This is a genomic window from Citrobacter sp. Awk 4 (assembly GCF_028069725.1).
Lineage (GTDB): Bacteria > Pseudomonadota > Gammaproteobacteria > Enterobacterales > Enterobacteriaceae > Citrobacter_D.
Genome location: NZ_JANEWG010000030.1, coordinates 1 through 57,671, shown reverse-complemented (window position 1 = coordinate 57,671; position 57,671 = coordinate 1). Strand labels below are relative to the sequence as shown.

Genomic DNA, 57,671 nt, shown 5'->3' with positions numbered 1-57,671 from the left:
GCCAGAAAGCGTTCAAACGTCACCCCATCGTGCAGATCTTCACCGGGGTGCAGCTCATAACAAACGTCAACACCCTGCTCATCAAACGTATCCAGAATAGGTCGCCAACGGCGTGCCAGCTCGGCAAAGGCTTCATCAACAAGCCCTGCCGGTCGCTGGGGCCAGGGGTAAAGGTAAGGCCAGGCGAAGGCACCGCTAAAGGTCGCATGTGCTGTTAGCCCCAGACGTTGAGAAGCCTTCGCCGCCGCCATCAGTTGATTAACCGCCCACTCGATACGTGCGGTCGGATTCCCCCGCACCTCTGGTGCCGCGAACTGATCAAACAGAGAATCATAGGCTGGATGCACCGCCACCAGTTGTCCCTGCAAATGAGTCGAAAGCTCTGTGATGACGAGCCCATGTTCTGCCAGCTGTCCGGCGATCTCGTCACAATAGGTTTGACTGTGTGCTGCCTGGTTCAAATCGAACAGATGAGGATGATTCGTGGGAAGCTGCACCCCGTTGAACCCCAGACCTGCGGCCCAGCCAGCCAGCCCCTGCAACGTATCGAAGGGAGGGTGGTCACCGATAAATTGAGCAAGAAAGACAGCCGGTCCTTTGATGGTTTTCATGCGCAACTCCTTCATCATGCGGTGAAAGTGGGTATGGCGGGGTGATCTATACACCCCGCGTGTACACAAACTCAGAACGGTGAATCAGGGAAGTAGAAATCTTTGGCATTCTCTTTGGTGATCAACACCGAAGGAATAATGGTTTTGGCAGGCAGTTCCTTGCCCTGCAGGCGCGCCTCTGCGGTCAGTTTGATCGCATCGTAGATAAACTTGGGTGAATAGGAGACGTTAGCCTGGATGCGCGGATCGCTTCCCTCCATTAACGTTTTGACCGCCCCTTTGGCCCCCGCGCCACCAAAGACGATTTTGATGTCATCTCGTTTGGCCTGATCAATGGCCTTGAGCACGCCTACCGCCATATCATCATCGGCAGCCCAGACGGCATCAATATGCTTATAGCGTGTAAGGAAGTCTTGCATCACTTTGAAGGCGTCATCCCGGTTCCAGTTGCCGTATTTGGCATCAAGAATTTTCATTTCAGGGTGTTGTTTAATAACGGCAGTGAAGGCGTCAAAACGCTCGTTATCCAGTGTGGTCGGAATACCGCGCAAGGCGACCAGTTCACCTTTTCCGTCCATAACCTTCGCCAGATATTCGGCAGGCAGTTTGCCAAATGCGGTGTTGTCACCGGCAACGTAAGCATCCTGGGCTTTGGTGTCGGTCAACCCTCTGTCAACGACCGTCACGTACACGCCTTTCTCTTTCACCTGCGCCACGGGTTTGGTCAGCGTTGCGGATTCAAAGGGGAAAATCACCAGGGTGTTCATTTTGTTAACCGTTAACAGATCCTGCAGTTGATTCGCCTGTTCAGGGGCGTTAGCGGCCGTTTTCACGATGACCTTGAGATCGGGATGTTCCTTCTCTAAATCTGCTTTGGCCTTGTTGGCCCACCAGACGATGCCGGAGGTGAAACTGTGAGTGGCCGTGGGAATAGAGACACCCAGCGTTACACTCTCTGCCGCCCAGCTGGTGTTGAGCGAGCAGGCAAGGACACTGGCACCAATAATGCGAAGCGCGTTATTCATCGAGTTATCTCCAGTAAATCAAACGGTTTGCCCGCGTGCCCGCGGATTTCCTTTGTTACCACTACCTCAGCGCCCGCGTTGCAGAAAAGCGACGATGATAATGACCACCCCCTGAACGGCGGCGTTGAGATAAACGCTGATGATGCTGGTGAGATTAAGAATGTTACTGATCACGGAGAGCAGGATGGCGCCGATCACCGTACCGACAATACGGCCTTCCCCTCCTTTGAGGGTCGTCCCGCCCACCACCACGGCAGCGATTGCTTCCAGCTCCCACAACAGGCCGGTGCTCGGCGTGGCGGAACCCAGTCGTGGAACATACAGCAATGTCGCGATCCCCACGCAGAAACCGAGCAGCGCGTAGGTCAGGATCTTGATGCGATCGACGCGGATCGCGGCATAACGAGCGACCTGCTCGTTAGATCCGATGGCCTGTGCATAGCGGCCAAAAGCGGTACGATTGAGTAACAGCCCGCCCGCCAGCGCCACGATGGCAAACACCCACACCGGAATGGGGACACCGAGCAAACTGCCATAATAGACAGGGCTGTAGATATCCGCCTGAGTGTCAGCGAGCGTGAGCGCTCCCCCATCCGCCAGCCAGGTGAGGCAAGCCCGAAAAATACCCAGGGTACCCAGGGTAACGACAAAGGCTTCGATCTGCCCTTTGGTAATCAGCAAGCCATGTAAGGTACCAAACAGTGCGCCCAGCACCAGAGCAAACAGCGCTCCGAACACCACGCCGGCCAGGGGATTGCCGGTGAAGTGATTCATAAACAAGATCACACAACCTGCGATCAGCGCAGCCATGGAACCCACCGAAAGATCGATGCCGCCGGACATGATGACAAAGGTCATGCCCACCGCGATGATGCCGATAAACGCAGTACGGGTCAGCACATTCATCAGGTTATCGAAGGTGGCAAAATCCGGGTTAAGCAGGGTGCCAGCGACGCACAACAGAATCAGCCCAATTAGCGGGCCCAAACCCGAAAGGTGCGACCAGGTGCGACGGAAGACAACGAAAAGATCAGCGGGTACCGGTAGCATAGGTGATCAGCTCCTCTTCGTTCAGATTTCCGGCGCTAAGTTCTGCCTGCAACCGCCCCGCACGTAACACCAGTACGCGATGGCACAAACCGATCAGTTCTATCAACTCGCTGGAGATGACGATCACGGCGCGGCCTTCTGTGGCAAGCCGTTGGATCAAAAAATAGATGTCTCTTTTGGCCCCCACGTCGACGCCACGGGTGGGTTCATCAAGCACGATAACGCGTGGGTCCGGGTGCAGATATTTGGCCAGCACCAGCTTTTGTTGATTTCCCCCGGAAAGCATGCGCGCCCTGGCGCTGAGATCACCCACTTTAAGTCCAAAGGTCGTAACCGCCTGCTCAAGTGCTTCCCGCTCGGCGTGCTGATTGAGCAAAGGCGTGGCGTAGCGTTCCAGGGTCATCAGCGTCAGGTTTTCGCTCAGCCCCAGGTTGATATGCAAACCCTTGCCTTTGCGATCTTCCGGCATATAGGTGAGACCATGACGCATGGCATCGCGTGGGTTGTCGGGCTGAACTGTTTTTCCCCCCAGCGTCAGTGTGCCGGCACTGCGTGGCCGCAGCCCCATGATGGCTTCAAAAGCCTCAGTGCGTCCGGCACCCACCAGACCGGCGAAGCCGAGGATCTCCCCCGCGTGCACCTTAAAGCTAAGTTCGTCGATCCAGCCGGGTACTGACAGCCCCTCAACGGTCAGTGCAATGGGGGCCTCTCTGGCTGGTGAACACTTCGGGGGAAACATGTCGGACATGTCACGTCCAACCATCAGGTTCGCCATTTGCTGGCGGGTGAGATCGGCGGTGGAGGCACGGGAAACGAAGCGGCCATCGCGCATCACGATGACTTCATCGGTGATGCTTTTGACCTCATCAAGTTTGTGAGAGATATAGATGATGGTGACCCCATCTTCCTTTAGCTTGCCTATCAGCGCGAATAATCGCTCTGTTTCCGCCGGGGTCAGCGTGGCGGTGGGCTCGTCCATGATTAACAAACGCGCCTGACGTGATAACGCTTTGGCTATCTCGACCAATTGTTTCTCTGCGACGATCAGCTGCCGTACCAGCGTATTCGGCGAGATCCCGAGACCGACGTCGGCCAGACAGCGCGCGCTTGCCTTTTCCATGGCGCGCTCATCCAGCAGCCAGCCCCGTTTGTATTCATGACCGAGGAAAATATTCTGGGCAATCGTGAGGTGCTCGGCAAGATTGAATTCCTGATGGATCAATACCACACCTGCTTGCTCGGCCTCACGAGAAGAACGGAAGTGACGGGCCACGCCGTCAATGCGCACTTCGCCTTCACTGGCCTGCTCGTAACCGGCGAGAATTTTCATCAGGGTCGATTTACCGGCCCCGTTTTCCCCCAACAGGCCATATATTTTTCCCGGCGCCAACGTAAAACTCACCCCATGCAACACGCGCACCGGGCCAAATGCTTTGCAGATACCGACAAATTCAATGGCAAGGCTCACAAGGACATTCCTGATTTATTCAGGTACATGCCATGACAACGGGGGCCATCGATGGCACCCGGAACCCGATACGTTCCCCCCCACGCTGTGTCGCTGCTCACCATCATTCTCACCCGGCGCTGTCGATTATTTCCTGAATTTGAGTGCAGTGCACAAGGTATAAAAACGCAAGTCAGGACAATGATTTCTGCCGGGCGGCGCAAGATTTGGCTTTTTACGCTCGTCATCAGTGGCGTAACGCAGTTTCTGAATGCTGTTGAAGTACGCCAGATATGCATCAGAGAGTCCCGGCGTTGGCTAAAATAAAAGGATGCGCCATGCGGAGTTTCTCGCCATGAATGCCTTCTCGTTGTACCGATTTCTCATCGCCCTTATTACCGCACTGCTGTTCGTCGCCCCTGTGTATGTTGTTTCTGCTGAGCAAAATCGGCCGCCTGCGGTGACTGCGGAACAAGAAAGGTCTCATGCTGATTCTGCTGAGCAAGAAAGGCCTCAGCAGGAGGAACGAGAGGTGCTCGAAGTCAACATGGATGAACTGCTGCAACCCTGGGTGGGGGATCTGCCAGGGATGCTCGACCGCCGGGTGATCCGGGTGTTGACGACCTACAGTAAGACGTTCTTCTTCATCACCAAGGGAACTCAGCGCGGAGTCACCCATGACGTGTTTATGGCGTTTGAACGTGAACTCAACGCCAGGTTACTGAAGGAGGACAAACTCAAACAACGTCATCTCAAAGTACGCATTATCTTCGTGCCGGTGGCGCGTGATCAGCTGTTCATGGCTCTCAACGAGGGGAGGGGAGATATTGCCGCCGCCAATCTGACCATCACTCCGGATCGTCAGAAACTCGTGGATTTCACCCTCCCTCTGTATCCCAATGTCAAAGAACTGCTGCTCTCTGGCCCCAACTCCCCGAAGGTAGAAACCCTGGAGCAACTTTCGGGCAAGACGGTGTTTGTGCGTCCCTCATCAAGCTATTACGAGAGCCTGAAGGCGCTTAATGCACGCTTTGCTAAAGCTTCTCTTCCCCCCGTTGTTCTCGAGGAAGCCCCTGAATCGCTTGAGGATGAAGATCTGATAGAGATGCTGAATGCCGGGCTCATCCCGCTGATCGTCGTCGATCGCCATAAAGCTGAGTTCTGGAAACAAGTGTTTCCAAAAATCCAGATACACGAAGATATTGTGTTGCGCGACGATGCCAATATCGCGTGGGCTGTACGCAAAAATAGCCCGGAACTTCTCGCGTTGCTGAATGACTTCGTGAAGGAAAATGGCCAGGGCAGCAAACTGGGTAACATCCTTTTGTTCCGCTACCTGAAGAACGCAGAATACGTTAAAAGTGCAGCTGCTGAGAAAGAGCGTCGCAAGCTACTGAAAATGGTTTATTTATTCAGAAAGTATGGAATGCGCTACGACGTGGACTGGCTGCTGATGGCTGCGCAGGGGTATCAGGAGTCGCGGCTCAATCAGTCCGCCCGCAGCCATGTGGGAGCCATTGGCGTAATGCAGGTGATGCCGCGCACTGGCAAGGAAATGAAAGTGGGCGATATCCGTAAGCTGGATCCTAACATTCATGCTGGGGTGAAATACATGCGATGGATGATAGACAATTACTACGGTGACGAGCCGATGACCCAGCTTGATAAGGCGCTCTTCTCGTTCGCCTCATACAACGCGGGTGCGGCCCGTATTGCCCGGCTACGTGCCGAAACAAAAATGCGCGGCTTTGACCCTGATGTCTGGTTTGGCAACGTGGAATATATGGCCGCTGAGCAGATCGGGGCAGAGACCGTCACCTATGTGAGTAACATCTACAAGTACTACATCGCCTATCGGCTCATCATGGACGAAGTTGCGCGTAAAGAGAAAGACGCCGAGGAATCAATGAGTGAAATCGCCCCGGAACAAGCCACTGATAAGGCAAAAAAAGAAACCCCATAAATACCGTGAGGACCGTGTGTTGCTAAGGGAAAGTGTGCGGGTGTAGTTCTGAGGGGAAGCAGTAGAGCCTGTGCCCATAATGGCCAGAAATCTACCGGAACGCTAAAAAGCAAAAACCCGCCTTGTGGGCGGGTTCTTTAGAATAGTGGTGCCCGGACTCGGAATCGAACCAAGGACACGGGGATTTTCAATCCCCTGCTCTACCGACTGAGCTATCCGGGCAACGGGGCGCATTAAACCGTAATCTGCATTCCCCGTCAATCATATTTCTCGTTTTGTTGTCTGATTGCTTATCTTTGCGGCGATTCTGTCTCAGATAGCATCATTTTGCTTAAAATCACCGCGCTTTTTTCTGTTCACTGACTTTTTGCGCTGCCTCAACCTGGCTAACAAAGGTCGGTAACATCCAGGTGCCGCCGGGAGCGATTTCCCGGCAGTCGCCTGTGGTGTATTTCAGGCTATGCACAAATGTGTTGCCGTCCCATACCCACTCTTCTCCGCTGACGCAGTCGGCGATACCGCGACCTTTATTGAAGGACGTAATCACGCCATCGGTGTAGCTGGTGGCATCGGTAGTGATGAGTTGCGGGTCGCTGGTCAGTGCGTTGTCCACTACCCACATGGCGTATCCTTCGTTATACGCGGCGCGCCAACAGAGCCCCTGGATCAGGGTGTGTGATTTATCAATTGCGGTGAGCGTTAACTGGCGGTCCCCGGCAGGGATATTCTCGTTATCCCAGTCATCGCAGTCGTTGGTGAGTTTTGTTTCTACTCTCTTGCGTTGACTTGCGGTTAATGGCGTTGCTGGCGCTGAAGGCGTCACGGGGGCGGCAATAATGACAGGCGCCGGGACTGCCGCCAGTACGTTTTCGTCGCTGGCCTTGCCTTTACGCAGCAGGGCGCTCTGGGTTCCTATGCGCTTCTGGTATTCATCCATTTTAAGGAACACGGCATTGGCACCTGCGCTGGAGAGCGTTTTACGCTGTCCATTAAGCGCAATCTCAATTTTTTTGTCCTGAATCAGCGCCTGAAGCAGGGCGGTGATTTGCGAGCTGTTGAAACGGAAATGCTCGCTGTCTTTGGCCGTAAGTGTTCCCTGAGGTTGGTCATCAATGAACATACTGACACTGGCATCGGTGGGGATGTCGTTTTGGGTTTGTGCGAAGGTCACTAGTCCGCTGACCTGCTGCCCTGGACCTGCCTGACGGGTCAGCAAGACGCTAACCTCTCCCGTATTGACGCCGTAACCTGCGGCACGGCAGGTGCCGGTATTGTCGCAGGAAAGTTCCCAGTCTTTGTGGTCAAACGAAAAACCCGTTAACGGCGCAGCAAAGAGCGGGATTGAAAATAATCCAGCTGCCGCAATGAGGAGGAGACGGCGCATATAATTCCTTTTACGTATCAGTGTCGCTGAAATTATATGCGCATCATCAGGGGAGTGATAGGCGGATCAGGTCAGCGCGCCCGCCTTACGGCACTGCGCAAAGCGCAGGATATCTTCTGCCAGGCGGTGCGCGGTATCGATATCGGCCTGGCTGCGATTCACCAGCATACGGCTGAGACAACCCTCCAGCACCAGTTCCATCTGCCGGGCGACCATTGCCGGGTCGTCAATTTCGAGCGTGGTCAGTAACTCGTGGGTAAAATCGTGCGCGGCCCGTTTTTGCTGATCCGCCAGTTGGTGAATCGGATGGGAGGGATCAGGATAAAACGTGCAGGCGGCGATAAACAGGCAACCAGGATAGCGGTGATTAGTCATACATTCTGACAACGCGCTATAGCGTGCCAGGAGCTTTTGCTCTGCACTCAGTGTGTCATCCAGCATTAGCTGACGGCGCCAGGTCTCTATCTGATGACTCAGATGACGCAACGCATCATAGAGAATCGCCTCTTTATCCGGCCAAAAACGTTGCAGTTCGTCGAGCGGATAATCAACGCTATCGGCGACCATCTCAAGTGTGGTCGTTGCTATCCCTTGCGTCTCAAGTAACTTTAGGGCTTCTCCCAGGACATCTTCACGTTGCACGGTATTCTCCTCCGTTTTTCCTTTTGCAAGTGTCGCTCACGGTTGCCGATCGCGCAAATGTGCGCTAAAGGTCGCCGCATCCATAAAGCCCGTTACCCGCGCTTGTGGGTGTTCATGCCCCTGCGCGTCAAAGAACAAAATGGTGGGTAATCCCAGCACGTGTAAGTGTTTCAGTAATGCCACATCCTGCGCGTTGTTGGCAGTGACATTGGCCTGTAAAAGTACCGTATCGCCCAATGCCTGCTGTACCTGCGGATCGCTGAAGGTATATTTTTCAAACTCTTTACAGGCGACGCACCAGTCGGCATACAGATCCAGCATCACGGGTTTGCCTTTGGCGCGTGCCAGCGCCTGTGTTAACTCCTCGACGGAGGCGACAGGCGTAAAGTTCAGATGCGCCTGCGTTTGCGCCGTTGCATTACCGAACGCCCAGTCCTGCAACGGACGCACGCTGACCAGCGCGGCGGCCAGCAGGACAATCTGCACTATGCGCATCCAGCGCCGTTTTGACTGCAGACTGGTGATAAATGCCCAGCCAGAGAAGGCAACGCCCAGTAGCGCCCACAGACGCAGCCCCCATTCGTCACCAATGATACGCTCCAGCAAAAAGACAGGGAGCGCGAGGATGACAAACCCAAAGGCCGTTTTGACATGCTCCATCCACGGACCGCTTTTCGGCAGCAGGCGGTTGCCAAAAACGGTGACCAGGATCAGCGGCAATCCCATTCCCAGCGCGTAGAGATAGAGCGTCCCGCCGCCGAGCCACATGTCTCCGCTCTGGGCGATATACAGCAAAATAGCGCTTAACGGCGCGGTGGTGCATGGCGAACAGATCAGCCCGGCAATTGCCCCCATCGCAAATACGCCGCCTGGCGAACCGCCCTGCTGACGATTACTCATCAACGTGAGACGTGTTTGCAGCGAAGAGGGGAGCTGGAGTGTGAACAGGCCAAACATCGACAGCGCCAGCAGGGTAAACACCACCGCCAGGCCAATCAGCACATAAGGATGCTGTAACGCCGCCTGAAACTGTAGTCCGGCAGCGGCGACGACCAGGCCAAGCGCGGTATAGGTCAGCGCCATCCCCTGCACGTAGATAAAGGTTAGCAGCAGAGCGCGTCCGGTAGAGAGGCGTTGTTTGCCGCCCAGCACGATCCCGGAAATGAGCGGGTACATCGGCAGAACGCATGGCGTAAATGCAATGCCAATCCCTATCAGCAACGCCCACAATGCGGAAAAGGGCAACTGGCTGGCTGGTTGCGGCGCGTTTTCTGGCAGCGTTGTTGAAGAGGGGGCGGCTGGTTGCACATTCGTGCTGGCAATCACCTGGCTCAGCGGCACGGTTTTGGTCTCTGGCGGGTAGCAGAAACCGGCGTCAGCACATCCCTGATAGACGACAGTTAATGTCGCGCCTGACGCTGCCTTGTTGACCGTCACCGGAATCGTCAACCGTTGGCGATAGATTTCACTTTTGCCATAAAACTCATCTTCGTGCCAGACACCTGGCGGGAGCTGTACGTCAGCAATTTCTGCCTGAGACGGCGTGATGCTGATTTGCTTACGATAGAGGTAATAGCCTTCTTTCACCTGCCAGGAAAGATTCAGCTCATGTTGGTTCTGCTGAAAATCAAAGGTGAATGCCTGGTCGGCAGGTACAAACTGCGAGCGGCCAGGGGCGTCAAATAATCCGGCAAAAACGGATGTGCTGCACAGCAGCAGGATCAGCGTAAGGATGCGTTGAGCCATGAGAGGTAATCATTGTCTCCGTGTGTGACGGGTAAAACCAGAAGTTCGGGGGTTTGGTAGGGATGGTGAGACTTCAGGCAGTCCAGAAGCGCTTGCTGGTGCGATACTGTGGTTTTAAAAATCATCTGTACTTCATATTCCTGCTCCAGTTTACCTTCCCAGTAATACAGGGAAGTGGCTCCGGGGATCAGCGTGGCGCAGGCAGCCAGCTTTTCTGCCAGCACTTTGGCTGCCAGATCCTGAGCTGTGGCTTCATCCGGCGCAGTACAGAGCACCACAACGGCATCGGGGATGGACATATCCTGACTGTTAACATCAAGCATAAACACCTCGAAAGTACAGAAAGACCAGCAAGAGATTGGTCACTATACAACGGAGAGGGGCGAAATGTTAGTCGAAGCGGGGAAAGGAGTGCGGGGCGTATAACACGCCCCGCGGGTAATACTTACAGCATGAAGCTGCCCAGCAGGAAGCCGAAGCAAACAGCAAGCAGAACACCCAGAGTACCCGGGATGAAGAACGGATGGTTGAAGACGAATTTACCGATACGGGTAGTACCGGTGTCATCCATCTGAACCGCCGCAACCAGCGTTGGGTAGGTCGGCAGAATGAACAGACCAGAAACGGCTGCGAAAGACGCCACAGCAGTCAGCGGAGAAACGTTCAGTGCCAGCGCCATCGGCATCAGTGCCTTAGCGGTTGCAGCCTGAGAGTACAGCAGCGCAGAAGCGAAGAAGAAGATCACCGCCAGCAACCACGGATGACCCTGAATCACGCTACCAGCAGTCTCTTTGATCCAATCAATGTTGGCAGAAACGAAAGTGTCGCCCAGCCATGCCACACCCAGGATACAAATACAGGCGCTCATCCCTGCTTTGAAGGTGCTGGAGTTCAGAATGGAGTCAGTCTCAACGCGGCAGGTGATGGTAGTCAGCGTCGCGACGCTCAGCATGATGATCAGAATGGCGTTGGTGGTGTTCATCAGCGGTTTAGCGACCAGGCCGAGGCTCGGGCTGTTGATGATGGCATAAGCCACAACACAGACTACGCCCAACAGGAACAACCAAACGGATTTTTGCGCACCGGCTTTGATTTCAACTTGCTTCTCGCCGCGCAGTTCAACCAAACCTTCTTCCAGACGCTTGCGGTATACCGGATCGTCAGAAAGTTTAGAGTTAAACAGCATGGTGATCAGGAAGGACATTACCAGTACCGCCAGCAGGGTGGACGGAATGACCACGGACAGCAGGTGAATGTAGCTGATGCCATGACCTTCCATGACGGAAGACATGTATACCACCGCCGCAGAAATTGGCGACGCGGTAATGGCTATTTGCGCAGAAACCACCGCAGTGGAGAGCGGACGGCAAGGCTTGATCCCTTGTTCCTTCGCCACTTCAGCGATAACTGGCAGAGTTGCCAGAGAGATGTTGCCTGTACCTGCAAAGATGGTCAGGAAATAGGTCACAATCGGAGCGAGGATCGTGATGTATTTCGGGTTTTTACGCAGCAGTTTTTCTGTCTGGTGAACCAGATAGTCCAGACCACCGGCGACCTGCATGGCAGAAATAGCAGCAATAACCGCCATGATAATGGAAATTACATCGAACGGGATATTACCGGGCTTCACGCCTATGGCTGCAAGAACCAAAACGCCAAGCCCACCAGCAAATCCTATACCAATGCCCCCAAGTCTGGCACCCAAAAAGATTGCCAGCAAAACGATGATAAGTTCTACAACTATCATATTAGCCTTCCTAGTTGTTTAACGAGTTGATATTAAATTGTTGTTTTTAAGTAACTTCTAATAAGAAAAAAGGCACGTCATCTGACGTGCCTTTTGTGGTACTACCCTGTACGATTACTGTTCGCTTTCATCAGTATAACGTTTTGCTTTGTAGGCAGGGTGCATCAGGTTCTGTGCAGAGAAAATATCGTCCAGCTCAGCTTCAGTCAACAGACCGCGCTCCAGTACGACTTCACGTACACTCTTACCGGTTTCAGCACAGATCTTACCAACGATGTCGCCGTTGTGGTGGCCGATGAACGGGTTGAGGTAAGTGACGATACCGATTGAGTTGTAAACGAATGCTTCACAGACTTCTTTATTAGCAGTGATACCGTTAATGCATTTTTCGAGCAGGTTGTAGCAAGCGTTGCTCAGGATATGAATGGATTCAAACATTGCCTGACCAATAACCGGCTCCATTACGTTCAGCTGCAGCTGACCTGCTTCAGACGCCATGGTAACGGTGATGTCGTTACCGATGACTTTAAAGCAGACCTGGTTTACGACTTCTGGAATAACCGGGTTCACTTTCGCTGGCATGATGGAAGAACCCGCCTGCAGTTCCGGCAGGTTGATCTCGTTCAGACCGGCACGTGGGCCAGAGGAGAGCAAACGCAGGTCGTTACAGATTTTGGACATCTTCACAGCCAGACGTTTCAGCGCGCCGTGCACCATAACGTAAGCGCCGCAGTCAGAGGTCGCTTCAATCAGGTCTTCTGCTGGTACACAGGCAAAGCCGGTGACTTCAGCCAGTTTCTGTACCGCTAAAGGAGAGTACTCTTTAGGGGTGTTCAGACCTGTACCGATTGCTGTTGCGCCGAGGTTAACTTCCAGCAGCAGTTCTGCAGTACGTCCAATGTTCTTCACTTCTTCTTTCAGCAGTACGCTGAAAGCACGGAATTCCTGACCCAGAGTCATCGGCACAGCATCTTGCAGCTGGGTACGACCCATTTTCAGGATATCCTGGAATTCGTCCGCTTTACGCTCAAAGCCTTCGCGCAGCTGGCTGATAGCATCAATCAGTTTAATGAGAGAAGCATATACCGCGATGCGGAAACCGGTCGGGTAAGCGTCGTTGGTGGACTGACATTTGTTAACGTGGTCGTTCGGGTTCAGGTACTGATATTCACCTTTCTGGTGACCCATCAGTTCCAGCCCAATGTTGGCCAGCACTTCGTTGGTATTCATGTTGACGGAGGTGCCTGCACCGCCCTGGTATACGTCTACCGGGAACTGGTCCATGCATTTGCCGTTGTTCAGGACTTCATCACAGGCGGCGATGATGGCATTTGCCACACTCTTAGGAATAGTTTGCAGCTCTTTGTTAGCCAGTGCTGCTGCCTTTTTCACCATTACCATACCGCGAACAAATTCAGGAATATCACTGATTTTGTTATTGCTAATGTAGAAGTTTTCAATCGCTCTCAGAGTGTGAACACCGTAATAGGCTTCCGCTGGAACTTCCCTGGTACCCAACAAATCTTCTTCGATACGAATGTTGTTTAACATGTGAACCTTCTTTTTCAAGCTGCCAAAAAATTACATTAAACACACAGAATATATGTGGTTTCGAATGTTTCCTGACCGACGATTATCCCCTGCATCGGTCTGATGTCCGAGATGATATGCTGCTTCAGGATTTCTACCGTAATCTGGATCACTTAAAATGTGGGTTATTACTCCTTATTTATTATTTTGTGAGATAGATCACCCCTTTTGGATTACTCCCATAAATATATCCATAAATGGCTTGAAATTTTGCTGAGTACCTCAATATAAGTCGAATGCAAATTGCACAATTATTCAAACCGACGTGCTGAAACGGCGGTTATCTACAGGAGATCCCTTTGCGCTGGATACCACTTATTGCCATCTTTCTCTATGTTTACATTGAGATTTCTATTTTTATCCAGGTCTCCCAGGTGTTGGGCGTACTGATGACGCTGATTCTGGTGATCTTCTCTTCGATCGTCGGTATGTCGCTAGTACGCAATCAAGGATTTAAAAACTTTTTGCTGATGCAGCAGAAAATGGCGGCGGGTGAAAGCCCGGCAGCCGAGATGATCAAGAGTGTGTCGCTGATCATTGCCGGTCTGTTGTTAGTCCTGCCTGGGTTCTTCACCGATTTCCTCGGTCTTCTTCTTTTATTACCGCCGGTACAGAAGCATCTGACGATGAAACTGTTACCGCATTTGCGTTTCTCCCGGATGCCTGGCGGCGGTTTTTGCGCCGGAACCGGTGGTGGCGAGACGTTTGACGGCGAGTTTCAGCGCAAGGACGAAGAGCGCGACCGCATCGATCATAAAGACGATCGCCGGGATTAAATTCTTGTATCAGGCCGGATCAGGCGTTCACATTGCCATCCGGCACTTTCCGCTTGGGCAAGAATAGCCATAGCGCCGCCAGCATAATAATGGCGTACAGACTTTTCCAGCCGACCATCGCCAGTAAAAGCAGACACAGCAAACCGCCAATAATCGCCAGTGCGCGAAAGCGCCCCTTCAGCAAACGGCATCCCGCCAGCATGCACAGCAGATAGATCATAATAAAGATGCCATTAGCGTAGACAATCAGTGCATCGAGGTTGATTTCGAGTGCATAAATGCACAACGTACTGATAACGCAGCATACCAGTACGGCATTCAGCGCATTATGTGGGATCTGGCGGGAGGAGAGGCGCGCCAGATAATGGTCAGGTTTGTATCGCGCTTGCGACCAGACCAGACGGGCAAAACTTTGAATATAAATATTCAGACTGGCAAAACAGGCCAGATAACCAATGATGCAGGCAACCCACAACGCCTTGACGCCAAACAGCTGCACGACAATTTCAGGCAGTGAAGCCGCCGCCGCCATCTGCTCGCCGTAAGCGCCAAAATGCAGAACTACGACGGTACATGTCCAGTAAACGGAACCCGCCAGCAACAGGCCAATCATCAGAGCGCGCGGAAAATCTCGCTCAGGATTTTTGAATTCGGATGCCAGGTGCGCAAAGGCTTCGAGGCCGACGAAGCACCAGAACATCACCGACAGCGCAGAGAACAGTCCCGATATTTCGATATCGCCTGGCGCCGGGAAGGGGATTTCCGCGAGTTGCAGCTCGCCAGCCCACCAGATGGCGACAATCAGCGCCACAATCAGGCCGGCGATGAGTGTTTGCAGGTTAGCGCTGGAGCTGGCGCCGCGAGAACCGATGTACCACACCAGGGTCAGCGTTCCCAGTTCCGCCAGCAGCAACTGCTCGCCGTGCCAGCCGAACATTGCCTGGCTGAATCCGGCGGCAATATGGAGCGCGGCAGGTAAACCGACGGGAATGACCGACAAAAATAACCAGCCGGTAACCCGCTCCAGATGATTTCCAAACGCCATTCCAACAAAATGTGCCACGCCTCCGGCACTGGGGTAATGGCGACCCAGTACCGCAAACACGATGGCCACCGGAAAAACTAATACGATGAGTATCGGCCACGCCCACAGGCTGTTATCTCCCGCGACAAGTGCGGCCAGTGCCGGAACGGCAAAGACACCGGTGCCTAACAATGATGTCGATAACAAGCCAATCCCCTGGGCCAGCCCCAGCTCTTGTTTTAGTCCGCTCATGAATCGTTATCCGGTTACGCCTAAAATTCAGGCAACTGCGTAGATTTTCGATGGTATCACAATCAGATTTGCTGATGACGACGCCCCTGAAATTGGTGCGAAATGTGAGGTGGGTTGGTGTTTTGACCGGATTTTCTCCTGAGAGGAATTTTTTTTTGGTTGCCCCCTTGAAGGGGTATAACCCCATCCCCATCTCTCTGGTCACTAGCCGGGAAATCCGTTTACGGGCCGGCGTCACCCATAACTGATAAAGACTTTCTCAAAGGAGAGCTATCAATGAGTATTCGTCCGTTACATGATCGTGTGATCGTCAAACGTAAAGAAGTTGAATCCAAATCAGCTGGCGGCATCGTTCTGACCGGTTCTGCAGCAGGTAAATCAACTCGTGGCGAAATCATCGCTGTCGGTAAGGGCCGCATCCTGGAAAACGGTAGTGTGCAGCCGCTGGACGTGAAAGTCGGCGATATCGTTATTTTCAACGATGGCTACGGCGTGAAGTCCGAGAAGATCGACAACGAAGAAGTGCTGATCATGTCCGAAAGCGACATCCTGGCAATTGTTGAAGCCTAATCCGCGAACGACACTGAACATACGAATTTAAGGAAAAGAGATAATGGCAGCTAAAGACGTAAAATTCGGTAACGACGCTCGTGTGAAAATGCTGCGCGGCGTAAACGTACTGGCAGATGCAGTTAAAGTAACTCTGGGCCCGAAAGGCCGTAACGTGGTGCTGGATAAATCCTTCGGCGCTCCGACCATCACCAAAGATGGTGTTTCCGTAGCACGTGAAATCGAACTGGAAGACAAGTTCGAAAACATGGGTGCGCAGATGGTGAAAGAAGTGGCCTCTAAAGCGAACGACGCTGCAGGCGACGGTACCACCACCGCGACCGTACTGGCTCAGTCCATCATCACTGAAGGTCTGAAAGCTGTTGCTGCGGGCATGAACCCAATGGATCTGAAACGTGGTATCGACAAAGCTGTCGCTGCTGCAGTTGAAGAGCTGAAAGCACTGTCTGTACCGTGCTCTGACTCTAAAGCTATCGCTCAGGTTGGTACTATCTCCGCTAACTCCGACGAAACCGTAGGTAAACTGATCGCAGAAGCGATGGACAAAGTCGGTAAAGAAGGTGTGATCACCGTTGAAGACGGTACCGGTCTGCAGGACGAACTGGACGTGGTTGAAGGTATGCAGTTCGACCGTGGCTACCTGTCCCCTTACTTCATCAACAAGCCGGAAACTGGCGCAGTAGAACTGGAAAGCCCGTTCATTCTGCTGGCTGACAAGAAAATCTCTAACATCCGCGAAATGCTGCCGGTTCTGGAAGCCGTTGCGAAAGCAGGCAAACCGCTGCTGATTATCGCTGAAGATGTTGAAGGCGAAGCGCTGGCAACGCTTGTGGTTAACACCATGCGCGGCATCGTGAAAGTGGCTGCTGTTAAAGCACCTGGCTTCGGCGACCGTCGTAAAGCAATGCTGCAGGACATCGCAACTCTGACCGGTGGTACCGTTATCTCTGAAGAGATCGGTATGGAACTGGAAAAAGCGACCCTGGAAGATCTGGGTCAGGCTAAACGCGTTGTGATCAACAAAGACACCACCACCATCATTGATGGCGTGGGTGACGAAGAAGCAATCCAGGGTCGTGTGACTCAGATTCGCCAGCAGATCGAAGAAGCAACCTCTGACTACGACCGTGAAAAACTGCAGGAGCGCGTAGCGAAACTGGCAGGCGGCGTTGCAGTTATCAAAGTAGGTGCTGCGACCGAAGTTGAAATGAAAGAGAAGAAAGCACGTGTTGAAGATGCCCTGCACGCGACCCGTGCTGCGGTAGAAGAAGGCGTGGTTGCTGGTGGTGGTGTTGCGCTGATTCGCGTAGCAAGCAAAATTGCTGACCTGAAAGGTCAGAACGAAGACCAGAACGTGGGTATCAAAGTTGCACTGCGCGCGATGGAATCCCCACTGCGTCAGATCGTACTGAACTGCGGTGAAGAACCGTCTGTTGTGGCTAACACCGTGAAAGCGGGCGACGGTAACTACGGTTACAACGCTGCAACTGAAGAGTACGGCAACATGATCGACATGGGTATCCTGGATCCAACCAAAGTGACCCGTTCTGCTCTGCAGTACGCAGCTTCTGTTGCTGGCCTGATGATCACCACCGAGTGCATGGTCACCGATCTGCCGAAAGGCGATGCGGCTGACTTAGGCGCTGCTGGTGGTATGGGCGGCATGGGTGGCATGGGCGGCATGATGTAGTGCGACGAGAGTCGCATTCCTCTGCGTAACTAACTGAATAAGCAGAGAAATTCCCTCTCTAACAGTTAACTTACGCGCCCCAGGAGAGCGGGGCCAGTCCCCGCTCCCGAAAGCCGTTTAGCGTAGCAGAAGGTGAGCCGTTTCGACGGTGGAATACGCCCCCGAAGTTTGGGTAACCTTTCAGTGATGAGCAGTAACGCGCCCATTACTTTCACTCAGTTATCTGCAGCGGTTAATTCTGCGCGGAGTGCCCGTCAGGGCAGACGTCGGTGAATCCCAAATCGACGTTACATCTCAACGATTGTGACACCTCGTGTCATACATCTTCATTTCATCCTTTCATGGATTCATGAACAGGGCGGGATCGTTTTGCTCGCGATCTTCACAAGAGGAATGCAGCGCAAGCTGTACGGGTGATTGTTCTGTCGCTATTTCCTGAGCAGAAACAGCGAAGAAGAACCCGTTGTTCAGCCAACGGTAGCCTAAGGATAGTGCGTCACTGGTAACGGTGAGGTGCGAAGCTTCCTGACAACGTACTCCCGCGCAAGCGGCGGCTGGTATCCGCGAGGACGCCATCTGGATTGGTCTAACGACATGACCATGAGAGGCCAGGCTGTATCGTAAGGTTAACGTACGTGAACTGCTGTTAAACACCGTCAGCCGCATTGAGCGTAAGTCGTTGATACGCTTTGACCAAAAGGTGGGTGAACAGGTTATCTCTTTTACATCTGGGGATACGCTGATGTTGTTTCACCGGTGGATAGGCAGAACCTAACCGATACGTGTCATCTGTATGGAACTCGGTAAGCCCGTATATCCGCCTCATCGAGGCAGGGGAGCCGTAAGGCAAACTGTTGGGTATGCGGGTAGAGGAGGCCGGAGAAAGCAAATGCCGCGCTGTAATGGCGCGGACAGAAGCATGAAACAGGGCTTCACCGGAAACGGGGCAGACTTCCGGCTGGTCTTAAATCGCAGTAAGGCTTGTAAAGCTTATTGAATGTACCCCGAGGGGCGAAACGTGATTTCTCCCTCGGGGGAATCCACGTCCGTCCTCAGGGTGCTCTGCAAGAGCATTCAGGAGGATAGCAAGGTGAATACCGAAATGCGAGTTGAATCGCAGGCGGTATCTGCATCTTCCCGCCCGGAAAGGTGGCACGCCATTAACTGGCGCAAAACCTCAGAAGCGGTGAGAAAGCTACAGGTACGCATTGCGAAGGCGGCGCAACAGCAGGAGTGGCGACGGGTAAAAGCGTTGCAACGAATGCTGACCCGTTCGCTGGCGGCTAAGGCATTAGCCGTCAGGCGAGTCACGGAAAACCGGGGCAGGGATACCCCCGGAGTGGATGGAAAGTTATGGAATACCCCGAAAACCAAATGGGAGGCTATCTTCGATATGAAGAGAACCGGATATCACCCTAAACCGCTGCGGCGTGTGTATATCCCGAAGTCGAACGGCAAGTTGCGTCCGCTCGGGATTCCGACCATGAGAGACAGAGCTATGCAGGCGTTGTATCTGCTGGCGCTGGAACCCGTGTCGGAAACAACAGCCGACCGCAACAGTTATGGTTTTCGTCCGATGCGTTCAACGGCGGATGCTATTGAACAATGCTTTGTAGCGCTCAGCCGGGGCAACTCGGCGCAATGGGTGCTGGAGGGCGATATCAAAGGGTGTTTCGATAACATCAGTCATGACTGGCTACTGGCGCATATCCCGATGGATAAGCAGGTGCTGGGTAAATGGCTGAAGGCAGGTTACATGGAGTCTGGTCATTACCATGCAACCGGTGCGGGAACGCCTCAGGGCGGCATCATCTCGCCGGTACTGGCCAATATGGCGCTTGATGGACTGGAAGCGGTACTTGAATCCCGATTTGGGGTGAAGAATACCAAAGCCAGCTACAAGACCAAGGTCAACTATGTGCGTTATGCAGACGACTTTATCATCACCGGTATCTCGCAAGAGTTGCTGGAGAATGAAGTTAAACCTCTCGTTGAGGCCTTTATGGCGGAACGGGGGCTGCAATTGTCGCCGGAAAAAACGGTGATAACGCATATTGAGCAGGGTTTTGACTTCCTCGGTCAGAACGTGCGCAAGTATCGCGGGAAAATGCTGATAAAGCCTTCCCGTAAGAACCTGCGAACGTTTCTGGCGAAAGTGAGGGACATAGTGAAGCGTCACCCGACGCAAACGCAAGACTGGCTGATACGCCAGCTCAATCCGGCATTACGGGGTTGGGCGAACTATCACCGGCATGTGGTGGCGAAGGAAACGTTCAGCTATGTCGATTACCGTGTCTGAAAGCTGCTCTGGCGCTGGTGTTGCAGGCGGCATAAAAACCGCAATAAACGCTGGGTGAAAAATAAATACTTTCATACGGTAAATAACCGGCACTGGACGTTTCAATGGCGGGAGGATAAGGATAATCCGGTGACTTTAGTCTATGCAAAAGACACCGTCATTAAACGACATACCAAGATAAAGGCGGAGGCTAACCCTTATCTGCCTGAATGGGAACCGTACTTTGAGCAACGCCTTGAGCGTCGCTGGAAGGAAACCATGCAGGGCAGGAAGAAGTTGCTGGCGCTCTGGCTCAGGCAGGAGAAACGCTGCCCGCTCTGTAACCAGTTAATTACTCTGGAAACAGGCTGGCACGTTCACCATAAGCACCAGAAACATCTGGGCGGCGGTGACGAGCTTGAGAATTTGGAAATGTTGCATCCGGGCTGTCACATCCAGTGGCATGTTGAAAATACCGATTAAGCAGGGGTTGAAATTGATATGTAACGTCACAATTTCATCAGAGAATTCATATAGGTTTAGCCGTACGTTATGGATGATAAATCACCTATATCCCTGTTCACTCTCTGGGGATGCAGGTAATCCTTTAGTCGGAGAATGGAGTTTTATCCATGGGTAAAAATCAACATGTAGTGAAACGGGATGATGGTTGGGCTGTTTTGGGAGAAGGTAATTCTCGCGACACGTCGCACCACCGCACTCAGCAAGAAGCAATTGATGCTGCTCGTGGTATTGCGATAAATCAACAGAGTGAGCTTCTTATTCACGGAGAAAATGGGCAAATTCGTGAGAGAAATTCTTACGGAAATGATCCATATCCTCCAAAAGGCTAACCATTGCTGCTGGTTCAACCCATCGGTTGAACTTATTAAGGCTTGAGCCGTATGCGGGGAAACTCGCACGTACGGTTCTTAGGGGGCGGCGGCGCAGTAATGCGCTGCTGCTACCCGACATCATGTTGTTCTGCACCTCGCAGAAATAGAGAAACCCCTGGGCAGAAATGCCCGGGGGTTTTTCTTTTGATCAGCTTTTTAGTATAAGATTCACACACGGACGATCTACGTCCAGCTCATTGATTATGGGGAATAGCATGCACGTGAAATATTTAGCAGGGATCGTTGGTGCCGCGCTACTGATGGCGGGTTGTAGCTCCAGCAACGAACTGAGCGCTGCCGGTCAAAGCGTACGCTTCGTAGAAGACAAGCCTGGCGCTGAGTGTCAGTTGATTGGCACTGCTACCGGTAAGCAAAGTAACTGGCTGTCTGGTCAGCATGGCGAAGAGGGCGGCTCCATGCGCGGAGCTGCGAACGACCTGCGTAATCAGGCGGCAGCAATGGGCGGCAACGTGATTTATGGTGTGAGTAGCCCATCTCAGGGCATGTTATCCAGTTTTGTTCCGACCGCCAGTGAAATGAACGGTCAGGTTTATAAGTGCCCGAACTGATTTATTCAGTGTCGAATAGAGTTGAAAACGCCCTCCGAACCTGAGGGCGTTTTGTTATTCTGCCGTTGCGGACAATGTGGTCTGATAAAGCTGATACAGTGATTTCAGGCAACGTTCTCGAGGAAACTGACCCACTCCAGATGCGAGAGTCGCCATGGTGATGCGGCAAGGCTTCCCTTCCAGTTTTTTCATCCGCGGGCTGAATGCCAGTAAACGCCGGGCCATTGCCTCAACGTCTTTCATTTCTCCCCGAATACGGGATTTCACGATGGTGCCGCAGGCGCAATCTTGCCCATTGTTGTCGGTATAGTGATAAACCAACGCCAGATAATGCGTGAACATCGCTAATTTCCATGCCGGATAGGGATAGTTGTCGTATTCCATCTCACCGTTGCGTTTAATATCGGCATCGTACATGGGCAGAAAATCCAGTAGTGAGGAGATCCTTAGCGATAATTGATGCATGCCTGCGTTATTAATGGCGTGGGAAATAGCGCTGATGACGACCGCAATCTGCGTATCTTCAAGCTGGAGGAGCAGTGAATGACCGCCCTGCAGTGAAAACGCCAACTGAAATCCTCTGGCGTGGCTGGCGTGTGGCTCTAATTTCTCAACCCGTAGACGGAGATCGGCTTCCAGCATCTGTGTTTGAGTCAGTGGTGGAATATTGTTAAGCATGGCCTGTGTGGCGGTATCCTGGCTTTTTTTGAAAGCCGCTTTCTCTTTGGCATTCCGCTGATTTTGCAGATACAGACGGTGCTCAAAGTAGAGATAAAGATCGCGCAGTTGGAGTGCCGAAATAAAAATCAGCGAGGTTTCGTTCTGCTTATGCCTGAGGTTAAGCGCCAGCGCCTGAAACTGGTTGCCGTGTCGAATGACGCCGCTGTTAATGCCGGTGAGTGTTAAGGCCATTGGGGTCTCTCTGGATAGGGTTGTTCTGCCCGAAATGATGGGGGCTAAAATAACACCCGGCGTTGTTTCCTGAGAGTCGGTATCCGGACTTGAAACCTGCGCGAAGCACTCCGCGCAGGGCCAAAAGAGAGGGGTTATCGCTGCCTTAACTGCAAATCCAACGGCGTTTTGCTTGGCTCGCCGCCGATTTCACGTGCCAGTTTCGGCACCATATAGCCGGAAACCAGCGTCAACAGCTCACGCATAATAGCGCGCGCTTCGTCATCGCTGACCAGAAAATGGGCCGCGCCCTGAACCTTATCCAGCACATGCAGGTAGTAGGGCATCACGCCTGCGTCAAACAGCGCGTTACTGAGATTCGCCAGCGTTTGCGCATTATCGTTGATATCGCGCAGCAGCACGCTCTGATTCAGCAGCGTGACGCCTGCCATTTTTAGCTTACGCATCGCCTGGCGGAAATCGTCGCCAATTTCCTGCGCATGGTTGATATGGTTAACCAGCAAAATTTGCAGTGTTGATTGTGCAAAGCGGGTGACGAGTCCTTCCGTTATGCGTGCGGGAATGACAATCGGCAAACGGCTATGAATACGCAGGCGCTTAATGTGCGGTATCGCTTCCAGTTGCGTGAGTAGCCAGTCCAGCTCGTGGTCTTTGGCCATCAGCGGATCGCCGCCGGAAAAGATGATTTCGTCCAGTTCTGGGTGCGCACTGATGTAATCGAGAGCCACCTGCCAGTTTCGCTTATTGCCCTGGTTCTCCGCATACGGGAAGTGACGGCGAAAACAGTAGCGACAGTTTACCGCGCAGCCGCCTTTCACCAGTAATAGCGCCCGGTTGCGGTATTTGTGCAGTAATCCTGGCACTACACTGTGCTGTTCTTCCAGCGGATCGGTTGAAAAACCCGGCGCTGCGGCAAATTCGTCGCGCGAGGTGAGTACCTGACGTAAAAGCGGGTCATCAGGATTGCCTTTTTCCATCCGCGCCACAAAAGCACGGGGAACACGCAAGGCAAAAAGGCGCTTTGCCTCACGACCAGCGAGTAAGTTTTCATCAGCGTCTACATTTAAAAGACGCAACAGTTCATCCGGATCGGTTATAACATCTGCAAGTTGTACTAACCAATCTTCTCTGGATGGGGTGTTTAGGGTTACAATATGCGCCATTTTGTGGCTAAGCTACCAGTTAACAATTTCAGAGGGCCTTATGGCGACTTACTATAGCAACGATTTTCGTGCCGGTCTTAAAATCATGATGGACGGCGAACCTTATGCAGTTGAAGCCAGTGAATTCGTAAAACCTGGTAAAGGCCAGGCTTTTGCGCGCGTTAAGCTGCGTCGTCTGCTGACCGGTACTCGCGTAGAGAAAACCTTCAAATCAACCGACTCTGCAGAAGGCGCAGATGTTGTAGATATGAACCTGACTTACCTGTACAACGACGGTGAGTTTTTCCATTTCATGAACAACTCCACTTTCGAACAGCTGGCTGCAGACGCGAAAGCGGTAGGCGACAGCGCTAAGTGGCTGCTGGATCAGGCTGAGTGCATCGTGACCCTGTGGAACGGCCAGCCTATCTCTGTTACCCCGCCGAACTTTGTTGAACTGGAAATTATTGAAACTGATCCAGGCCTGAAAGGCGATACCGCAGGTACTGGTGGCAAACCAGCAACGCTGTCTACTGGCGCAGTGGTTAAAGTTCCGCTGTTCGTTCAGATCGGCGAAGTGATCAAAGTGGATACCCGTTCTGGTGAATACGTATCCCGCGTGAAGTAATACGCCTTACTTGATCTCATGGTGCAGCGTTTGCTGCGCCATACAATTTTCCAGGGCAGGAATGATGAAACGTCTTCTCAGTCTTGTAACACTCGTCCTACTGGCCGCAACCTTGTTGACGGGGTGTAATACCGCACGTGGCTTTGGCGAAGATATCAAACATCTCGGCAATTCCATCTCCCACGCTGCCAGCTAGTCTTTTCGCTTCGTCTGAAAAACCGTCTGTTTCCCGTCAAGTTACGGGATGTTGTCTATTATTAAGTAGCTATACGCACAACATTGGCTAAAAAGGAAGACGCTATGGTTAAGAAGACAATTGCAGCAATCTTTTCTGTTCTGGTACTTTCCTCTCTATTAACCGCCTGTAACACGACGCGCGGCGTTGGTCAGGATATTTCTGAGGGTGGCCAGGCTATCTCGGGCGCTGCAGCAAAAGCTCAGGATTAATCATGAACGGTACGACCGCTGTGCGTGTCGTGCCGTTAATCTTACCGTTCTGGCAGTGATAAAAACGGCGAATAGCGATTATCCATGTGCAGTTTCATGCGAATGTTGCGTTTGTAGGTGTAAACCGTTTTGCCATGAATACCAAGCGCACTGGCAATCGCGTTGTTTCCCGCTCCCTCCATCCACATCGTCAACACCTTCTCTTCCTGTGGCGTAAGCAGTGACGTGGCGTTTTTAGCTGTGTCTAAAGGCGGTCTCACGCGTAATGCCGCGTGGATCGTTTTTGAGAGCTCATACAGTGTGGCTGTTTTTGATAACACGGCATGAACAAAATGTCGTGAGCTGAACGCCGAAGCACTGTATTCGCCACCTGATTGCAGCAAGATAAGCGGGGCCATCCCACAGGCCATAAAAAAGGGGGCAATTGGCTGAAATGGATGGGAGTCATCAAGAAAGCTATATAAATCAGCGATAATCAAATGAGGTTTCCATTGCAGAATGTGTTCTTTTGCCAGCAAGAGATTATTTAACCCTGACACCAGGAACGAAGCACTAAACAAACCAGAATGATTAAGCCAGGCCTCTATTCCCGTACGGGTAAAGTGGCATCGATCAATCACTAATATTTTCAACATAAAATAATCGCATTAAGAAGTAAGGCCAATGGCTTCCTGACTTCAGAAAGCGTTTCATCATAAAGACGACCGATGAGCACTAAATGCCGGAACTACGTTGCTTATTGCATCCAATTCAGGCTTTTAAGCGATCAGAAATAAAAAGATTGAAATTCACTTTTTGTCGGGCAAAAATACCCTTTCATTCATCGGCTTTGTGGGACGACCTGCAAACGTGTCTTTCACCGGGGACGGCCCCATCTCTCTGGAGCCTAAAATGTCCTGGATCGTTTTGTTAATTGCTGGCCTGCTTGAAGTTGTATGGGCGATTGGCCTCAAATATACCCATGGATTTACCCGCCTGACCCCAAGTGTCATTACCGTCGTCGCCATGATCGTCAGTATTGCGATGCTCTCGTGGGCAATGAAAACCCTGCCCGTTGGGACTGCGTACGCGATCTGGACCGGTATAGGCGCCGTTGGCGCGGCCATCACCGGGATTATCTTACTGGGTGAGTCCGCCAGCCCGATGCGTCTGGCCAGTCTGACGCTGATCGTTGCGGGTATTATCGGTCTGAAGCTCAGCACCCATTAATGGGGTTGTTTCACCCAGATTAACTTACTGACATCAAAGCCTTCCCGGATCGCGACAGCGAGTATTTGCTGCTTCATTTCGTCTGAAATGGTCGGTGTGCGCGAGAGTATCCACAAATAGTCGCGATCCGGGCCGCACACCAGCGCGTGGTGATATTCTCTGTCAAGTGCGATGACGTTGTAGCCGCCATAGAACGGACCAAAGAACGAGATTTTCAGCGCGGCCCGACTGGGATCGCCAGTAAACCAGGCCTTTCCTTGTGTTTTTTGCCACATATCCCGATCCGGATTGTAACCCTTGTTGGTCACATTAAGGCCGCCGTCATCGCGCAGGCTGTAAGTGGCGGTGACGTTTTCCAGTCCTCTTTCGAAGCGATGATCAAAGCGAGCAATTTCATACCAGGTGCCGAGGTAGCGTTTCACATCAAAGTTATTGACGACAGTAACGCCCTTCGGCGGCGTGGGTGAGCTGCAAGCAACCACTAAAAACGCGGCTGTCACCGCGGTGATAACAGGCAGGATGCGCATGAGGGTTTCCTTGCTGGTTTTCTGTTAAGTGTAGATGACAGCAAGGAAAGGGTGGGCGGCAACAGGTTACTGCAGAGATTCCAGAATCCGGTAGGCGGCCGCGACACGTGCAGGATTTGGATAGCTTTTATTCGCCAGCATCACGATACCGAGGTTTTTCTCTGGAATAAAAGCAACGTAACTGCCAAAACCGCCGGTAGAGCCTGTCTTGTGTACCCAGGATGCTTTGACCGCAGGCGCGGGTGGGTTAATTTCCACGGCTGTCTGTGCCGCCAGCGCGATCTTATTATCGCTACCCTTGATGACCGTTTCGCTCTCTACCGGCCAGTTCAGCATCTCCCAGCCTAACCCCTGATACATCTCGCCAATGCGCCAATAGCGCGACTGGGCTAACGCCACGCCTTGCTGCAGCGTTTTATCCTGAACATGGGAGGCGTCCATGTTGGCGAGCACCCAGCTTGCCATATCTTCAATGCTGGATTTAACCCCATATGCCTCTGCATCCAGTGGGCCGGGTGAAACATGGACAGGCTTACCCTCGCGATAACCCCAGGCATAATTCTTCTGTTCTGACGCGGGGACGGTTACCCAGGTATGCTCGAGTTTTAGCGGTTTGAAAACGCGCGTGGTCATCGCTTCTTCGAAACTCATTCCAGAAGGTTTGACCGCCAGCGCGCCAAACAAGCCGATGCTGGCATTGGCATACAGACGTTTGCTGCCCGGAGCCCACTCCGGCTGCCAGGTTTGATAGTAGTGAAGCAGCGAGGCGTCATCCGTCACGCTATCCGGCACCTGAAGCGGTAAGCCTCCTGCAGTATAGGTCGCCAGATGTAGCAGGCTGATGCCTTGCCACTGCTTACCGTTCAACGCAGGCCAATATTTTGTTGCCGGATCGCTGAGTTTGATTTCACCGCGAGCGACAGCATCGCCCGCCAACACGCCAGTGAACGTTTTACTCACGGAACCGAGTTCAAACAGAGTACGTGGGGTGACGGGATAGTTTTTGGCAATGTCGGCATTACCCCAGGTAAAGTATCTCGGCTTGCCCTGGTAAATCACCGCAACGGCCATGCCCGGAATCGCCTGTTCTTTCATTAATGGGGCAATGGTGCGGTTTACAACATCAGCGATGTGTTGATCTGTGTGTGGTGTGGCAAGCGCTGAACTGGAGGCAGTAAGGAGCAGCACACTGCAGAGGGTTTTGTTCATCATGGCGTATTTCCGTAACAAAGGGCCCGAGGGATTTCCGGGAAGAGTGCGGCAGTAGGTTACACTATTTGCGACGATGGCAGGGAGAAGAGACGGTAGAAATAAAACGGCCCGCCAGTGGCGGGCCGGAATAACGATGGTACTAATCAGAGCGTGACGATAGCAATCAGCGTCACAACGGTCAGAATAGCAGCCAGACCGTAGAATACCCACTTGCCAGCCGGCACGTGGATTTTCAGGTCATGCATCGCGTGGTGCATACGGTGTAAACCACACCACAGCGGCAGAACGATCATCAGGAACATGAACGCGCGGCCAATAAAGCTTTGCGCAAAGGCCAGAACACGTTCGTAGCTCAGGGCATCGCCCGGGAAGAGTCCCAGTGGCAGCATAATGCCGACCAGAAGAACCATGACCGGCGCAATGATCGCGCCCCACATACCACCTGCACCAAACAGTCCCCAGAATACGGGTTCGTCAGAGCGTTTTGGATTTGGATTAATCATCCCGGACTCCTTACCAGTACAGGGCAACATACAGAATAACTACAGTCGCAACTGCAGTAACCGCCCAGAGACCTTTGATGATCGGCTCTGGCCCCATTTTTTCGTCTTTTACGATGATATTGGCCGCTTTTGGCGCCAGCTCAAACCAGGTCTTGGTGTGCAGCAATGCTGCAGCCAGGGCGATCAGGTTGAGGATCACCACGACTGGATTTTGCAGAAAACCAACGAATCCCATCCAGGATTCTGCGCCGTGTTTGAGGGCAAACAGGCCGAAAATCAGTTCAATGCTGAACCAAACTGCCGGCACCGCTGTGCCTTCGCGCAGCATGTAAAAGCGATAAAACGGCAGCTTTTTCCACCAGGTGGACGTCATTGGCCGCACATAGGCTTTGCGTTTAGTCGTCATGTTGCACTCCTTAGCGTGGTTTCAGGGTAGCGATAAGAAAGTCTTTCGAGCTTTCTACTTTACCCTGCTGGATGGCCGCAGCCGGATCGACGTGTTTCGGACACACTTCGGAGCAATAGCCCACGAAAGTACAAGACCAAACGCCGTTCTGGCCATTCAACTGAGCCATACGCTCCTTCTTACCGTGGTCACGGCTATCTTCGTTGTAACGATGCGCCAGCGTAATCGCCGCCGGACCGATGAACTCAGGGTTCAGGCCGAACTGCGGGCACGCGGCGTAACACAGACCACAGTTGATGCAACCGGAGAACTGGTGATACTTCGCCATTTGCGCCGGAGTCTGGGTATTCGGACCCTGATCCGGTGTGCGTGAATTACCGATGATGTACGGTTTGATGGCTTCCAGACTTTCGATAAAGTGCGTCATGTCGACGACCAGATCGCGCTCAATCGGGAAGTTGCCCAGCGCTTCAACCTTCATGCCGTTGGTGTAATCACGCAGGAAGGTTTTGCACGCCAGTTTTGGTACGTTGTTGACCATCATGCCGCAAGAGCCGCAGATTGCCATACGGCAGGACCAGCGGTAGCTCAGGTCTGGCGCCAGGTTATCTTTGATGTAGCCCAACGCATCCAGCAGTGACGTTGTTTCATCATAAGGAACATCATAGAAAGCACTGTGCGGTGCGGTATCCACTTCCGGGTTATAGCGCACCACCTCAACTTTCAGGTTTTTCATCTCAGCCATTCGCCTTCTCCTTCTTATCGGCTGCTTCCGCTTCGCCACCATATACACGTTTTGCTGGCGGCAGAGTGGTGATTTTCACGTCGCTGTAGTCCAGGCGAGTGGTGCCATCAGCATCGCGGAAGGCGAGGGTGTGTTTGAGGAAGTTGACGTCGTCACGCTCGGTGCAACCTTCGTCCAGACGCTGATGCGCGCCGCGCGATTCTTTACGTGCCAGAGCGGAGTGCGCCATACATTCAGCAACATTCAGACCGTGGCCCAGCTCGATGGTGTACAGCAAGTCGGTATTGAAGACGCTGGAGGTGTCGGTAATACGCACGCGCTTGAAGCGTTCCTGCAGCTCAGCCAACTTATCAACCGTTTTCTGCATGAGTTCTGGCGTACGGTAGATACCGCAACCTTCTTCCATGGACAGACCCATTTCATCACGGATCTTCGACCAGTTTTCAGTGCCTTCCTGGTTCACCAGATCTTTCAGACGCTGTTCAACGCCTGCAACCTGCGCATCAAGCGCGGCGCTGTTGGCGGTACCCGCCGTAGCAGCACGTTCCATCGCTTGCTCACCCGCCAGACGGCCAAAGACCACCAGTTCAGCCAGGGAGTTAGAGCCCAGACGGTTGGCGCCATGGAGACCGACAGAGGAACATTCGCCAACGGCAAACAGACCTTTGATGCGGGTTTCGCAGTTTTGATCGGTTTCGATACCGCCCATGGTGTAGTGCGCGGTCGGACGAACCGGGATTGGCTCTTTAACTGGATCGACGCCGACATAGGCTTTCGCCAGTTCGCAGATGAACGGTAAACGTTCGAGCAGTTTTTTCTCGCCGAGATGACGCAGGTCGAGGTGAACGACATCGCCACGCGGAGTGGAGATGGTGTTGCCTTTACGCCATTCGTGCCAGAAAGCCTGAGAAACTTTGTCGCGCGGACCCAGTTCCATGTATTTGTTCTTCGGCTCACCCAGCGGGGTTTCCGGACCCATGCCGTAGTCTTGCAGATAACGGTAGCCGTTTTTGTTGACCAGAATACCGCCTTCACCACGGCAGCCTTCGGTCATCAGGATACCAGAACCTGGCAGACCAGTTGGGTGATACTGAACGAACTCCATATCACGCAGCGGAACGCCGTGGCTCAGCGCCATACCCATACCGTCACCGGTTACGATGCCGCCGTTGGTGTTGTAACGGTATACACGGCCTGCGCCGCCCGTTGCCATCACCACCGCGTTAGCACGGATTTGCACCAGCGTGCCTTCCATCATGTTCATCGCCACCAGACCACGGGCATGGCCGTCGTCTACCAGGATGTCCAGAACGAAGTGTTCGTCAAAACGCTGAATTTGTGGGAACTGCAGAGAAGTCTGGAACAGGGTGTGGAGCATATGGAAGCCGGTCTTATCCGCGGCGAACCAGGTACGCTCAATTTTCATCCCGCCGAAGCGACGTACGTTGACGCTACCGTCTTCACGACGGCTCCACGGGCAACCCCATTGCTCCAGTTGCGTCATTTCAGTTGGGCAGTGGTGAACAAAGTAGTCCACGACATCCTGCTCACACAGCCAGTCTCCGCCCGCTACCGTATCGTGAAAATGGTAGTCAAAGCTGTCATGATCCTGCGCGACAGCAGCAGAGCCACCTTCGGCAGCAACGGTATGGCTGCGCATTGGGTACACTTTTGAGATCAGTGCGATTTTAGCGTTAGGATTTGCCTGCGCGGCAGCAATTGCAGCGCGTAATCCTGCGCCACCGGCGCCTATAATGGCAAGATCGGCTTGAAAGGTTTGCACGACATTCCTCCAGATTGTTGTTATTTCGCCACTCACGCAGTCAGTTTAGTCCCTGAGATATGCGGATGGCGAATGCGATTCCACTGCTCCTTTATAGGTACAGTAGTATAGTCGCAGGTATAGAAGGGAAATTTGACGTGTTCGATTTTTTTAGCGTATCAATGGCGCTAATTATCATTGATTCTGATTAATTTAATTACTAAAGCATCCATCTTCAGTTTTTTAACCCTCGATTCAGCATAAGTCTCTTCCGCACAAAATTTGTCTCCCTGACAGGTTACGAGTAGACTTCGTGCCCTTGTCATATATCGGAGAAAGAACCATGAGCGAAACGGCAACCTGGCAGCCGAGCGCGTCCATCCCCAATCTGTTAAAACGTGCGGCAATTATGACGGAAATTCGTCGTTTCTTTGCCGATCGCGGAGTGCTTGAGGTTGAGACGCCTTGCATGAGTCAGGCGACGGTAACAGACATTCATTTGTTCCCGTTTGAGACGCGTTTCGTTGGACCTGGTCATTCGCAGGGGATGAACCTCTACCTGATGACCAGCCCGGAATACCACATGAAACGCCTGCTGGTGGCGGGATGCGGTCCGGTCTTTCAGCTATGCCGTAGTTTTCGTAATGAAGAGATGGGGCGTCACCATAACCCGGAATTCACCATGCTTGAGTGGTATCGTCCTCACTACGATATGTACCGCCTGATGAATGAAGTGGATGACCTGCTGCAACAGGTGCTCGATTGCCAGCCCGCAGAAAGCCTCTCTTACCAGCAGGCGTTTCAACGCCATCTCGAGCTTGACCCGCTGTCAGCAGATAAAACCCAGTTGCGTGAAGCCGCAGCAAAACTGGATTTAAGCAATATTGCGGATACAGAAGGAGACCGGGACACGCTGCTGCAACTGCTGTTTGCCATGGGCGTCGAACCGCATATTGGTAAAGAGAAACCCACGTTTGTGTACCATTTTCCGGCGAGTCAGGCATCTCTGGCGCAAATCAGTACGGAAGATCACCGCGTGGCTGAACGTTTTGAGGTGTATTTCAAAGGTATTGAGCTGGCGAATGGTTTCCACGAGTTGACGGATGCTCGCGAACAGCAGCAACGCTTTGAACAAGACAACCGTAAGCGCGCGGCGCGCGGTCTGCCGCAGCAGCCTATCGACACTAACTTACTTGAAGCCTTAAAAGTGGGGATGCCGGATTGCTCCGGTGTGGCGCTGGGCGTAGATCGTCTGGTGATGCTGGCATTAGGGGCTGAAAGCCTTGCAGACGTGATTGCTTTTACGGTGGACAGAGCCTGATTTATTTGGCGCTGTAAAATAGCGTTATTATCCTTCATATATCCATATCATTTATAGTTTTGAATTATTCTATAAATGATATGGCTAGTTATTTTCAGATATTCTCTTCTTTGAGAGAGCGATCTCAGCGTGGAATAAAAGCAAGACGGTATTTTGTTATTCTTTTGAGTTAACGGAATGCTGTTATGGATAACTTAATTTTTTGTAAGGTGGATGAGTTTGGCTTTCCGCACTGGGATGGGATAGATTTTCTTCGTTGGATGGTATTACCGACAGATTGGGATTTGGAAATAGGAAGCGCGTATCTTTGGCTCTATAAAACAGCATGGCTGGTGCATTACAGAAGTATGATAAAACAATACGCCCATGAAGCACAAATACCTGCTCTATTACTTGCTGGTGTCGCAGTTTCAGAGGTAGGAGGTATGCCAGACAGAGCAAAAAGCATTGGTGTCTTACAAGCCAAACAGGTGATAGATGAAATCATAGGCGAAAAGAACAAATACTCAAATACAACATCAGTAGGCTCTATAGCCATTCAATTAGGCGTCGCGGCCCAAACACTGGGAATTGATCCTACTACACTCGATCACTTCCAGCAGTTTCGCCTTTCTCAGTGCCTTTTGAACAACAGCTTTAACATTAGAGTGGTTGCTTTCCATTTACGTGATTTAATTCTTTATGATAATCCAGGAATCGATACCACTATTCTTACCGATGAGCAGATCATACTTGCAGGATCTCGTTATAATCGTGGAACCCAAAGAAGTGCAAACGATATTATCAGCTCTATTCATGACCCAATAGGTTCACCTACGAGAGAGTACAGCGAATATGGTCGCCGTATTCTTCAAAAAAAGCAATCGCTGCTGAATATACTGGAGGAGCGATAAATGACATGGAAAATGTTTACCTTAGGATTTATTTGGTTCTGGGCCTCGATAGTTCATATCATGTTATTTTCGATACGAGATAAAGAGTGGATGATTGGCAGTGGTGAAATTAAAAATTTCTGCCAGTTGACTCGTGCTATTTTGGAGGACGATACGCGAGTTTTCGGTGTGCCAATGACGCTACCGCTCTTTCTTCCTCTGTTATACGTTATTTTCTGGAAAAAAATCCATCATTGGTATTTGTGGTTCTTGATGTTAAGTGTTTTTGCTTATTGGTTATGGCGTTTTTATTTCCGCTACCATTGGTGCTTTTAAACCAGAAGCCTTCTCCTGCAAGAGAAGGCTTCTGGTATTCTTACAAACTCCCCGCCGGACGTGCTTTCTTACCGGCAGACGTCAGCGTTTTCCCTGTCCTCGTCCCGTTCAAACTTTCCAGACGCATCTGGAACGGTGGGAATGGCATATCAATGCCATGATCATGGAAGCCCGCCAGAATCAACTGATGGATTTCATGGCGTAGAGGCATACGGTGCCCCATCTCTGCGGCATAGATACGCAGTTCGAAGATCTGAATCCCTTGCTGGAGATCGACCAGGAACACTTCCGGCGCCGGGTTGTCGATCACCAACGAACAGCGCTGCGCCGCCGTCAGCAGAATTTGCGTGACCTCTTCGCTATTGGCGCAGGAAGGCGCCGGAATGGTCAGCACCACACGCGTCACAGAGTCAGAGAGTGACCAGTTAATAAACTGCTCGGTGATAAACGCCTTGTTGGGCACGATAATCTCTTTACGGTCCCAGTCGCTGATGGTGGTCGCGCGGGTATTGATTTTCGTCACGCTGCCCGTCAGGTCACGAATAGTCACCGTGTCGCCAATACGAATCGGCTTTTCGAACAAAATGATCAGGCCCGAGATAAAGTTGGCGAAGATTTCCTGCAAGCCAAAACCCAGACCGACACCGAGCGCTGCAACCAGCCACTGTAATTTTGACCACTCAATCCCAATCATTGAGAAACCGACCAACCCGCCAATCAGCATCAGCAGATATTTGGTGATGGTGGTGATGGCATAGCCCGTGCCGGGCGTTAAATCCAGATGCTGGAGCAGCGCCAGTTCCAGCAGCGCAGGTAAATTACGGACCAGTTGCGTGGTGATAATGAACACCAGAATCGAAATTAATACCGCGCCCAGCGTAATCGGTTCCAGGCTTTCTACTCCCTGAACCGTGGAAGTGACATCCCAGAGTGAGATGTTCTCAAGGAATCCAAAAGCGGAATGGATTTCCGACCACAGCACGATGACCGACAACAGAGCGATGAGCATCAGAATCGAACGCACCAGGCGCAGCGACTGGGCGCTGATGGTGTCGAGATCCACTTCGCTTTCATCGACCTCAACGCTTCCCTCAAGACTGCTCGAATGCGCTTGTTCTTCCTCCCCCCGCGCACGCTGCGCCAGCATTTCGGCGCGGCGATGCTTGGCGCGATCAAACGCCAACCGGCGGCGCTGAATCAGCATCCAGCGGCGGATGACGTGATAAATCACCAGCAGCAAGAACCAGATGGCGACTGAGGTTTCCAGTCGCGCCAGCAGCGCCTGCGCGGTCGCCAGATAGCCAACGACAGCTGCAAAAATCGCGACGAGCGGCGCGCCCATTAGCAGATTCCATAACATCCGGTTGACTATGTTATCGCCGCTGCCCTCTTTGTCGAGATACAGCGGGATACCTGCTCGTTTCAGGCTAAGGGTGACTATCGCCAGCGCTCCGCAAATTAACATGAAGCAGAGACGTCCCAATGAAGCGGAAAACTCCCGGTCATTAAGATTATCAAACATAATCAAGGCCATGATGAGCGGCACGATAAATCCGATACTCATCAGGTAATAGCGCATCGCGCGGGCCACCCGGTGACGCGGCCAGCCAAAATGCGCCACGAACAAACCGTTTGGACGCGCAAAGGCGGCGCAAATCATCACCACCCACAGTAACGGTACGGTGGCGGTGACGCCATCGCCTATCGCAACGGCCAGCGGGTAAGGCCACGCTTCCCGCAGCCCAAACCCTAATGTGGCCCACAACACCGGAAGCGGTGAGGCGACCAGTATTGACCAGAACACGGTACGCAATGTTAGCCAGAAGTGGTCCTGCGTGACTTTTCCAACGCGGGCGGATGAACGTTCCAGAAAACGGGTGAAGTGCTTACGTGAGTAAAGACTAAAGCCAACCAGGATCAGCGCGCCAAACAGCGGCAGCAGCGTCTCTTTGCTGGTTAGCATCATGATGCTGGCTTTGCCTAGTTGGTTAAAAGTATCCAGTGAAATCAACCGACGCAGATCCTGAACGAGCTCAATCGGCCAGGAGAGCGACATCGGACTCACATCGGATGTCCAGAACAGGTAGCGGTGCGTCGCTTCGTTGACCTCTTTGAGCGCATCCTCCAACTGGCTATTGGAGACTTTCAGTTTGGTCAACTCAAGGATCAGCGTGTCTCCTCCCTGTAGCAGGGAATTCAACAGCTCGCGCTGGGTACGCAGTTGCGCATCCAGAATCCGGTTTTGTTCGGCGGTGAGCGGCTTGCCGTCAGCCTGATGAATCTGACGCAACTGAGGCTGCTTGTTAAGCAGGTCTTCATAGCGCATACGATGCACGCGTAATTGCGCCATTTCCGTATCTAACTGCTGCGGTTTGGGCATTTCCGGCAGGCGTGAAACCTGGGCGCGTAGCGCTTCGCCAAGCATATTGGAGACGCCCAGCCATTGTGCCTGCTCCCGCAGTGTATTGAGCGCCTGGCGTACCTGTAGGGTCTGACTGGTCGCCTGGCGCTGTTGCGAGGCCACCAGATCCATGCGCTGCGCTTGCTGGTTGAGTGCCTGCGACAATTCGCGGTTTACTTTGAACTGATCGACAATACCTGTTGGCAGACCATCACTGTTTTCCGCCAGCAGTTCGGTACTTTCCAGCGCGCGTTCGGCTTCGCGTTGGCGCTGGCTGTTTAGTTGATTGCGTAAGGCTTGCAGATAAGCGTCAAGTTGTTGGCTTTGTTTTTCCGCCAGTTCAGAGCGCATACGCGCCAGTTCCTGACGATTGTTTGCTGAAAGCTGCGCCAGCTCGAGTTCATCCACCAGGGCTTTGAGTTTGGCGGATTCGGCCTGCATGCCTATATTTTGCGCTTGATTCAGCGGGGTGTTGCCACTCACGGTACCGAGTCGCCGTTCAATGTCATTCAACTGGCGACGGGCATCGGTTTGTTGCTGCGGAAGTTGACTCAGCGAGTCGGCAATTTCCCGGGCGCGTTCCTGTTCCTGTTGAGCCTGGCGGCTTTTGTCCAGCAATTGACTGCTGACCTGGAGGATCTCCTGGTTCAGCGCCTCGGTGGTCATCCCCGGCGTTACGTCGCGTGGTTCGTCGCGCAGATTATTTAGCTGGGCGCGTAATGTCGCAGACAGCTTGGGGAAATTGTCGATGACTTGCTGGTATTGCTGGGCGCGCTCGAGGGAGCCTTTACGTTCCTCAAGCGCGTTCAACGCAGACTGGAGCGCCTCGATGGCCTCCGGCTGGGCGGGTTTCGCCGCTTTTGCCTGCTCCAGTTCCTGGGTGATTTGTTTGGCGTCGGGGGCTGTCGCGGCGTACGCCCCCAGGCTGAGGCACCAGGCCATCAGAAAAGTGATAATCAGGCGCACGTCAGTCTACCCTTGTCGTTAGCTTTGTTCTGTCTTGTCGTCAACCGGTGGGTTGGCGTCGTGTTCTGCGGCAATTTCCGTTTCTGCAACCGGCGCAGTTTCTACGTCTGACGGGGTGAAAATCTCGGTAGACATGGCCAGCGGCTGACCAATTTTGGTCGCAGACAGACTTTGCAGTTGTTCGACCAGATTCACTTTACCTGGCGCAAACAAGTTGATGACAGTAGAGCCCAGCTTGAAACGACCCATCTCCTGGCCTTTCAACAGTGCAACAGAACCTTCGCTTTCGCCCGCAGGCCAGGTCCAGCGTTTGATGATGCCTTCACGTGGCGGCGTGATGGTTCCCGCCCACACGGTTTCAATGCTACCGACGATGGTTGCGCCGACCAGGATCTGCGCCATCGGGCCAAATTCGGTATCAAACAGACAAATGACACGCTCGTTACGGGCAAACAGGTTCGGGACGTTTTGCGCGGTCAGATGGTTGACGGAGAACAAATCACCCGGCACGTAAATCATTTCACGCAGAATGCCGTTACACGGCATGTGTACGCGGTGATAGTCGCGCGGGGAGAGGTAAGTGGTGACAAACGAACCGTTGCGGAACAGGTCGGCCATCAGATAGTTGCCTGCCAGCAGCGCCTCGAGGCTATAGTTATGCCCTTTTGCCTGCAGAATTTTGTCTTCTTCAATGCGACCTAGCTGACTGATCACGCCGTCTGCCGGCATCACCAGGATGTTCGGGTCGGTATCTACCGGGCGCACATCGTCACGCAGCGGACGGACAAAGAAGTCGTTGAATGTGCGGTAGCTGGCGGTGTCCGGTTTCTGTGCTTCATTCATATCGACCTTGTAGTACTTCACAAACAGGTCGATAACCAGTTTAGTCAGCCATCCTGCTCGTTTGCTTGCGCCCCAACCCGCCAGGCGAGTGAGCCATAGTTTCGGCAGAATGTACTGTAGCGAAAGTTTAAATGAGTTTAACAAGGTAGCCTCCAGGCCATTGTTTTGTCGTTCTACACTTCATCCTTCAAACTGCCTCTGCGTTGGCTGTGCTCGCTCACCCCAGTCACATAGCTATCTATGCTCCTGGGGATTCACTCACTTGCCGCCTCGATGCATTTTGAATGATTTTGTGTACATTTAGCGGATCCTGAAAAAGGGGGTCGATTCTAGCGACGCTTAGCTTAGTTGTCAGTTATCCGTATCAGAAAAGTTTTTACGCGTTTTTACTTGCGCCATGCTTTCCAGAATCCGGTGATAATTTTCGAAGCGGGTCTCGGCAATCACCCCTTTCTCTACTGCCTCACGGATAGCACAGCCTGGGTCCGCATCATGTTTGCAGTCGCGGTATTTGCAATGCCCTAAATAGTCATGAAATTCGACAAAGCCGTGCGTGATTTGTTCCGGCTCAAGATGCCACAGCCCAAATTCGCGAACGCCGGGGGAATCGATGACATCACCGCCGTGCGGGAAGTGGTACAGGCGAGAAGCCGTGGTTGTGTGCTGTCCAAGACCGGAGTTGTCGGAGACATCGTTGGTCAGGATCTCTTCCTGCAGACCGAGCAGGTTATTAAGCAAACTGGATTTGCCTACGCCCGACTGACCAGCAAAAATGCTAATACGATCGGTTAATGCCTCTTCAAGCGGCTTCAGACCATTGTTTGTATGGCTGGATACCATCAATACGCGATAGCCAATGTTACGATAGATATCCATCTGTTCGTTTACGAAGGCCATGCCTTCATCGTCCAGCAGATCGATCTTGTTGAGCACGATAATCGGTTCAACCTGCAGCGTTTCGCAAGCCACCAGATATCGGTCGATAATATTGAGCGACAGCTCCGGCAAAATGGCGGAGACAATTACGATTTGGTCGATGTTGGCGGCAATGGGTTTTACGCCGTCATAAAAGTCCGGACGAGTGAGCACCGAGGTGCGTTCATGCACGGCTTCGACAATGCCTTTGACGTTTACGCCTTCCGCCGCCGCTTTTCCTGGACGCCAGACCACGCGATCGCCAGTGACCAGCGAACGGATGGTTCGACGAATATTGCAACGGTGTACTTCGCCGTTGGTGGATTCGACGTCGGCATGCATACCAAAACGGCTGATAACAATACCTTCAGCGGTTTCACCAAACAGATTGTCATCGTAATCGGCCTTCTCCGTGGACGTTTTAAGACGACGCTGGTGATTGGCGTTCACGCGGCGCTGTTGGCCTTTGGAGAGTTTATTTTTACTCAATCGTACTGGCTCCTGGTCGCCCATTGTGGGCAAAACATCTATGATACACGCTATTTTAGATGAATATAGTCACACTGAACGTGACCTCTGAAGGGTGGAAAATAGCATGAGTGCCAATGAAAACAACCTCATTTGGATAGATCTTGAAATGACGGGGCTGGATCCCGAGCGCGATCGCATCATTGAGATCGCGACGCTGGTGACCGATGCCAACCTGAACATCCTGGCAGAAGGGCCGACGATTGCCGTGCATCAGTCCGACGAACAACTGGCGCTGATGGATGACTGGAACGTGCGTACTCATACCGGAAGTGGTCTGGTGGATCGTGTGAAGGCAAGTACGGTGGGCGATCGCGAAGCGGAACTGGCGACGATTGAATTTTTGAAAGAGTGGGTGCCCGCCGGAAAATCACCTATTTGCGGTAACAGTATCGGACAGGATCGTCGCTTCCTGTTTAAATACATGCCGGAACTGGAAGCGTACTTCCACTACCGTTATCTGGATGTGAGTACGTTGAAAGAGCTGGCGCGCCGCTGGAAGCCGGAAATTCTGGATGGCTTTACTAAGCAGGGCACACACCAGGCGATGGATGATATCCGTGAGTCGGTGGCAGAACTGGCGTACTACCGCGAGCATTTTATTAAGCTGTAATCGAGTGGGGCGGATTGCGCATTTATCCGGCCCATCAGCTTGCGTCATCGCTGTTTTGCCGCTAAATTGTGCGCTTTGGCGAATTATTCGGCACTTAAACAAAAAAACAAAAAAATCGCTTTTAGGGGGGTTGCAGCAGGAAGGATTTCTCGTATAATGCGCCTCCCGTAACGACGCAGAAATGCAAATTACGACAGCAACAAATTTGCGGGAATAGCTCAGTTGGTAGAGCACGACCTTGCCAAGGTCGGGGTCGCGAGTTCGAGTCTCGTTTCCCGCTCCAAAATTTGAAAGTATCGCAAGATACAGCACCACCCAATCGCAGGATTTCGAATTGCGACAAGGCGGCAACTGAATGAATCCTTGGGAGCTTACTGAAGTAAGTGACTAAGGTGAATGAAGGCAGTCCAACGCAGTAGCGGTTCGAAAGACGAAGATTAAGCGGGAATAGCTCAGTTGGTAGAGCACGACCTTGCCAAGGTCGGGGTCGCGAGTTCGAGTCTCGTTTCCCGCTCCAAAATTTGAAAGTATCGCAAGATACGCACCACCCAAGCGGGAATAGCTCAGTTGGTAGAGCACGACCTTGCCAAGGTCGGGGTCGCGAGTTCGAGTCTCGTTTCCCGCTCCAAATTCTTATCTCAATAAAATTATCCACAACGCGTTATCACGTTGGGGACGATTTCTTTTGCTTCTGACACACTCTTGTAAACAGACTTATCCACAGGTCAGGGTATAATTCCTGGAATGCGAAAAACTTTGTCGGGTGAATAGTAACAATATAACTAGTTGAAAATGCTTGATTAATTAACATTTCGAAATGTTAATGCGATCACTTGACGATTTTTTCCCTCTTGAATCACAATGCATTTTTATTTTTATACACAAGCTGTGGATGATTCAGGCGTCACGTGGCAGACCTTTTTCAACCGCTCTGATCAGACGCTGTTTCGACGGTAATTGCACTTCTACCACACAAGCATTGCGCCGCTCAATTTGCTGGGCAACCGCCCATTCTATGTGCTCATCAAGAAGTGGGTGCTCACCTCGGCGACTTTCCAGCGCCTGAATCACCGCATCGTCCCACGGCGCATTTCCGAGTGCGACAGCAATATTTCGCAACCAGCGTAAGTGACCAATGCGGCGGATCGCTGATCCTTCCGTGACTTTCAGGAATCGAGCTTCGCTCCAGTTGAACAGTTCAATCAGTTCCGGGGCGTGTAGCGGTTGACGCGGACTGAAATCATCCTCAGTGGTCAACTGCGAGTAGCGATTCCACGGGCAAATAAGCTGACAGTCATCACAACCATAAATCCTGTTTCCTATCAGCGGGCGAAGTTCTTCAGGGATCGCGCCTTCCAGCTCGATCGTGAGATACGAGATACAGCGGCGGGCATCGACAGTGTAAGGTTCTACAATCGCACCGGTCGGACAGATTGTCATACAGGCCACGCATTTTCCGCATCCCTCTTCCTGAGGAGCGTCGATGGGCAGGGGTAAATCGATCAGTAGCTCGCCAAGGAAAAAGAATGAACCTGCCTCGCGGTTAAGTGTAAGTGAGTGCTTACCCGTCCAGCCGAGACCGGCTTTTTCAGCCAGCGGGCGTTCAAGAATGGGCGCAGAGTCGACAAACGGTCTAAAATTCAGCGAAACACAATGTTGCTGAATCATCTCGCCCAGTTTTTTGAGGCGGTTACGTAAGAGCTTGTGGTAGTCGCGACCTAAAGCATAACGACTGACGTAGCCCAACCGGGGATTTTTCAGCGTGCTGGCGAAGGCGGCGTTAGCGGGCAGATAGTTCATGCGTACGCTGATCACGCGCAGAGTACCGGGCAATAATTCATGTGGTCTGGCGCGCATCATGCCGTGGCGGGCCATCCAGTCCATCTCGCCGTGGTATTGTTTGTCCAGCCATGCCTGCAGTTTGGGTTCGGCTTCGCTGAGATCGGTATCGGCAATACCGACCTGCTGAAAGCCCAGTTCCAGCCCCCACTGTTTGATATTTTGCGCTAACTGATTGAGATTGAGGGGCTCTGACATGACGGACCATACAATGAAGAAATACCCCACAAGTATACCACACTCCATTTGGCCCGCCGATGACATCAAGAGAGTGGAGCGCGAAGCGGCAGACGCTTCAGGATTAACGCTGTACGAATTGATGTTGCGTGCGGGCGAAGCGGCGTTTCAGGTCACCCGCAGTGCATATCCAGCGGCCCGCCACTGGCTGGTGCTCTGTGGGCACGGCAATAACGGCGGTGATGGCTATGTACTGGCAAGGTTTGCGAAAGCCGCAGGCATGACTGTCACGCTGTTGGCGCAAGTAAGTGAGAAGCCACTCCCTGATGAGGCCGCGCAGGCTCGCGAGTCCTGGCTGAACGCGGGAGGCGTGATTCATGCGCCAGATATCGTCTGGCCTGCGGGAGTTGACGTCATTATTGATGCGCTTTCAGGGACTGGCCTTATGCAGGCACCGCGCCAGTCCCTTGCCGCATTGATCGAGCACGCCAATGCGCATCCCGCTCCCGTGGTGGCGGTGGATATTCCTTCCGGCCTGCTGGCGCAGACGGGCGCGACGCCCGGCGCGGTGATTAATGCCGCGCATACGGTCACGTTTATTGCGCTGAAACCCGGTTTGCTGACGGGAAACGCGCGGGATGTCACCGGGCAGTTGCATTTTGATGCGCTGGGTCTGGAAAACTGGCTGGCGAGACAGGAGAGGCAAATCCAACGCGTTGATGCCTCGCAGCTCAGCTGCTGGTTGCCACCGCGTCGTCCGACATCGCACAAGGGTGATCACGGTCGGCTGGTGATTATTGGCGGTGATTATGGTACTGCCGGAGCGATTCGTCTGGCAGGCGAGGCGGCGCTACGAACCGGCGCCGGGTTAGTCAGAGTGCTGACGCGCGCTGAAAACATTGCACCGCTGCTGACGGCCCGGCCAGAGCTGATGGTTCATGAACTGACCCCGCAGTCTCTTGAGGAAAGTCTGGCATGGGCCGATGTGGTGGTAATTGGCCCCGGGCTTGGGCAACAGGCGTGGGGTAAAAAGGCGCTGCAGAAAGTTGAGAGTTTTCGTAAACCAATGCTCTGGGATGCGGATTCGCTCAACCTGCTGGCAATCAATCCCGATAAACGTCACAATCGCGTGATCACCCCGCATCCGGGGGAAGCTGCCCGGCTGCTGGGCTGCTCTGTTGCAGAAATAGAAAGTGATCGCTTACTTTCAGCCCGCCGTCTGGTAAAACGGTACGGTGGTGTTGTAGTGCTAAAAGGCGCGGGAACGGTTGTTGACGCAGAGTCAGCTGTGCCAGCTATTATTGATGCCGGTAATGCGGGAATGGCCAGCGGCGGTATGGGCGATGTGCTCTCCGGGATGATTGGCGCATTGCTCGGACAGAAGCTTACCCCGTATGATGCAGCGTGTGCGGGATGTGTTGCCCACGGCGCGGCAGCGGATGTGCTTGCTGCGCGTTTCGGCACTCGCGGCATGCTGGCGTCCGATCTCTTTTCCACGCTCCAGCGTATTGTTAACCCTGATGTGATTGACGTAAACCATGATGAATCGAGTAATTCCGCTACCTGATGAGCAGGCAACATTAGACCTGGGACTGCGGGTAGCTAAAGCCTGTGCGGGTGCGACTGTTATCTATTTGTACGGTGATTTAGGTGCGGGTAAAACCACCTTTAGCCGCGGGTTCCTGCAGGCATTAGGCCATAAAGGCAACGTGAAAAGTCCAACCTATACACTGGTCGAACCTTATTCACTCGATAACCTAATGGTATATCACTTTGATTTATACCGTCTTGCGGACCCTGAGGAGCTGGAATTTATGGGGATCCGTGATTATTTTGCCAATGATGCCATCTGCCTGGTGGAATGGCCGCAACAAGGTAAAGGTGTACTGCCTGACCCGGATGTCGAAATACACATAGATTACCAGGCGCAAGGTCGTGAGGCGCGCATTAGCGCGGTCTCCTCATCAGGTAATTTGTTGCTGGCGCGTTTAGCCGGTTAACTTCAAGGGTGGCGGGATGATTTTTCGCATCAGAAATTGGTTGGCGGTAACACTGGCCCTGCTGTGCGCGCAGGTCGGGGCCGCCAGCCTCTCCGATATTCAGGTTTCCAACGGCGAACAACAGGCGCGGATTACGCTGAGTTTTATCGGCGATCCGGATTATACCTTTTCGCAAGACAGTAAACGTACCGTTGCGCTGGATATTAAACAGAGCGGCGTGATTCAGGGATTGCCGCTGCTGTTTAGCGGAAATAACCTGGTGAAGGCGATCCGCTCGGGAACACCGAAGGATGCGCAGTCGCTGCGGCTGGTCGTGGATTTAACCGAGAACGGGAAAACCGACGCCGTGAAGCGGCAAAACGGCGGTAATTATACCGTGGTCTTTACGATTAACGCTGATGCCCCGCCGCCACCCCCGCCGCCAGTGGTGGTGAAACGCGTTGAGACGCCGGAGATCGCGCCGCGTCCGAGTGAACCTGCACGTAATCCGTTTAAATCCAGTAACGATCGCACGACGGCTGTGGTGAGCAGCAACACGGCGACGCGTCCTGCAGCACGTGCTCCGGTGAGTAATAGCGACAAGATCGTTATTGCTATTGATGCCGGTCATGGTGGCCAGGACCCTGGCGCCATTGGTCCCGGTGGTATTCGTGAGAAGAATGTCACTATCGCCGTCGCCCGCAAACTGCGTACGCTGCTCAACGATGATCCGATGTTCAAGGGCGTCTTAACGCGTGACGGAGACTACTTCATCTCGGTGATGGGGCGTTCGGACGTCGCGCGGAAGCAAAATGCCAACTTCCTGGTGTCGATCCATGCGGATGCCGCGCCAAATCGCGATGCGACAGGGGCTTCGGTGTGGGTATTGTCAAACCGACGTGCAAACACTGAAATGGCGGGCTGGCTGGAGCAGCATGAGAAGCAGTCCGAACTGTTAGGCGGCGCGGGCGATGTACTGGCAAACAGTCAGTCTGATCCTTACCTGAGTCAGGCGGTGTTGGATCTGCAATTCGGTCATTCACAACGGGTAGGGTATGATGTGGCGACCAACATGATCAGTCAGTTACAGCGTATTGGTTCGATGCATAAGCGTCGTCCTGAACACGCCAGCCTCGGCGTGTTGCGCTCGCCAGACATTCCATCGGTGCTGGTTGAAACGGGCTTTATCAGCAACCGCAGCGAAGAGCGTTTGCTGGCAAGCGATGATTATCAGCAGCAGTTGGCTGATGCCATCTATAAAGGCCTGCGTAACTACTTCCTGGCGCACCCGGTGCAATCCGGGCCGCAGGGGACGCCTGCGCAAACTGCCAGCGCGACAGCGCCGGGTGAGATGCTAACAAACTAAGGAATAGTCATGCCGATTCAGGTTCTTCCGCCGCAACTGGCGAACCAAATTGCCGCAGGTGAAGTGGTGGAACGACCTGCGTCAGTGGTCAAAGAACTGGTAGAAAACAGCCTTGATGCTGGCGCGACGCGAATTGATATCGATATCGAACGCGGCGGCGCAAAGCTTATCCGCATTCGCGATAACGGTTGTGGCATTAAAAAGGACGAACTGGCGCTGGCGTTAGCGCGTCACGCGACCAGTAAAATCGCCACGCTTGACGATCTTGAAGCGATTATCAGCCTCGGGTTTCGCGGTGAAGCGCTGGCGAGTATCAGTTCGGTGTCGCGGTTAACGCTCACCTCCCGCACCGCAGAACAGCCTGAAGCCTGGCAGGCGTATGCCGAAGGGCGTGACATGGACGTGACGGTTAAACCCGCCGCGCATCCGGTGGGCACGACGCTGGAAGTGCTGGATCTGTTCTACAATACCCCGGCGCGGCGCAAGTTCATGCGTACCGAGAAAACCGAATTTAACCATATTGATGAGATTATTCGGCGCATAGCGTTGGCGCGTTTTGACGTCACGATCAATTTGTCGCACAACGGCAAAATGGTGCGTCAGTATCGTGCGGTAGCGCAGGATGGGCAGAAAGAGCGTCGACTGGGCGCAATTTGCGGCACCTCGTTTCTGGAACAGGCGCTGGCGATTGAGTGGCAGCATGGCGATTTGCTGCTGCACGGTTGGGTGGCTGATCCTCATCACACAACGGCGGCGCTGGCGGAAATTCAGTACTGCTATGTGAACGGACGTATGATGCGCGATCGGTTGATCAATCATGCCATTCGCCAGGCCTGTGAAAACAAACTTGGCGCCGATCAGCAACCGGCGTTTGTGCTGTATCTGGAAATTGACCCTCATCAGGTTGATGTCAACGTGCATCCCGCCAAACACGAAGTGCGGTTTCACCAGTCGCGCCTGGTGCATGATTTTATCTATCAGGGGGTTCTCAGTGTGCTGCAACAGCAGCTTGAGACACTGTTGCCGTTGGCAGAAGACGATGAGCCGACGCCAAGACCTATTCCGGAAAACCGTGTGGCGGCCGGACGCAATCACTTTGCAGAACCTGCAGTCGCGCGTGAACCTGCGACACTGCGTTATTCTTCTCCTTCCCCGGTGAGTCACACTGGCCGTCAGGCCTCCGCCCATTGGCCGCAGGCTCAGCCGGGTTATCAAAAGCAGGAGGGGGAGGTTTATCGTCAATTGCTACAGACGCCTGCTCCGGCGCAAAAAAAACAACGTCCTGATGCTGTCGAGCCAGCGCTTGCCGGACACAGCCAGAGTTTTGGTCGCGTACTTACGATTATTGGCGCCGATTGCGCGTTACTCGAAGCCAATGGTCGCATCCAGTTACTGTCGCTGCCAGTGGCTGAACGCTGGCTGCGACAGGCGCAACTGACGCCCGGAAAAGCGCCGGTTTGTGCCCAGCCGTTGCTGATCCCGCTGCGCTTAAAAGTGGCGGTTGACGAAAAGGTGGCGCTGCAAAACGCGCTTCCCTGTTTGGCGGATTTAGGGATTGAATTTCAGCTGGATGCGCAGCATGTGACCATTCGAGCTGTGCCTTTACCCTTACGCCAACAAAATTTACAAATCTTGATTCCTGAACTGATAGGCTACCTGGCGCAGCAATCTGGCTATGAGGCAGACAACATTGCCCAGTGGATTGCGCGTAATCTGATGAGTGAACATCCGCAATGGACTATGGCGCAGGCCATTACCCTGCTGGCTGATGTTGAGCGGTTATGTCCTCAACTTGTGAAGGCACCGCCGGGTGGTCTATTACAACCTGTTGATTTACATTCGGCGATGAACGCCCTGAAACATGAGTGATATCTGTAAGGCGAGCCTGCCAAAGGCGATTTTTTTGATGGGGCCGACGGCCTCCGGCAAGACCGCATTAGCAATTGAATTGCGTAAAGTTTTGCCAGTAGAGTTGATAAGCGTCGATTCCGCCCTTATTTATCAAGGGATGGATATTGGTACGGCCAAGCCCTACGCTGAAGAGTTAAAGGCCGCTCCGCACCGATTGCTGGATATTCGCGATCCTTTGCAGGCGTATTCTGCGGCGGATTTTCGTCGTGATGCCCTGGCGGAGATGGCTGACATCACTGCGGCGGGACGTATTCCGCTGTTAGTTGGCGGTACGATGTTGTATTTCAAGGCATTGCTTGAGGGATTATCGCCATTACCGTCGGCGGATCCTGAGGTCAGAGCCAGAATTGAACAACAGGCGGCAGAGCAGGGATGGGACGCGTTGCACCGACAGCTTCAGGAGATTGACCCTGTTGCGGCTGCGCGAATTCATCCAAATGATCCGCAAAGACTTTCCCGGGCACTGGAAGTTTTTTTCATTTCGGGTAAAACTTTAACGGAACTGACGCAAACGTCAGGAGACGCTCTACCGTACCAGGTGCATCAGTTCGCCATCGCCCCGGCGAGCCGTGAACTGCTCCATCAGCGAATTGAGCAGCGTTTTCATCAGATGTTGGCTTCAGGTTTTGAGGCAGAAGTACGGGCGCTTTTTGCCCGTGGAGATTTGCATACGGATTTGCCTTCCATTCGTTGCGTGGGATACCGCCAGATGTGGTCATACATTGAAGGCGAAATATCATACGATGAAATGGTTTATAGAGGTGTTTGCGCCACGAGGCAGTTGGCGAAGCGTCAGATAACCTGGTTACGAGGATGGGAAGGTGTGCACTGGCTTGACAGTGAAAACCCTGACCAGGCGCGAAACGAAGTATTACAGGTTGTTGGTGCTATCGCAGACTGAATGTGTACAATTGAGACGTATCGTGCGCAATTTTCAGAATCGAAAGGTTCAAAGTACAAATAAGCATATAAGGAAAAGAGAGAATGGCTAAGGGGCAATCTTTACAAGATCCGTTCCTGAACGCATTGCGTCGGGAACGTGTTCCGGTTTCTATTTATTTGGTGAATGGTATTAAGCTGCAAGGTCAAATCGAGTCTTTTGATCAGTTCGTGATCCTGTTGAAAAACACGGTCAGCCAGATGGTTTACAAGCACGCGATTTCTACTGTTGTCCCGTCTCGCCCGGTTTCTCATCACAGCAATAATGCCACCGGCGGCACCAGCAGTAACTATCATCACGGTAGCAGCGCGCAAGGTTCTTCTGCGCAACAGGACAGCGAAGAAACCGAATAAGGTTTGTCGCTGTTTATCCATGTCGGGGGCGCCATAATAGCGGCCCCCGCTGGTTATTTATGAGGGTTTACGCTTGTTTGACCGTTATGATGCCGGTGAGCAGGCGGTACTGGTACACATCTATTTTTCGCAAGACAAAGATATGGAAGACCTACAAGAGTTTGAATCTCTTGTCTCTTCCGCCGGTGTCGAAGCAATGCAGGTGATTACCGGTAGCCGTAAAGCACCGCACCCGAAGTATTTTGTTGGTGAAGGTAAGGCAGTTGAAATTGCGGAAGCCGTGAAAGCGACTGGCGCTGCGGTCGTGATTTTTGATCATGCTTTAAGCCCTGCCCAGGAACGAAACCTGGAACAGTTGTGCCAGTGTCTTGTTATCGACAGGACCGGTCTTATTTTAGATATTTTTGCCCAGCGTGCGCGTACCCACGAGGGTAAGTTGCAGGTTGAGCTGGCGCAGTTGCGCCATCTGGCCACACGGCTGGTCCGTGGCTGGACCCACCTTGAAAGGCAGAAAGGCGGGATTGGTTTGCGCGGTCCGGGGGAAACCCAGCTCGAAACCGACCGTCGTTTGCTGCGTAATCGTATTTTGCAAATACAGTCGCGCCTGGAGAAAGTTGAGAAGCAACGTGAGCAGGGGCGGCAGTCGCGCAAGAAAGCGGATGTCCCAACCGTATCTCTGGTGGGATATACCAACGCCGGAAAATCCACCCTGTTTAACCAGATAACCGAAGCCCAGGTCTATGCAGCAGATCAACTGTTCGCGACCCTGGACCCGACGCTGCGTCGCATAGACGTTGCGGATGTCGGTGAAACCGTGCTGGCGGATACCGTTGGTTTTATCCGTCATTTACCGCATGACCTGGTGGCAGCCTTTAAAGCTACTTTGCAGGAGACACGTCAGGCCACGCTGTTATTGCACGTTGTGGACGCTGCTGACGTACGCGTACAGGAAAACATCGAAGCAGTGGATACGGTGCTCGAAGAGATCGATGCTCACGAGATCCCGACCCTGATGGTGATGAACAAGATCGACATGCTGGACGACTTTGAGCCGCGTATCGACAGAGATGAAGAGAATAAACCAATCCGTGTCTGGCTTTCCGCGCAGACCGGAATTGGCATACCACAGCTTTTTCAGGCTTTGACTGAACGACTTTCCGGTGAGGTGGCGCAGCACACGTTGCGTTTACCGCCGCAGGAAGGCCGCCTGAGAAGCCGGTTTTATCAACTTCAGGCAATAGAAAAAGAGTGGATGGAGGAGGACGGCAGCGTAAGTTTGCAAGTTCGCATGCCGATCGTTGACTGGCGTCGCCTCTGTAAACAAGAACCAACCCTGGTGGATTACGTAATCTGACCAGGACGAAAGGCCTGAGGATTTTTGCCCAATACTTATCGGATTTTGGGTTGCAGGACGGCGGCAACGCCCCTGTAGTGCAAAAAACGGGGTATATCACCGCATAACAAATATGGAGCACAAACATGGCGTGGAATCAGCCCGGTAATAACGGACAAGACCGCGACCCGTGGGGAAGCAGCAAACCTGGCGGCAACCCTGAGGGAAATGGAAACAAAGGTGGCCGCGATCAGGGGCCTCCTGATCTGGATGATATCTTCCGCAAACTGAGTAAAAAACTCGGTGGTCTGGGTGGCGGTAAAGGTACTGGCTCTGGCGGCGGCAGTTCATCGCAAGGCCCTCGCCCGCATTTGGGTGGTCGTGTCGTATCCATCGCTGCGGCAGCTATCGTCATTATTTGGGCGGCCAGTGGTTTCTATACCATTAAAGAAGCGGAACGCGGCGTGGTGACACGCTTCGGTAAATTCAGCCATTTGGTTGAGCCGGGTCTGAACTGGAAACCGACATTTGTCGATGTTGTCACCCCGGTGAACGTTGAAGCGGTGCGTGAACTTGCTGCATCCGGCGTGATGCTGACATCTGACGAAAACGTCGTCCGTGTTGAGATGAACGTGCAGTATCGCGTGACCGATCCGCAGCGTTACCTGTTTAGCGTGACCAGCGCCGATGACAGTTTGCGTCAGGCAACCGACAGCGCCCTGCGTGGGGTTATCGGTAAATACACCATGGACCGCATTCTGACCGAAGGCCGTACTGTGATTCGTAGCGATACCCAGCGCGAACTGGAAGAGACGATTCGTCCTTACAACATGGGTATTACGCTGCTGGACGTCAACTTCCAGGCTGCGCGTCCGCCGGAAGAGGTGAAAGCCGCGTTTGACGATGCTATCGCAGCGCGTGAAAACGAGCAGCAATACATCCGTGAGGCTGAAGCGTACACCAACGAAGTTCAGCCGCGTGCAAACGGTCAGGCGCAGCGTATTCTTGAAGAAGCGCGTGCTTACAAAACACAAACCATCCTGGAAGCACAGGGTGAAGTGGCTCGCTTTGCCAAGATCCTGCCGGAATATAAAGCCGCGCCGCAAATTACTCGCGAGCGTCTGTATATCGAAACGATGGAAAAAGTGTTGAGCCATACCCGTAAAGTACTGGTCAACGACAAAGGCGGTAATCTGATGGTTCTGCCATTGGATCAGATGCTGAAAGGCGGGAACACCACCGGGGTAAAGAGCGATAACAGCGGGGCAAACAACCTGCTGCGTCTGCCGCCGGCGTCTTCCTCCAGCAACAGCGGAGCTAGCAACACCTCGTCCACCAGCCCGGGCGATATTATGGACCAACGCCGCGCTAACGCGCAGCGTAACGACTACCAGCGTCAGGGGGAATAACGATGCGTAAGTCAGTTATTGCGATTATCATCATCGTGCTGGTAGTGCTGTACACGTCTCTCTTTGTGGTCAAAGAAGGCGAGCGCGGGATCAAGTTCCAGTTCAGCAGCGTTGTGCGCGACAGCGACAAGAAACCGCTGATTTATGAGCCGGGCCTGCACTTCAAGGTTCCGTTCATTCAGTCGGTTAAAATGCTCGACGCGCGTATCCAGACGATGGATAACCAGGCCGATCGTTTTGTCACCAAAGAGAAGAAAGACCTGATCGTCGACTCTTATATTAAGTGGCGTATCAGTGATTTCAGCCGCTACTTCCTGGCAACGGGCGGTGGTGACGTTTCTCAGGCCGAAGTGCTGCTGAAACGTAAATTCTCTGACCGTCTGCGTTCTGAGATTGGTCGTCTGGACGTGAAAGATATCGTCACCGATTCTCGTGGTCGTCTGACCCTGGAAGTGCGTGACGCACTGAACTCCGGTACAGCAGGCACTGATGACGAAGTGGAGACGCCAGCCGCGGATAACGCGATTGCCGAGGCCGCTGAGCGCGTAACCGCTGAAACCAACGGTAAAGTGCCAGTCATTAACCCGAACAGTATGGCGGCGTTGGGTATCGAAGTGGTCGATGTGCGTATCAAGCAGATTAACCTGCCTGCGGAAGTCTCTGAGGCGATTTACAACCGTATGCGCGCCGAGCGTGAAGCGGTAGCACGCCGTCACCGTTCACAGGGTCAGGAAGAAGCGGAAAAACTGCGTGCAACAGCGGATTACGAAGTAACGAAAACGCTGGCGGAAGCCGAGCGCCAGGGCCGCATTATGCGCGGTGAAGGCGATGCTGAAGCGGCGAAACTGTTTGCGGATGCCTTTAGCCAGGATCCCGATTTCTACGCGTTCATTCGTAGCCTGCGTGCTTACGAGAAGAGCTTTGAAGGAAATCAGGACGTCATGGTGATGAGTCCGGACAGCGATTTCTTCCGCTACATGAAGACACCGAGCACCACGGCACGTTAAAATAACGTTCGCGGTTTTAGATAAGCAAAACCACCGGCATCCCCAGGGATGCGGTGGTTTTCTTTTTTATAAGGACAACGGATGAACTCAACAATTTGGCTGGCGCTCGCCCTGGTTTTGGTGTTTGAAGGTCTGGGTCCGATGCTTTATCCCAGGGCCTGGAAGAAAATGATCTCTGCCATGACGCAATTGCCTGAAAATACTTTACGCCGTTTTGGCGGAGGTCTTGTGGTTGCGGGCATCGTTGTCTACTACATGTTGAGGAAAACGATTGGCTGATCAAAAAGTGGGCTAATTACCCGTTTTTAGCCCGCAAAAAGTGCTGTATATCTGAAAAAGCGATGGTAGAATCCATTTTTAAGCAAACGGTGATTTTGAAAAATGGGTAACAACGTCGTCGTACTGGGCACCCAATGGGGTGACGAAGGTAAAGGAAAGATCGTCGATCTTCTGACTGAACGGGCTAAATATGTTGTGCGCTACCAGGGTGGTCACAACGCAGGCCATACTCTCGTAATCAACGGTGAAAAAACCGTCCTCCATCTTATTCCATCAGGTATTCTTCGCGAAAATGTGACCAGCATCATCGGTAACGGTGTTGTGCTGTCTCCGAGCGCGTTGATGAAAGAGATGAAAGGACTGGAAGACCGTGGCATTCCTGTTCGTGAGCGCCTGCTGCTGTCTGAAGCCTGTCCGCTGATCCTGGATTATCACGTTGCGCTGGATAACGCGCGTGAAAAAGCTCGTGGTGAGAAAGCGATTGGTACTACGGGGCGCGGTATTGGGCCGGCGTATGAAGATAAAGTTGCTCGTCGCGGTCTGCGCGTTGGCGACCTGTTCGACAAAGCCACCTTCGCTGAAAAACTGAAAGAAGTGATGGAATATCACAACTTCCAGTTGGTGAATTTCTACAAAGTTGAAGCTGTTGACTACCAGAAAGTGCTGGATGATGTGATGGCGATTGCCGACATCCTGACCTCGATGGTTGTTGATGTTTCCGACCTGCTGGACCAGGCGCGCAAACGTGGCGATTTCGTCATGTTCGAAGGTGCGCAGGGTACTCTGCTGGATATCGACCACGGTACTTATCCGTACGTAACCTCCTCTAACACCACCGCGGGTGGCGTCGCGACCGGTTCCGGCCTGGGCCCGCGTTTTGTGGATTACGTTCTGGGTATCATCAAAGCTTACTCTACACGTGTGGGCGCGGGTCCGTTCCCGACAGAACTGTTTGATGAAACCGGCGAATTCCTGTGCAAGCAGGGTAACGAATACGGTGCAACCACTGGTCGTCGTCGTCGTACTGGCTGGCTGGATTCCGTTGCTGTGCGTCGTGCTGTACAGATCAACTCCCTGTCTGGCTTCTGCCTGACCAAACTGGACGTACTGGACGGTTTGAAAGAGGTGAAAATCTGTGTGGCTTACCGTATGCCGGATGGCCGTGAAGTCACGACCACTCCGCTGGCAGCTGATGACTGGAAAGGCATTGAGCCGATCTACGAAACCATGCCTGGCTGGTCTGAAACCACGTTTGGCGTGAAGGAGCGCAGCGGTCTGCCGCAGGCAGCGCTGAACTACATCAAACGTATTGAAGAACTGACCGGTGTGCCGATTGATATTATTTCTACCGGTCCGGATCGTACTGAGACCATGATTCTGCGCGACCCGTTCGACGCATAATCTATGGTAATGCCCGGTAGCGCTGCGCTGACCGGGCCTACGGTTTGTCCGTTGTTCCAGGCCGGATAAGGCGCAAAGCGCTGCCATCCGGCTTAATCATTCGCAAGATCCTCGCTTTTTTCCTTCCCGCACTGAAATAAATTAGCGACCTGGCTGGTGGCTGGTTTATCATCAATATAATTAATACTACCAGGTATATCCCGTTTTCCCTTTTCCTGAGGTTAATGTGCAGTTAACGAGTTTCACCGATTACGGATTACGCGCGCTAATCTATATGGCGTCGCTACCGGATGGACGTATGACCAGTATTTCTGAGGTGACAGAAGTCTACGGCGTGTCCCGTAATCATATGGTCAAAATAATCAATCAGCTTAGCCGGGCGGGCTATGTGACTGCCATTCGAGGAAAAAACGGCGGTATCCGCTTGGGTAAATCTGCTGATAAAATTCGTATTGGTGATGTGGTGCGCGAGCTGGAGCCCCTGTCGCTGGTGAACTGCAGCAGCGAATTTTGCCATATAACCCCAGCCTGTCGACTCAAACAGGCGCTTTCTAAGGCAGTGCACAGTTTTCTCACGGAACTGGACAACTATACGCTTGCCGATTTGGTTGAAGAGAATCAGCCACTTTATAAATTATTGCTGGTGGAGTGACGTAAAACTCCACTGGAGCTGACAACGGAGGAACCGAGATGTCACATGATCCTTTCCAGGAACGCGAAGCTGAAAAATACGCGAACCCTATCCCGAGCCGGGAATATATCCTCGAACATTTAACTAAACGCGAAAAACCGGCCAACCGTGATGAACTGGCCATTGAACTGAATATTGAAGGCGAAGAGCAGCAGGAAGCCCTGCGCCGCCGTCTGCGTGCCATGGAACGTGACGGGCAACTGGTCTTCACTCGCCGCCAGTGTTATGCGCTGCCGGAACGCCTCGACTTACTGAAAGGCACCGTTATTGGTCATCGCGATGGCTACGGTTTTTTACGCGTCGAAGGTCGCAAAGATGATTTGTACCTTTCCAGCGAGCAGATGAAAACCTGCATTCATGGCGATCAGGTACTGGCGCAGCCGTTGGGCGCCGACCGCAAAGGCCGTCGTGAAGCGCGTATCGTGCGTGTGCTGGTTCCGAAAACCAGCCAGATTGTTGGTCGTTACTTTACCGATGCTGGCGTGGGATTCGTGGTGCCGGACGACAGTCGCCTGAGCTTTGACATTCTGATCCCGCCTGAAGAGGTGATGGGCGCGCGCATGGGCTTTGTGGTGGTGGTGGAACTCACCCAACGCCCGACCCGTCGCACCAAAGCCGTGGGTAAAATTGTCGAGGTGCTGGGTGACAATATGGGTACCGGCATGGCTGTCGATATGGCGCTGCGTACCCATGAAATCCCTTATATTTGGCCTGCAGCAGTTGAAAAACAGGTTGCCGGGCTGAAAGAAGAAGTACCGGAAGAGGCGAAAGCGGGCCGTGTCGATCTGCGTGACTTGCCGTTGGTGACTATCGATGGTGAAGATGCGCGTGACTTTGACGATGCTGTCTATTGCGAGAAAAAACGCGGCGGCGGTTGGCGTTTGTGGGTCGCGATTGCTGACGTTAGCTATTACGTGCGCCCGCCAACACCGCTGGATCAGGAAGCGCGCAATCGCGGGACGTCGGTTTACTTCCCGTCGCAGGTCGTGCCAATGCTGCCAGAGGTGCTCTCGAACGGTTTGTGTTCGCTGAACCCGCAGGTTGATCGCCTGTGTATGGTCTGCGAAATGACCGTGTCTACCAAAGGGCGCCTGACCGGCTATAAATTCTATGAAGCAGTAATGAGCTCTCATGCGCGACTGACCTACACCAAAGTTTGGCATATTCTGCAGGGTGATCAGGATCTGCGTGAACAGTATGCGCCGCTGGTAAAACACCTCGAAGAGCTGCACAACCTTTACAAGGTGCTGGACAACGCGCGTGAAGAACGCGGCGGTATCTCTTTTGAAAGCGAAGAAGCGAAGTTTATCTTCAACGCCGAACGCCGTATCGAACGCATTGAGCAGACGCAGCGCAACGACGCACACAAACTGATTGAAGAGTGCATGATTCTGGCAAATATCTCAGCGGCACGTTTTGTTGAGAAAGCCAAAGAACCTGCGTTGTTCCGTATCCACGACAAACCGACGACGGAAGCGATCAACTCCTTCCGCTCAGTACTGTCAGAACTGGGACTGGAACTACCTGGCGGTAACAAACCAGAGCCGCGTGACTACGCTGAGTTGCTGGAGTCGGTCGAAGGCAGACCCGACGCAGAAATGCTACAAACCATGCTGCTGCGCTCAATGAAGCAGGCGATTTATGATCCAGAAAACCGCGGGCACTTTGGTCTGGCGCTGCAGCAATATGCGCACTTCACGTCGCCTATCCGCCGTTATCCGGACCTCTCATTGCACCGTGCAATCAAATATTTGCTGGCGAAAGAGCAGGGCCATAAAGGTAACAGCACCGAGACGGGCGGCTACCATTACTCGATGGAAGAAATGCTGCAACTGGGCCAGCACTGTTCCATGACCGAACGCCGTGCTGATGAAGCCACACGTGACGTTTCTGACTGGCTGAAGTGCGACTTTATGCTGGATCAGGTAGGTAACGTCTTTAAGGGCGTGATTGCCAGCGTAACAGGCTTTGGGTTCTTCGTTCGTCTTGATGAACTGTTTATTGATGGCCTGGTCCACGTCTCTTCCCTGGATAACGACTATTACCGTTTTGATCAGGTTGGGCAACGTCTGACCGGCGAATCCAGTGGTCAGATGTATCGTCTGGGCGATCGCGTGGAAGTGAAGGTTGAAGCGGTCAATATGGATGAGCGTAAAATCGACTTTAGCCTGATCTCCAGCGAGCGCGCGCCGCGCAACGTTGGGAAAACGGCGCGTGAGAAAACGAAAAAAGGCGATAACGGGAAACCCGCAGGCAAACGCCGTCAGGTTGGCAAAAAGGTGAATTTCGAGCCGGATAGCGCCTTCCGTGGTGAGAAGAAAGGCAAAGCGGCTAAACCGAAAGCGGAGAAAAAAGGCGATAAAAAAGCGAAAAAACCGTCGGCAAAAACGCTTAAAATCGCTTCTGCCACGAAGGCAAAACGCGCAGCAAAGAAGAAAGTCGCTGAATAACGACATGACACTGTAGGCCGGGCGCGAGCATCGCCGCCCGGCGTTACATGCCGATGACGGCAACATTAACCATTAACGAGTACATTCATGAGTGAAATGATTTACGGCATCCATGCGGTGCAGGCCCTGCTGGAGCGTGCTCCTGAGCGTTTTCAGGATGTCTTTATTTTGAAAGGCCGTGAAGACAAGCGCCTGCTGCCGCTGATCCATGCTCTGGAAGCGCAGGGTGTTGTCATCCAGTTGGCGAACCGCCAGTTTCTGGATGAGAAAAGTGAGGGTGCGGTACATCAGGGAATTATTGCGCGTGTGAAGCCCGGTCGTCAGTATCAGGAAAACGATCTGCCGGATCTGATTGCCTCACTCGATCAACCGTTTCTGTTAATTCTTGACGGCGTGACCGACCCGCACAACCTGGGGGCGTGTCTGCGTAGCGCCGATGCGGCTGGCGTCCATGCGGTGATTGTGCCGAAGGATCGCTCTGCGCAGTTGAATGCGACAGCCAAAAAAGTCGCTTGCGGCGCAGCTGAAAGCGTACCGCTGATCCGTGTGACCAATCTGGCGCGCACCATGCGCATGTTACAGGAAGAGAACGTCTGGATCGTGGGTACGGCCGGTGAAGCCGACCATACACTGTATCAGAGCAAAATGACCGGCCGTCTGGCGCTGGTGATGGGCGCGGAAGGTGAAGGTATGCGTCGTCTGACCCGCGAGCATTGTGATGAATTGATCAGTATCCCCATGGCGGGTAGCGTTTCGTCGCTTAACGTCTCTGTAGCGACGGGGATCTGTTTGTTTGAGGCCGTACGCCAGCGCAGTTGAGGCGTTTGTTGTGCAGAAAAACCATCCAAATTAGGGATGGTTTTTTTTGTCTATAGAAAACCCCCAGCTAGGCTGGGGGTTCAGTAAAGCTTTCAGCTTTGAGCCAGTTATTAAAACCCCTTTTGATTTGTTAAAACACCTTGCGGTCTGGCAACTGCAAATGTTCAAC

The 57,671-nt window shown here is 52.9% G+C and carries 51 protein-coding genes, 4 tRNA genes and 2 pseudogenes (1 of these 57 running past the window's edge); 32 read left to right on the top strand and 25 right to left on the bottom strand.

Annotated elements, in window-relative coordinates; genetic code table 11:
- From NNO04_RS14045 to NNO04_RS14030, 4 genes are all read right to left on the bottom strand, one after another.
- On the bottom strand, positions 1-611 hold the 5' portion of the coding sequence (locus tag NNO04_RS14045) for a sugar phosphate isomerase/epimerase family protein (protein WP_271445182.1). 454 nt of this gene lie to the left of the window's left edge; 611 of the gene's 1,065 nt are visible here — the first part of the coding sequence; its start codon is at positions 609-611; its stop codon lies beyond the left edge, outside the window.
- Positions 612-682: 71 nt separating this feature from the next.
- On the bottom strand, positions 683-1,636 hold the full coding sequence (locus tag NNO04_RS14040; RefSeq protein ID WP_271445181.1) for a substrate-binding domain-containing protein: 954 nt from the start codon (positions 1,634-1,636) through the stop codon (positions 683-685).
- Positions 1,637-1,702: 66 nt separating this feature from the next.
- The gene (locus NNO04_RS14035; RefSeq protein WP_271445180.1) at positions 1,703-2,686 is read right to left on the bottom strand and encodes an ABC transporter permease; all 984 of its coding nucleotides are present in this window, start codon (positions 2,684-2,686) and stop codon (positions 1,703-1,705) included.
- The gene (locus NNO04_RS14030; RefSeq protein ID WP_271445179.1) at positions 2,667-4,154 is read right to left on the bottom strand and encodes a sugar ABC transporter ATP-binding protein; all 1,488 of its coding nucleotides are present in this window, start codon (positions 4,152-4,154) and stop codon (positions 2,667-2,669) included. The genes NNO04_RS14035 and NNO04_RS14030 overlap by 20 nt, the downstream gene beginning before the upstream one ends.
- Positions 4,155-4,488: 334 nt before the next feature.
- Between NNO04_RS14030 and NNO04_RS14025 the strand changes: the two genes are divergently transcribed.
- On the top strand, positions 4,489-6,096 hold the full coding sequence (locus NNO04_RS14025) for a lytic transglycosylase F (RefSeq protein WP_271445178.1): 1,608 nt from the start codon (positions 4,489-4,491) through the stop codon (positions 6,094-6,096).
- 146 nt (positions 6,097-6,242) lie between these two features.
- Here the strand turns inward: NNO04_RS14025 and NNO04_RS14020 are convergent.
- From NNO04_RS14020 to aspA, 7 genes and pseudogenes are all read right to left on the bottom strand, one after another.
- Positions 6,243-6,318: transfer RNA gene (locus tag NNO04_RS14020), tRNA-Phe, on the bottom strand.
- Between the two features lie 142 nt (positions 6,319-6,460).
- Positions 6,461-7,480, bottom strand: a pseudogene (locus NNO04_RS14015) (DUF1176 domain-containing protein); the annotation flags it as partial.
- Between the two features lie 66 nt (positions 7,481-7,546).
- Positions 7,547-8,122: a transcriptional regulator gene (locus NNO04_RS14010; protein ID WP_271445177.1), complete on the bottom strand. Its 576-nt coding sequence runs from the start codon at positions 8,120-8,122 to the stop codon at positions 7,547-7,549.
- A gap of 36 nt (positions 8,123-8,158) precedes the next feature.
- Positions 8,159-9,868, bottom strand: a complete 1,710-nt coding sequence (locus NNO04_RS14005) for a protein-disulfide reductase DsbD (protein WP_271445176.1) — start codon at positions 9,866-9,868, stop codon at positions 8,159-8,161.
- Entirely contained in the window at positions 9,844-10,191 is a 348-nt protein-coding gene (cutA, locus tag NNO04_RS14000; protein WP_271445175.1) for a divalent cation tolerance protein CutA, read from the bottom strand. The genes NNO04_RS14005 and cutA overlap by 25 nt, the downstream gene beginning before the upstream one ends.
- Before the next feature lie 122 nt (positions 10,192-10,313).
- A complete protein-coding gene (gene dcuA, locus NNO04_RS13995; RefSeq protein ID WP_271445174.1) occupies positions 10,314-11,615 on the bottom strand; it encodes an anaerobic C4-dicarboxylate transporter DcuA in 1,302 nt (433 codons plus the stop codon).
- 114 nt (positions 11,616-11,729) lie between these two features.
- The gene (gene aspA, locus NNO04_RS13990; RefSeq protein WP_271445173.1) at positions 11,730-13,166 is read right to left on the bottom strand and encodes an aspartate ammonia-lyase; all 1,437 of its coding nucleotides are present in this window, start codon (positions 13,164-13,166) and stop codon (positions 11,730-11,732) included.
- A 338-nt stretch (positions 13,167-13,504) separates the two neighbouring features.
- Here aspA and NNO04_RS13985 point away from each other — a divergent pair, with 338 nt between their 5' ends.
- Positions 13,505-13,981, top strand: coding sequence for an FxsA family protein (locus NNO04_RS13985; protein WP_271445172.1), 477 nt, complete (start codon positions 13,505-13,507; stop codon positions 13,979-13,981).
- A 19-nt stretch (positions 13,982-14,000) separates the two neighbouring features.
- Here the strand turns inward: NNO04_RS13985 and yjeH are convergent, their stop codons facing one another.
- Positions 14,001-15,257 (bottom strand): L-methionine/branched-chain amino acid transporter, encoded by a 1,257-nt coding sequence (gene yjeH / locus NNO04_RS13980; RefSeq protein WP_271445171.1) that lies wholly within the window; start codon positions 15,255-15,257, stop codon positions 14,001-14,003.
- Between the two features lie 276 nt (positions 15,258-15,533).
- On the opposite strand from yjeH, the gene NNO04_RS13975 reads away from it, so the two are divergent.
- From NNO04_RS13975 to NNO04_RS13955, 5 genes and pseudogenes are all read left to right on the top strand, one after another.
- Positions 15,534-15,827 (top strand): co-chaperone GroES, encoded by a 294-nt coding sequence (locus NNO04_RS13975; RefSeq protein ID WP_008453772.1) that lies wholly within the window; start codon positions 15,534-15,536, stop codon positions 15,825-15,827.
- A gap of 43 nt (positions 15,828-15,870) precedes the next feature.
- Positions 15,871-17,517, top strand: coding sequence for a chaperonin GroEL (groL, locus tag NNO04_RS13970; protein WP_162383444.1), 1,647 nt, complete (start codon positions 15,871-15,873; stop codon positions 17,515-17,517).
- Positions 17,518-18,619: 1,102 nt separating this feature from the next.
- A pseudogene (gene ltrA, locus NNO04_RS13965) lies at positions 18,620-20,278 on the top strand (group II intron reverse transcriptase/maturase).
- Between the two features lie 149 nt (positions 20,279-20,427).
- Entirely contained in the window at positions 20,428-20,649 is a 222-nt protein-coding gene (locus tag NNO04_RS13960; RefSeq protein WP_271445170.1) for a DUF2188 domain-containing protein, read from the top strand.
- A gap of 257 nt (positions 20,650-20,906) precedes the next feature.
- Positions 20,907-21,260, top strand: coding sequence for a DUF4156 domain-containing protein (locus NNO04_RS13955; RefSeq protein WP_192610798.1), 354 nt, complete (start codon positions 20,907-20,909; stop codon positions 21,258-21,260).
- Between the two features lie 54 nt (positions 21,261-21,314).
- Here NNO04_RS13955 and yjeJ read toward each other — a convergent pair whose 3' ends face one another.
- Together yjeJ and epmB are read right to left on the bottom strand one after the other, a co-directional pair.
- The gene (gene yjeJ / locus NNO04_RS13950) at positions 21,315-22,172 is read right to left on the bottom strand and encodes a YjeJ family protein (protein WP_271445169.1); all 858 of its coding nucleotides are present in this window, start codon (positions 22,170-22,172) and stop codon (positions 21,315-21,317) included.
- Positions 22,173-22,306: 134 nt separating this feature from the next.
- On the bottom strand, positions 22,307-23,335 hold the full coding sequence (epmB, locus tag NNO04_RS13945) for an EF-P beta-lysylation protein EpmB (protein WP_271445168.1): 1,029 nt from the start codon (positions 23,333-23,335) through the stop codon (positions 22,307-22,309).
- Positions 23,336-23,375: 40 nt separating this feature from the next.
- Between epmB and efp the strand changes: the two genes are divergently transcribed.
- The 3 genes from efp to ecnB all read left to right on the top strand — a co-directional run bounded on the left by efp (position 23,376) and on the right by ecnB (position 24,389).
- Positions 23,376-23,942 (top strand): elongation factor P, encoded by a 567-nt coding sequence (gene efp / locus NNO04_RS13940; protein WP_162383448.1) that lies wholly within the window; start codon positions 23,376-23,378, stop codon positions 23,940-23,942.
- 61 nt (positions 23,943-24,003) lie between these two features.
- Positions 24,004-24,138 carry a lipoprotein antitoxin entericidin A gene (gene ecnA, locus NNO04_RS13935; RefSeq protein ID WP_271445167.1) on the top strand — a complete coding sequence of 45 codons (135 nt, stop codon included), beginning with the start codon at positions 24,004-24,006 and terminating at the stop codon, positions 24,136-24,138.
- A gap of 104 nt (positions 24,139-24,242) precedes the next feature.
- A complete protein-coding gene (gene ecnB / locus NNO04_RS13930; RefSeq protein WP_162383450.1) occupies positions 24,243-24,389 on the top strand; it encodes a lipoprotein toxin entericidin B in 147 nt (48 codons plus the stop codon).
- Positions 24,390-24,430: 41 nt separating this feature from the next.
- Here the strand turns inward: ecnB and NNO04_RS13925 are convergent, their stop codons facing one another.
- Positions 24,431-25,024: a LuxR C-terminal-related transcriptional regulator gene (locus NNO04_RS13925; RefSeq protein ID WP_271445166.1), complete on the bottom strand. Its 594-nt coding sequence runs from the start codon at positions 25,022-25,024 to the stop codon at positions 24,431-24,433.
- Positions 25,025-25,280: 256 nt separating this feature from the next.
- Between NNO04_RS13925 and sugE the strand changes: the two genes are divergently transcribed.
- Complete coding sequence (sugE, locus tag NNO04_RS13920; protein ID WP_271445165.1) at positions 25,281-25,598, top strand: quaternary ammonium compound efflux SMR transporter SugE; 318 nt, start codon at positions 25,281-25,283, stop codon at positions 25,596-25,598.
- On the opposite strand, the gene NNO04_RS13915 is transcribed toward sugE, so the two are convergent.
- The 6 genes from NNO04_RS13915 to frdA all read right to left on the bottom strand — a co-directional run bounded on the left by NNO04_RS13915 (position 25,595) and on the right by frdA (position 30,774).
- Positions 25,595-26,125: a lipocalin family protein gene (locus NNO04_RS13915; protein WP_271445164.1), complete on the bottom strand. Its 531-nt coding sequence runs from the start codon at positions 26,123-26,125 to the stop codon at positions 25,595-25,597. The two genes, sugE and NNO04_RS13915, sit on opposite strands and share 4 nt — an antisense overlap.
- Positions 26,126-26,191: 66 nt before the next feature.
- The gene (ampC, locus tag NNO04_RS13910) at positions 26,192-27,337 is read right to left on the bottom strand and encodes a CMY2/MIR/ACT/EC family class C beta-lactamase (protein ID WP_271445163.1); all 1,146 of its coding nucleotides are present in this window, start codon (positions 27,335-27,337) and stop codon (positions 26,192-26,194) included.
- Positions 27,338-27,480: 143 nt separating this feature from the next.
- On the bottom strand, positions 27,481-27,840 hold the full coding sequence (gene frdD / locus NNO04_RS13905) for a fumarate reductase subunit FrdD (protein WP_271445162.1): 360 nt from the start codon (positions 27,838-27,840) through the stop codon (positions 27,481-27,483).
- A gap of 10 nt (positions 27,841-27,850) precedes the next feature.
- Positions 27,851-28,246 carry a fumarate reductase subunit FrdC gene (frdC, locus tag NNO04_RS13900; RefSeq protein WP_203359187.1) on the bottom strand — a complete coding sequence of 132 codons (396 nt, stop codon included), beginning with the start codon at positions 28,244-28,246 and terminating at the stop codon, positions 27,851-27,853.
- Between the two features lie 10 nt (positions 28,247-28,256).
- The gene (gene frdB / locus NNO04_RS13895; RefSeq protein WP_271445161.1) at positions 28,257-28,991 is read right to left on the bottom strand and encodes a fumarate reductase iron-sulfur protein; all 735 of its coding nucleotides are present in this window, start codon (positions 28,989-28,991) and stop codon (positions 28,257-28,259) included.
- Complete coding sequence (gene frdA / locus NNO04_RS13890) at positions 28,984-30,774, bottom strand: fumarate reductase (quinol) flavoprotein subunit (RefSeq protein WP_271445160.1); 1,791 nt, start codon at positions 30,772-30,774, stop codon at positions 28,984-28,986. Before frdA ends, frdB begins: the two co-directional genes overlap by 8 nt.
- A 322-nt stretch (positions 30,775-31,096) precedes the next feature.
- On the opposite strand from frdA, the gene epmA reads away from it, so the two are divergent.
- The 3 genes from epmA to NNO04_RS13875 all read left to right on the top strand — a co-directional run bounded on the left by epmA (position 31,097) and on the right by NNO04_RS13875 (position 33,282).
- The gene (gene epmA / locus NNO04_RS13885; RefSeq protein WP_271445159.1) at positions 31,097-32,074 is read left to right on the top strand and encodes an elongation factor P--(R)-beta-lysine ligase; all 978 of its coding nucleotides are present in this window, start codon (positions 31,097-31,099) and stop codon (positions 32,072-32,074) included.
- A 185-nt stretch (positions 32,075-32,259) separates the two neighbouring features.
- Positions 32,260-32,967, top strand: a complete 708-nt coding sequence (locus NNO04_RS13880) for a hypothetical protein (RefSeq protein ID WP_271445158.1) — start codon at positions 32,260-32,262, stop codon at positions 32,965-32,967.
- Positions 32,968-33,282, top strand: coding sequence for a YjeO family protein (locus NNO04_RS13875; protein ID WP_271445157.1), 315 nt, complete (start codon positions 32,968-32,970; stop codon positions 33,280-33,282). It begins immediately after the preceding gene.
- A gap of 40 nt (positions 33,283-33,322) precedes the next feature.
- Here NNO04_RS13875 and mscM read toward each other — a convergent pair whose 3' ends face one another.
- The 3 genes from mscM to rsgA form a co-directional block, all read right to left on the bottom strand.
- Complete coding sequence (gene mscM / locus NNO04_RS13870; RefSeq protein ID WP_271445156.1) at positions 33,323-36,649, bottom strand: miniconductance mechanosensitive channel MscM; 3,327 nt, start codon at positions 36,647-36,649, stop codon at positions 33,323-33,325.
- Between the two features lie 18 nt (positions 36,650-36,667).
- Positions 36,668-37,636, bottom strand: coding sequence for an archaetidylserine decarboxylase (gene asd, locus NNO04_RS13865; RefSeq protein ID WP_271445155.1), 969 nt, complete (start codon positions 37,634-37,636; stop codon positions 36,668-36,670).
- A gap of 207 nt (positions 37,637-37,843) precedes the next feature.
- Positions 37,844-38,896: a small ribosomal subunit biogenesis GTPase RsgA gene (gene rsgA / locus NNO04_RS13860; protein WP_271445154.1), complete on the bottom strand. Its 1,053-nt coding sequence runs from the start codon at positions 38,894-38,896 to the stop codon at positions 37,844-37,846.
- Between the two features lie 106 nt (positions 38,897-39,002).
- Here rsgA and orn point away from each other — a divergent pair, with 106 nt between their 5' ends.
- The 4 genes from orn (at position 39,003) to NNO04_RS13840 (ending at position 40,176) form a co-directional block, all read left to right on the top strand.
- Complete coding sequence (orn, locus tag NNO04_RS13855; protein ID WP_192610815.1) at positions 39,003-39,548, top strand: oligoribonuclease; 546 nt, start codon at positions 39,003-39,005, stop codon at positions 39,546-39,548.
- A gap of 207 nt (positions 39,549-39,755) precedes the next feature.
- Positions 39,756-39,831, top strand: a tRNA-Gly gene (locus tag NNO04_RS13850).
- 158 nt (positions 39,832-39,989) lie between these two features.
- Positions 39,990-40,065, top strand: a tRNA-Gly gene (locus tag NNO04_RS13845).
- Positions 40,066-40,100: 35 nt separating this feature from the next.
- Positions 40,101-40,176 (top strand) — tRNA-Gly (locus NNO04_RS13840).
- Between the two features lie 269 nt (positions 40,177-40,445).
- On the opposite strand, the gene queG is transcribed toward NNO04_RS13840, so the two are convergent.
- Positions 40,446-41,585, bottom strand: coding sequence for a tRNA epoxyqueuosine(34) reductase QueG (queG, locus tag NNO04_RS13835; protein WP_271445153.1), 1,140 nt, complete (start codon positions 41,583-41,585; stop codon positions 40,446-40,448).
- Here queG and nnr point away from each other — a divergent pair.
- From nnr to rlmB, 14 genes are all read left to right on the top strand, one after another.
- A complete protein-coding gene (gene nnr / locus NNO04_RS13830; protein WP_271445152.1) occupies positions 41,584-43,131 on the top strand; it encodes a bifunctional ADP-dependent NAD(P)H-hydrate dehydratase/NAD(P)H-hydrate epimerase in 1,548 nt (515 codons plus the stop codon). The two genes, queG and nnr, sit on opposite strands and share 2 nt — an antisense overlap.
- Positions 43,103-43,564 (top strand): tRNA (adenosine(37)-N6)-threonylcarbamoyltransferase complex ATPase subunit type 1 TsaE, encoded by a 462-nt coding sequence (gene tsaE / locus NNO04_RS13825; RefSeq protein WP_271445151.1) that lies wholly within the window; start codon positions 43,103-43,105, stop codon positions 43,562-43,564. The genes nnr and tsaE overlap by 29 nt, the downstream gene beginning before the upstream one ends.
- Positions 43,565-43,580: 16 nt before the next feature.
- Positions 43,581-44,909 carry an N-acetylmuramoyl-L-alanine amidase AmiB gene (amiB, locus tag NNO04_RS13820; protein ID WP_271445150.1) on the top strand — a complete coding sequence of 443 codons (1,329 nt, stop codon included), beginning with the start codon at positions 43,581-43,583 and terminating at the stop codon, positions 44,907-44,909.
- Between the two features lie 9 nt (positions 44,910-44,918).
- Positions 44,919-46,778, top strand: a complete 1,860-nt coding sequence (mutL, locus tag NNO04_RS13815; protein WP_271445149.1) for a DNA mismatch repair endonuclease MutL — start codon at positions 44,919-44,921, stop codon at positions 46,776-46,778.
- Positions 46,771-47,721 carry a tRNA (adenosine(37)-N6)-dimethylallyltransferase MiaA gene (miaA, locus tag NNO04_RS13810; RefSeq protein ID WP_271445148.1) on the top strand — a complete coding sequence of 317 codons (951 nt, stop codon included), beginning with the start codon at positions 46,771-46,773 and terminating at the stop codon, positions 47,719-47,721. The genes mutL and miaA overlap by 8 nt, the downstream gene beginning before the upstream one ends.
- An 83-nt stretch (positions 47,722-47,804) precedes the next feature.
- Positions 47,805-48,113 (top strand): RNA chaperone Hfq, encoded by a 309-nt coding sequence (hfq, locus tag NNO04_RS13805; protein WP_162383027.1) that lies wholly within the window; start codon positions 47,805-47,807, stop codon positions 48,111-48,113.
- 73 nt (positions 48,114-48,186) lie between these two features.
- Positions 48,187-49,467, top strand: coding sequence for a ribosome rescue GTPase HflX (gene hflX, locus NNO04_RS13800; protein WP_271445147.1), 1,281 nt, complete (start codon positions 48,187-48,189; stop codon positions 49,465-49,467).
- A 125-nt stretch (positions 49,468-49,592) separates the two neighbouring features.
- On the top strand, positions 49,593-50,855 hold the full coding sequence (hflK, locus tag NNO04_RS13795) for an FtsH protease activity modulator HflK (RefSeq protein WP_271445146.1): 1,263 nt from the start codon (positions 49,593-49,595) through the stop codon (positions 50,853-50,855).
- Between the two features lie 2 nt (positions 50,856-50,857).
- A complete protein-coding gene (gene hflC / locus NNO04_RS13790) occupies positions 50,858-51,862 on the top strand; it encodes a protease modulator HflC (RefSeq protein WP_162383030.1) in 1,005 nt (334 codons plus the stop codon).
- A gap of 81 nt (positions 51,863-51,943) precedes the next feature.
- Complete coding sequence (locus tag NNO04_RS13785; RefSeq protein WP_162383031.1) at positions 51,944-52,141, top strand: DUF2065 domain-containing protein; 198 nt, start codon at positions 51,944-51,946, stop codon at positions 52,139-52,141.
- Between the two features lie 102 nt (positions 52,142-52,243).
- Positions 52,244-53,542 carry an adenylosuccinate synthase gene (gene purA, locus NNO04_RS13780; RefSeq protein WP_162383032.1) on the top strand — a complete coding sequence of 433 codons (1,299 nt, stop codon included), beginning with the start codon at positions 52,244-52,246 and terminating at the stop codon, positions 53,540-53,542.
- A gap of 226 nt (positions 53,543-53,768) precedes the next feature.
- Positions 53,769-54,194 (top strand): nitric oxide-sensing transcriptional repressor NsrR, encoded by a 426-nt coding sequence (gene nsrR, locus NNO04_RS13775; RefSeq protein ID WP_162383033.1) that lies wholly within the window; start codon positions 53,769-53,771, stop codon positions 54,192-54,194.
- Between the two features lie 38 nt (positions 54,195-54,232).
- Positions 54,233-56,683, top strand: a complete 2,451-nt coding sequence (gene rnr / locus NNO04_RS13770) for a ribonuclease R (RefSeq protein ID WP_271445145.1) — start codon at positions 54,233-54,235, stop codon at positions 56,681-56,683.
- Positions 56,684-56,770: 87 nt separating this feature from the next.
- Positions 56,771-57,502, top strand: a complete 732-nt coding sequence (gene rlmB / locus NNO04_RS13765) for a 23S rRNA (guanosine(2251)-2'-O)-methyltransferase RlmB (protein ID WP_271445144.1) — start codon at positions 56,771-56,773, stop codon at positions 57,500-57,502.
- The last annotated feature ends 169 nt before the right edge of the window (positions 57,503-57,671 follow it).

Bases quoted from the DNA above. Each gene is read 5' to 3' on its own strand.
- NNO04_RS14040 (WP_271445181.1), bottom strand. From the start codon at position 1,636: ATGAATAACGCGCTTCGCATTATTGGTGCCAGTGTCCTTGCCTGCTCG.
- NNO04_RS14035 (WP_271445180.1), bottom strand. From the start codon at position 2,686: ATGCTACCGGTACCCGCTGATCTTTTCGTTGTCTTCCGTCGCACCTGG.
- NNO04_RS14025 (WP_271445178.1), top strand. From the start codon at position 4,489: ATGAATGCCTTCTCGTTGTACCGATTTCTCATCGCCCTTATTACCGCA.
- NNO04_RS14005 (WP_271445176.1), bottom strand. From the start codon at position 9,868: ATGGCTCAACGCATCCTTACGCTGATCCTGCTGCTGTGCAGCACATCC.
- cutA (WP_271445175.1), bottom strand. From the start codon at position 10,191: ATGCTTGATGTTAACAGTCAGGATATGTCCATCCCCGATGCCGTTGTG.
- dcuA (WP_271445174.1), bottom strand. From the start codon at position 11,615: ATGATAGTTGTAGAACTTATCATCGTTTTGCTGGCAATCTTTTTGGGT.
- aspA (WP_271445173.1), bottom strand. From the start codon at position 13,166: ATGTTAAACAACATTCGTATCGAAGAAGATTTGTTGGGTACCAGGGAA.
- yjeH (WP_271445171.1), bottom strand. From the start codon at position 15,257: ATGAGCGGACTAAAACAAGAGCTGGGGCTGGCCCAGGGGATTGGCTTG.
- NNO04_RS13975 (WP_008453772.1), top strand. From the start codon at position 15,534: ATGAGTATTCGTCCGTTACATGATCGTGTGATCGTCAAACGTAAAGAA.
- groL (WP_162383444.1), top strand. From the start codon at position 15,871: ATGGCAGCTAAAGACGTAAAATTCGGTAACGACGCTCGTGTGAAAATG.
- NNO04_RS13960 (WP_271445170.1), top strand. From the start codon at position 20,428: ATGGGTAAAAATCAACATGTAGTGAAACGGGATGATGGTTGGGCTGTT.
- NNO04_RS13955 (WP_192610798.1), top strand. From the start codon at position 20,907: ATGCACGTGAAATATTTAGCAGGGATCGTTGGTGCCGCGCTACTGATG.
- yjeJ (WP_271445169.1), bottom strand. From the start codon at position 22,172: ATGGCCTTAACACTCACCGGCATTAACAGCGGCGTCATTCGACACGGC.
- epmB (WP_271445168.1), bottom strand. From the start codon at position 23,335: ATGGCGCATATTGTAACCCTAAACACCCCATCCAGAGAAGATTGGTTA.
- efp (WP_162383448.1), top strand. From the start codon at position 23,376: ATGGCGACTTACTATAGCAACGATTTTCGTGCCGGTCTTAAAATCATG.
- ecnA (WP_271445167.1), top strand. From the start codon at position 24,004: ATGATGAAACGTCTTCTCAGTCTTGTAACACTCGTCCTACTGGCCGCA.
- ecnB (WP_162383450.1), top strand. From the start codon at position 24,243: ATGGTTAAGAAGACAATTGCAGCAATCTTTTCTGTTCTGGTACTTTCC.
- NNO04_RS13925 (WP_271445166.1), bottom strand. From the start codon at position 25,024: ATGTTGAAAATATTAGTGATTGATCGATGCCACTTTACCCGTACGGGA.
- sugE (WP_271445165.1), top strand. From the start codon at position 25,281: ATGTCCTGGATCGTTTTGTTAATTGCTGGCCTGCTTGAAGTTGTATGG.
- NNO04_RS13915 (WP_271445164.1), bottom strand. From the start codon at position 26,125: ATGCGCATCCTGCCTGTTATCACCGCGGTGACAGCCGCGTTTTTAGTG.
- ampC (WP_271445163.1), bottom strand. From the start codon at position 27,337: ATGATGAACAAAACCCTCTGCAGTGTGCTGCTCCTTACTGCCTCCAGT.
- frdD (WP_271445162.1), bottom strand. From the start codon at position 27,840: ATGATTAATCCAAATCCAAAACGCTCTGACGAACCCGTATTCTGGGGA.
- frdC (WP_203359187.1), bottom strand. From the start codon at position 28,246: ATGACGACTAAACGCAAAGCCTATGTGCGGCCAATGACGTCCACCTGG.
- frdB (WP_271445161.1), bottom strand. From the start codon at position 28,991: ATGGCTGAGATGAAAAACCTGAAAGTTGAGGTGGTGCGCTATAACCCG.
- epmA (WP_271445159.1), top strand. From the start codon at position 31,097: ATGAGCGAAACGGCAACCTGGCAGCCGAGCGCGTCCATCCCCAATCTG.
- NNO04_RS13880 (WP_271445158.1), top strand. From the start codon at position 32,260: ATGGATAACTTAATTTTTTGTAAGGTGGATGAGTTTGGCTTTCCGCAC.
- NNO04_RS13875 (WP_271445157.1), top strand. From the start codon at position 32,968: ATGACATGGAAAATGTTTACCTTAGGATTTATTTGGTTCTGGGCCTCG.
- orn (WP_192610815.1), top strand. From the start codon at position 39,003: ATGAGTGCCAATGAAAACAACCTCATTTGGATAGATCTTGAAATGACG.
- nnr (WP_271445152.1), top strand. From the start codon at position 41,584: ATGACGGACCATACAATGAAGAAATACCCCACAAGTATACCACACTCC.
- queG (WP_271445153.1), bottom strand. From the start codon at position 41,585: ATGTCAGAGCCCCTCAATCTCAATCAGTTAGCGCAAAATATCAAACAG.
- tsaE (WP_271445151.1), top strand. From the start codon at position 43,103: ATGATGAATCGAGTAATTCCGCTACCTGATGAGCAGGCAACATTAGAC.
- amiB (WP_271445150.1), top strand. From the start codon at position 43,581: ATGATTTTTCGCATCAGAAATTGGTTGGCGGTAACACTGGCCCTGCTG.
- mutL (WP_271445149.1), top strand. From the start codon at position 44,919: ATGCCGATTCAGGTTCTTCCGCCGCAACTGGCGAACCAAATTGCCGCA.
- miaA (WP_271445148.1), top strand. From the start codon at position 46,771: ATGAGTGATATCTGTAAGGCGAGCCTGCCAAAGGCGATTTTTTTGATG.
- hfq (WP_162383027.1), top strand. From the start codon at position 47,805: ATGGCTAAGGGGCAATCTTTACAAGATCCGTTCCTGAACGCATTGCGT.
- hflK (WP_271445146.1), top strand. From the start codon at position 49,593: ATGGCGTGGAATCAGCCCGGTAATAACGGACAAGACCGCGACCCGTGG.
- hflC (WP_162383030.1), top strand. From the start codon at position 50,858: ATGCGTAAGTCAGTTATTGCGATTATCATCATCGTGCTGGTAGTGCTG.
- NNO04_RS13785 (WP_162383031.1), top strand. From the start codon at position 51,944: ATGAACTCAACAATTTGGCTGGCGCTCGCCCTGGTTTTGGTGTTTGAA.
- purA (WP_162383032.1), top strand. From the start codon at position 52,244: ATGGGTAACAACGTCGTCGTACTGGGCACCCAATGGGGTGACGAAGGT.
- rnr (WP_271445145.1), top strand. From the start codon at position 54,233: ATGTCACATGATCCTTTCCAGGAACGCGAAGCTGAAAAATACGCGAAC.
- rlmB (WP_271445144.1), top strand. From the start codon at position 56,771: ATGAGTGAAATGATTTACGGCATCCATGCGGTGCAGGCCCTGCTGGAG.